Raw genomic sequence first — 55925 nt, 5'->3', positions numbered from 1 at the left:
CAGCTGCAGCATGTCGGCGACGATGAAGAGAATCGCCGCTAGCGCGACGATCCCGACAATCGAGAGCGTACGCGGATGAGTCAGCACGTTGAGGATGCGTTGCATAGGACGTTCAGGTTCCGGTGCGATTCAGTGAGGCGACGCAGGCGCGCCGAGCGGCAAGGGTGGCGCTGCGATGTGTCGCCATGCTGTCAAACAGGATGAAGGGGGCTGGCATCAATGCGCCCGCGGCATCGGAGAAGGCGCGCGCAATAATGAAAGGACGCTGTGAGAATTAAAACGGAAGCGGCGGCCTGAAAAAATCGCGCAACGGAATGCCCGATCGATTGCGCCGCCCAAATCGTTTCCTGCCGGGTGATTAAAAAGCCCCATGCCGCCCTCATTATTTCTTGTCCGGCAGCCCTGACTAGCTGCCGCGTCCCAGTTTAAAACCGGGTTTATGGTATTCCACGTGCCCGAGGTCCATCATTTTCCATCGGCCTCCCCAGGTCAGGCCGACCTGCTCGGCGACCTGTCCGTACAACTGGTAGCCGCGCATCGCCCAGGGATCTTTCTCGGAAATGACCAGCTTGCCGTCGCGCAGGAACGCGTTGTCGGCCGCCAACCCGAACTGGTGATAACTCTGGAAGGCCGCCGCATTGGTCACGTTGGTGCCCATCTGCGCGAGCCGGTTCTGCCGTTCCGGGCTCCGATAACCTTCCAGCAGCGCCATCTCGTAACCATATTGTTCGTGCATGATCTTGTAGACCAGCAGCAAACGCGTACGGAAATCGGGATCCAGCAGGTTCCAGTCGCGGCTCGCATCCTTCAGCGCCGGCCGCACCTGTTCGACTTCCTTCGTGGCAAAGACTTCCGGCGGCAACGGCGGCGGCGGCACGAGTTGTTCGCCCTGCAGCAGCGCGGCGATCTTCTCGTCGGGCACGCGCGCCGTGTCGTCATACTGAAACAATTGCCGACCGCGTAACGCAATGGCCACCAATGGCGGCGTCGCAAGAATACCTGCCGACACCATAATCATCAAGCGTCGCCGGATCAGTAAATTTTGCACATCGCTTAATGCGCCGCGCGTAGCGGTTGCCGATTTAACAATTTGACTTCGCGTGCGTGCGGCGCGATCGTTCGCACGGCGCGTCAGGCGGCCGTGAAACTGGGCGATGGATTCGAAAACGGTCGCCCGGATACCCGGTAAAAGCAACAGTGCCGCAACCGCGACGGCAAGGGCGAAATAGGCGACGAGTGCGACGGCAATCAATGAAATCCCCGGAAATTGGAATTGATTGTGTTTTGCAATGCTTGCTCTTAGAATCAGGCTGCTTTGAGAGGCCGGGCTATATTATCGCGGTGAATTAAACCAGGATTCAATGAGACGCTGAATGAGTGCGCCGGAAAATTCAAATTCGAAAACCCCGCCCAGCCTGCTGTCCGATACCAAACCGGCAGGCGAGGGTGGACCTCAGCAGTCGCGCATTCTCGCGAATCTGGAAGGACGTGTCACGCCGCCAGCCGAAGCGCCGCGCCGTTCGCTGAAGGGCCCGATCGCGGCCGTCGTCGCGCTCGTGGTCGCCGTCGGCGGCTGGGGCGCCTGGCGCTGGCAGCAGCAATCGGGCGAGCAGGCCGTCGTGGCCGCCGTGCCCACGCAGGCACCCGCGCAGGCCGAGGCAGCCAGCGGCGCCGCCGTGCAGGTCGCGCAGAATGCAGCATCGGCGGCGCCCGCCGCGCAACCGGCGACGATCGTCAATGACGATGCAGCGTCCCAGACCGTTGCGTCCGCATCGTCCGCGTCGGACGCGGACAGCAGCCGCTTGTCGCGTGCGCTCGCGAGCGGTGCCGACGATGCGTCGGGCGCAGCCACGGCAGGCGCCGTCGCCACGACGGCCGCCGCGGCGGCGGCGGCGAAAACCGCGAAGGCCGATGCCGCGAAGGGCGACAAGGTCGCCGCACGCAGCAAGGCCGAAGCGAAGGCGGAGGCCCGCAAGCATCACAAGGAACAGCAGGCGGAGCTCGCGCAGGCGAAGAAGCGTCGCGAAGCGACGACCCGCACCGCGAGCGCGAAGGCGTCCGGGAAGGACGACCCGGATGCGGACCTGCTCGCCGCGCTCGTCGCGCGCACGAAACCGGCCGACAAGAAGGCCGCCGCGCAGAAGGGGCAGGTCGTGCCGACCAAGACGGCCGCCACGACGGGCGGTTCGCTCGCCTCGCGCGTGAAGGATTGCTCGGAACGCGGCTTCTTCGAGGATCAGCTGTGCCGCTGGCGCGTCTGCGACGGCCACTGGGGCAAGGATCCGGCATGCCCGACCGCCGCGCAGTCGGAGACGCGGCAGTAAGCTGCGGCTTCGAGCCGACCCGCTGATCGCACCTGCGCCGCCCAACGGGCGGCGCGTTGCTTTTCGGGCGCATGACGCGCGGACGGTCATATGTGACAGTGTCACGAAAGCGTCACATGCGTCGGGCATACGTTTCCCTTCATTTCCCGGCGTGACGCCGCGAGGCGCGATGCGCGGCGCGGCGCGCGCCGCACGACCTTCGACACGATGGACCTGATCGTACAGACTTACGGCGCCGACACGTCCGGCATGGTGTGCGGATTCCGCTTCGTCCCGGGCGGATCGGGCGCGATGCTCGATGCCGACGCGGCCGCCGCATGGCTGCGCGCGTGCCGCGAGCGCGATGCGGCCGCATCGGACGATTTCGTCTGGCTGCACTTCAATCTCGCGCACGGCGCGAGCGAGCGCTGGATGCGCACGCACCTCGGATTGCCCGACAGCTTCTTCGAATTCCTGCACGAAGGGTCGCGCTCGACGCGCATCGAACAGGAGGACGGCGCGTTGCGCGCGATCGTCAACGACGTGATGTTCAACCTCGAACTGACGCCGTCGGAAATCGCGACGCTGTTCGTCCACGTCGAACGGCGCATCATGGTCACCGCGCGGCTCAAGCCGCTGCGCTCGGTCGACACGCTGCGCGCGTGCGTGCGCGACGGCGAGCAGTTCCGGTCGCCGGCCGAACTGCTCGTGCACCTGCTGCGCGACCAGGCCGACCTGCTGATCCAGATCATGCGGCGCACGAGCGTCGACGTCGATCGCATCGAAGATCGCTTCCTGTCGCAACGGCTCACGTCGAGTCGCATCGAGCTCGGCGCGATGCGCCGCACGCTGACGCGGCTGCAGCGCATGCTGGCGCCCGAGCCCGGGTCGATCTTCCGGCTGCTCGCGAAACCCCCCGCGTGGCTGCATTCCGAAGACGTGCAGGAGCTGCGCGAGTCGACCGAAGAGTTCTCGCTGGTGCTGGCCGACCTGTCGGGGCTCAACGAGCGGATCAAGCTGCTGCAGGAAGAGATCGGCTCGCGGCTCGACGAGCAGAACAACCGGACGCTGTTCACGCTGACGCTCGTGACCGTGATCGCGCTGCCGATCAACATCGTCGCGGGCTTCTTCGGGATGAACGTCGGCGGCGTGCCGTTCTCCGAGAACAAGCACGGCTTCTGGCTGATGGTGCTGCTGGTCGCGGGCTTCACCGCGCTTGCCGCGTGGTGGGCGTTTCGCCGGCGCGACGATCGCTAGCCAGGCATCGGCAGGTGCTGCGCGAACGGCAGCAAAAAAAAACAGGCCCCGCATGCGAGGCCTGCCGAAGGACGTGAAGGTTTGAGCGCCGGCCGGCGCCGCGTGCCGCGCGACACCGGCCGGACCACGTTACTGAGCCACGGTCTTGCGCGGCTTGAACATGCCCTGGTAGCGCAGCGACGGACGTTCCTTCACTGTCGGCGCGATGCCGCCGAAGCTCGGCGTCTGGCGCAGCTTCATCGCGGCCGGCGAAGCGACCGAGCCGATCGACGTCGAACGCGAAGCCGGCGCGAGGTTGTTCGCGACGAGCAGCGCGGCCTCGCTCTTCAGGTTCGCGAGCAGCACCGGATCGGTCGAGCTGTTGACCTGCGTGAGCAGGCCGCTCCACGCGGCGTCGCTGTAGTTCACGACGTAGTAGTCGAGACCGCTCGGATCCGCGACCACGCCCGTGCAGCCGTCGATCCGCGTCTGCGTCTGCGTATCCTTCAGCGCGAGCGTCGTGTGTTTCGCGAGACCCTGGCCATACGCGAGCGTGATCGGTACCGTCCACTGCAGGCCCGGATACGCGTTCTTGTTCGGGAACGGCTGCTGCTTCAGCGTGATGACCGTCTGGTTCTTCGTCATGTCGCACTGCGTGTCGAGCGAGATCAGCGGCACGCCCGTCTGTCGCACGTAGCTGTCGCCGATCGGGCCGACCGGCTGGCCGCTCGCCTTCGACAGCGCATCCCACAGGCGCTTCGGCGTGCCGTTGCCGAACGAGTAGTCGATCAGGTACTGCTGCAGGCCGTTGCGTAGCGTCTGCTCGCCGAGATAGTTCTCGAGCGTCTTCAGCACGTGGCCACCCTTGTCGTACGTGAACGCGCTCGCGCTCAGCACGAAGTCGTTCGACGCCCAGTCGTTGAAGTTCGGCGCGACCGGGAACGCGTTCGGGCCGATATCGCGGTTGATCACGCGGTACTTGTTCTTCACCTGGTCGAGCCAGCTGAACTCGTCGGGGAAGAACTGGATCGTCGTCTTCGTCTCGAAGAACGTCGCGAACGACTCGTTGAGCCAGACGTTGTCCCACCAGTCGTTCGTGACGAGGTCGCCGAACCACTGATGCGCGACTTCGTGCGTCAGCACCTCGTTACCGTAGCGCGACATCGGCTGGCCCGGCTGCGGCAGGATGTCGTCGGCGAACTCGAGGATCGACCCCCAGTTCTCCATCCCGCCGAAGTTCAGGTCCTTCTGCTCCTTGAACGCATCGTTCGCGGCGACCGTGTCGAACTTCGTGAGCGGCAGCGGGATGCCCGTGTAGCGGTAGTAGTAGTCGAGCGCCTGCTTGGTGCGGTCCATCGCCGGCTTCGCCCAGTCGCTCATGCCCGGCGGCGTGAACACGCGCAGGTGCAGGCCGCCCTTGCCGCCCGGCAGCGGGCTCGAGAAATCGTCCTCGTAGGTGTCGAACAGGCCGCCGCCGAAGAACAGCAGGTACGACGGCATCGGCGGGGTCTTCTCGAACTGCACGAGCTTGTAGCCGCCGCCGACATTCGTCGACGGCTTCTCGGCCGCGTTCGACACGACGCGCCAGTTCTGCGGCACTTCGGCCGTCACTTCATAGGTCGGCCGGAACGCCGGCTCGTCCCAGCCCGGGAACCACTGGCGCGACAGGTTGGTTTCGCCCTGCGTGAGAATCGCCCCGCTCGTCGTGCCGTCGGTGCTCTTCAGGTCGACACGGAACACGCCTTCCGCGGCCGAGCAGCCCGGATACGGATCGTCGCCGCAACTGCCGCCGGTCTGCGTGGCCGGATCGTCGTACGACTTGAAGTTGATGATGCCCGACCACTCCATGTGCAGCGAATAGTTGCCCGGTGAAATCGTGCCGGCCACGGGGCGCAGCTGGTAGAAGTCGCCCTTGTCCTGCGGCGTCGCGATCAGCTGGATGTTGCCCGGCTGCAGCGTGATGCGGCCGTTCGTGAACTTGATCCGGTGGCCGGCGATCACGATGTTGTTGACCGGCTTCAGCACCTTGATTTCGACATCGGCGCGCCCGTCGAACGCGTTCAGCGCGTCGTTCGGGCGGAACCACAGCCGGTAGTTGACCGGTACCACGGTGTCCGGCAGCTCGACAGGCGGCACGCTCTTGTCGACGTTGGACGCGGCCGGCGGCGTGTTGCCGGCGGGCGACGAGCTCGAATGCGGCGCGCCGGCGGAGCTGAGTGCGGAAGCCGAGCCCACGCCGCCGTCGTCGCCGCCGCACCCGGCGAGTGCGAGCGCGGCAACCAGCGGCAGATAACGCATCTTGTGAATGTTGATCGACATGACTGAAACCTCGATTGTTGAAAGAATCGTTCAGTGCTGCGAAAGCGCCGGCAAAAGCAATCCCTCGCCGTTAATCAACAGCGGTGAGAAATGCCAATGGCGGATTATTCGAAAAGACGGCCGATCGACTACGTGAAGGTAATCATGGTTTACTGCCCCCTCTGTGTTTCCGGATGTCGGTTAACTTGCCGGTTCAAAATGGCCGGGCGCGTGTTGTACTGAATTGATTTCGCGCGCCCGACACGGGGCCGCCCGCCCTGCGCGGGCGTGCATTCCCTTTGAACCGACGACCCACGGGGCTGGCCGTACCAGGCCGCAGGACGGAAGGACGGCGTGTCGCCGTTCCGTAAAATCGCCGTCATGCGGCATCAAGGTTTGTCGGCCTGCTCGAAGGATGCGTAAATATACTTGATGGTTTTGGGTAAAGGAAACGAAAAAAGTTAGAAGGTGAATCTATTGATTTTTTTTGCGTGCCATTGAATGCCGTAAGGCATTAATTCACTTTCAGTTTAGTTGTCTGTTTCCGTAGTTTTAATCTATTAACGATCTCGGCGGTTCGCGAAAACTACGAACCAGGGCGTCGCGGAGCGCGCTCGGTACAATGCATCGACGACCCGTTGACCGATTGCCGCAAGGAGGCCAGCCCATGCCACGAGCCCTGTTCCGTATCGCGCCGCTGCGCGCCGTGCTGCTGCTGTTCGCCGCCGCCTTCGTGCTCGGCGGCTGCGCGGGCCTGACGCGCGAGCCCGTGAGCGTGTCCGTCGCCGGGCTCGACCCGCTGGCCGGGCAGGGCCTCGAGATGCGCTTCAGCCTGAAGCTGCGCGTGCAGAACCCCAACGACACGCCGGTCGAATACGACGGCATTTCGGTCGCCCTCGACCTGAACGGCACGCCGTTCGCGAGCGGCGTCAGCGATCGCTCGGGCGTCGTGCCGCGCTTCGGCGAGGCCGTGATCGACGTGCCCGTCTCGGTATCGGCGTTCGCTGCCGCGCGGCAGGCGTGGAACCTGCCCGGCGCGGCCGCGAACGGCGAGTTGCCGTACGCGCTGCGCGGCCGGCTCGCGGGTGGCGTGCTCGGCACCGTGCACTTCCGCGATGCGGGCACGCTGCGTCTGCCGGCAACGCCGGGATGGGGCGGATAGTCGATGGCCGCGCGATGCCGGATGCGATGGCGGGGGACGCGGCGCAATCGCGGTGTCGTCTGACGATCCCTGACGATTGAATTGCGCACGCCTTACGTTTGTCGCCGCGATCGCGTTTAGACTGCTCCAGTCCGGAGGGCCGGACAACTTTTCCGAGAGGGGCACCATGGCAGCGAAATTCGTCATCAAGAAAGCGAACGACGGGCAGTTCCTGTTCCACCTGAAGGCAGGCAACGGCGAGATCATCCTGCGCAGCGAGCTGTACAAGACCAAGGCGTCGGCGGAAAACGGCGTCGCGTCGGTGCGCAAGAACGCGCCGGACGACGCGCGCTATGAGCGCAAGACCGCGAGCAATGGCCAGTTCATGTTCAACCTGAAGGCCGGCAACCACGAGATCATCGGCACGAGCGAGCTGTACAAGGCTGAAGCGGGCCGCGAGAACGGCATTGCGTCGGTGAAGCAGAACGCGCCCGGCGCGGCGCTCGACGACGAGAGCTGAAACCGCGCGAGCATCGCGCGGGCGGCGGCACCGGCGGCTGCCCGCGCTTTGCTGCGCAGGCAAAGCGCGGTATGGTGTCGTCCGCGCGGCGTATTCCGCCGCCTGTCCGATGCCAACCGTAGCCGAGCTCGCGTGACCGATTTCCCCGTTTTCCACTGGACCGACGCCGACGGCGCGGAACATGCCGTGCGCTGGCGCTCCGAAGCCGGCGTGCAGCCGCCCAGACGCGCGGTGTCTGCCGACGACCGCCTGACCGCCGATGCGGCGTATCGCCTCGCGTGCGAGGGCACCGCGCTCGTCTGGCAGGGTGACTTCCAGAATGCGCGCCAGCTCGTGCAGGCGATGGCGCGCCGCGTCGAGCGCAAGCCGAAGAAGGCGAAGGCGGCGGCCGGCGTCGATGCATTCAACCTGCACCGGCTCGCGCAGTCGCAGCGCGCGCGCACGCTCGGGATGCTGCTGATCCCGCTCGATGCCGACTACACGATCCCGCTGCGCCGCGCGCCCGACGTGCGGGCCGCATGCGAGGAGGCGTACGGGCCGGGCGGCGCGCCGTCGGTCGTGTCGCTGCGCGAACTGCTCGGCCTCGTTGGCGCGCACGAATGGCGCAAGAAGGGCGTGCCGATTCCGGCGCTCGGCGGCGCGCCGATCCATCCGCATTACGGCGTGTTCTCGCCGGTGCGCGGCGAATACGTCGAACTCGTCGCGCGCGCGCCGCTGCCGGCGACGTCGCTTGCGTTCGACATCGGCACCGGCACCGGCGTGCTCGCGGCCGTCCTGGCATCGCGCGGGGTCGAGCGTGTCGTCGCGACCGACCAGGATCCGCGCGCGCTTGCGTGCGCACGCGAGAACGTCGCGCGGCTTGGCCATGCCGATCGCGTCGACGTCGTCGAAGCCGACCTGTTTCCGGCTGGCCGCGCGCCGCTCGTCGTCTGCAATCCGCCGTGGGTGCCGGCCCGTCCGAGCGCGCCGATCGAATACGCGGTCTACGATCCCGACAGCCGCATGCTGCGCGGCTTCCTCGCCGGCCTCGCCGACCATCTCGAAGCGGGCGGCGAAGGCTGGCTGATCCTGTCCGATTTCGCCGAGCATCTCGGCCTGCGGCCGCGCGACACGCTGCTGAAATGGATCGAGGAAGCCGGTCTCGTCGTGCTCGGCCGCGAAGACATCCGCCCCGCCCATCCGAAGTCGGCCGACGCGGACGACCCGCTGCACGCGGCGCGGCGCGCCGAGGTCACGTCGCTCTGGCGGCTCGGCGCGCGGGCCTGATCGCGCATTTTCGGTAAACTGTCGCCATTCCTCACGAATTCCCGCCGCCGGGGCTTGGTCGACCGACCGTGGCCCGGCGCCGCATCACGATGTCGAACAAGACCTACGAAATCCGTCCGGAGCAGTCCGTCGAGCTGCTGAAGGAACTGCACATCCTGACCCGCGACGGCAAGCTGAACCAGGACAGCCGCCGCAAGCTGAAGCAGGTCTATCACCTGTTCCAGTTCATCGAGCCGCTGCTTGCGAGCGTGCAGGCCGACAAGGGCTGCGTGACGCTCGTCGATCACGGCGCCGGCAAGTCGTATCTCGGCTTCATCCTGTACGACCTGTTCTTCAAGCAGCAACCGGGGCACGGCACGCCGGCGTTCGCGTCGCACGTGTACGGGATCGAGACGCGCGAGGAGCTCGTCACGCGTTCCGCCGAACTCGCCGCGCGACTCGGGTTCGGCGGGATGTCGTTCCTGAACCTGTCGGTCGCCGACTCGATCACGTCGCCGAAGCTGCCCGAAACGGTCGACGTCGTCACCGCGCTGCACGCATGCGATACGGCGACCGACGACGCGATCCGCTTCGCGCTCGCGAAGCGCGCGCAGCACATCGTGCTGGTGCCGTGCTGCCAGGCGGAGGTCGCGGGCGTGCTGCGCAGGAACAAGGGCAAGTCGCTCGCGAATGCGCTGACGGAAGTGTGGCGGCATCCGCTGCATACGCGCGAATTCGGCAGCCAGATAACCAACGTGCTGCGCTGCCTGCAACTCGAGGCGCACGGCTACCAGGTCAGCGTGACCGAGCTGGTCGGCTGGGAGCATTCGATGAAGAACGAGCTGATCATCGCGCAGTACAAGAACCTGCCGCGCCGCAAGCCCGGCGAGCGGCTGAACGAGATCCTCGGCATGTTCGGGCTCGCCGAACTGAACGAGCGCTTTTTCGTGCCGCCGCCTGCGGCGGCAGCCGGCGCGGCCGGCGTGCCTGAGGCCGACTGAGGCCGACTGACGCGCGGCTCGTCTGCCGCGCGGTAGCCGGCCGTCGCGCGACGCGTCAGACGTCGTCGCCCGGCTGGCGCATCCATTCACGCCAGCCGTCGTGGCCGAGGCGGCGCAGCGTTTCCTGGTTTTTTTCGTAGATCGCGGACGCGTCCGGAAACGCGTCGACCGCGCGCGCGATGCTGCTCTCGCGCAGCAGGTGCAGGATCGGATACGGCGCGCGGTTCGTGTAATTCTCGATGTCGTCGGCCTCGCTGCCTTCGAACCGGTAGTCGGGATGGAAGCTCGCGATCTGCAGCACGCCGTCGAGGCGCAGCTGCTGCACGAGCCGGTCGGCGAAGAACAGCGCATCGTTGTAGTCGACGAAATCCGCGAAGGCGCGCGGATAGATCACGAGCGTCGTGTCGACCTGCTGCGGGTCCGCCGCCTCGAGCGCGCGCAGCTCGGTTTCGAGGTCGGCGAGTGCGTCCTCGAGCGTCGCCGCTTCGCTGATCGCATAGCGCACTTGTTCCTTCACGTAGACGCTCTTCGCGAACGGGCACAGATTGAGCCCGATCACCGCGCGCGCGAGCCAGTGCCGCGTGGCGGCGAGGATGTGGTCGTGCGAGTCGGGGCGGGTATCGGTCATGGCGAAGGCAATCGGGCGAAGCGGCAGCGAGGGCCGCATTGTAGCCGGAGCGGATGTGGGCGGTTCGGGCGTGCGTCGCCCGTCACGCACAGGCGGCTTCGATCAGCTGCGTGACCAGCGCGGGCGCGGCGCTGATCGGCGTTTCGCCGTGCCGGTAGGTCTGGCTGGCCGCGTAGATGCCTTCGATCACGAGCGCGAGCGCATCGGCGAGCGCTTTCGGCTGCCGTGCGCCGGCGCCTTCGCACAACGCGACGAGCCGCTTCATCAGCTGTTCCTTGTTCTGCGCGACGCGCTCGCGCGCCGGGTGCGACGTATCCGGGAATTCGGCCGCGACGTTGACGAACGGGCAGCCGCGATAGTCCTTCTGCGTCGCGCGCTCCGCGAGATCGACGAAATACTGGATCAACTGCGCCTTCGGCTGGCCCGGATGCTTCGCGACACTCGAATCGAAACGCTCGAAGAAGCACGCATCCATCCGTTCCAGATACGCGAGGATCAGCTCATCCTTCGACGAAAACTGGCGGTACAGGCTCATCTTGTTGACGCCCGCGAGTTCCACGACCGCCTCGACACCGACCGCGCGCACCCCTTCCTTGTAAAACAGTTCCTCGGCGGCGCGCAGCAGGTGTTCCTGCGCGGCGGCCGCGGCGATCGGCCGCCGCGTGCGGCGTGCTGGCGGCTTGTTGGCGGCCTCGATGCCCGACATGATGACCCTCGACTGTGTGATGGATTGCTTGACATGTTACCGACTGGTAACTACGATCGCAACACACTTGTGACCGACCGGTAACAATGCCGGTCGGATCGACAGACAAATGCCACGTGTCGGCCCGGGTCAGCCGACGCAGCGTGCGGCGGAGGTGGCCTGGTGGTGAGGCGGGGCGGGCGCGCGGGCGCCGGGCCGCCAACTGGAGAACGAGAACATGAACTGGGCAGTGACACGAATCGGCGGGCGTTTCCACTACGGATGGCTCGCGGCGGCGGTGGTTTTCCTGATCCTGCTGGCGGCGGCCGGCACACGCGCGACGCCGAGCGTGCTGATGGTGCCGCTCGAGCGCGAACTCGGCTGGAGCCGCGCGGCGATTTCGCTGGCGATTTCGGTGAACATCGCGCTGTACGGCCTGACGGGCCCGTTCGCGGCCGCGGCGATGCAGCGCTTCGGGCTGCGGCCGACGATCCTGACCGCGCTGGTGACGATGAGCGCGGGCGTCGCGCTGTCGTCGATGATGACGCAGAGCTGGCAGATGGTGGTGATCTGGGGGCTGATGGTCGGCTGCTCGACCGGCGTCGTCGCCTTGACGCTGTCCGCGACCTTCGTCACGCGCTGGTTCCATGCGCGGCGCGGCCTCGTGATGGGCATCCTGACCGCGAGCACGGCCACCGGCCAGCTCGTGTTCCTGCCGATGCTCGCGGCGATCGCGCAGCGCCACGGCTGGCGGCCGGTCGTGCTGGTCGTCGCGGTGGCGGCCGCGATCGTGATTCCGTTGGTCGCCTTCCTGCTGCCCGAGCGGCCGGCCGACGTGAAGCTGCGCCCGTACGGCGAGCCGGCCGATGCGCCGGCCGCGCCCGGCGCGACGAAGGAGAACCCGCTCGCGGTCGCGTTCCGCACGCTGCTGATGGCGAGCCGCTCGCGCGACTTCTGGCTGCTGTTCTTCAGCTTCTTCATCTGCGGCGCGAGCACCAACGGCTATGTCGGCACGCATCTGATCGCGATGTGCAGCGACTACGGGATGACCGAAGTGCAGGGCGCCTCGCTGCTGGCCGCGATGGGCGTGTTCGACCTGTTCGGCACGACGCTGTCGGGCTGGCTGTCCGACCGCTACGACAACCGCGTGCTGCTGTTCTGGTACTACGGGCTGCGCGGGCTGTCGCTGATCTACCTGCCGCATGCGTTCGGCATCGATTTCTTCGGGCTGCCGCTGTTCGCGATGTTCTACGGGCTCGACTGGATCGCGACCGTGCCGCCGACCGTGCGGCTCGCCACTGACGTATTCGGCAAGGCCGCGGCACCGGTCGTGTTCGGCTGGATCGTCGCCGGCCACCAGCTCGGCGCGGCATTCGCGGCGCTCGGCGCGGGGTTGCTGCGTGCGAGCCTCGGCACCTATACGATCGCATCGATGATCTCGGGCGGACTCTGCATCGTCGGTGCGCTGATCGTGCTGCGGATCAACCGCGGCCCGTCCCGCGCGGCCGCGCAGGCAGCCTGAGCGTGACAATCCGGCCGGCCCGTGCGCGGGGGCGGCCGGTCCATGCGGGATCGGTGATTTGCATTGCGCGGGATGATCGGGCGCGTGGCGGCTCAAGCGGTTATGCTTGCGGTTGGCCGGGCGTTCGCGCCCCTTCATCGATGTCAGCGAGGAACCGCATGTCCGTCAAACCTGCTCCCACCACTGTTTCGATTCACGACCTGATCGCGGGCCGCTGGAGCCCACGCGCGTATTCGGACGAGCCGATCGGCGCCGCCGATCTGCACGCGGTGCTCGAAGCCGCGCGCTGGGCGCCGTCCGCGTATAACGCGCAGCCGTGGCGCTTCATCGTGTTCGATCGCACGCAGGACGAACCCGCGTTCAAGCGCGCATTCGCGACGCTGGTGCCGTTCAACCAGGGCTGGAACGCACCGGCGCCGGTGCTCGTCGCCGTCACCGCGCACACGCTCACGCCGAAGGGCGAGCCGGCGCCGACCGCGTTGTACGACGCGGGCGCGGCCGCGATGTCGCTGGTGCTGCAGGCGCACGCGCTGGGCCTTGCCGCGCACCAGATGAGCGGCTTCGACGCGAAGGCGTTCCGCGACGCATTCGAGATTCCGGCCGACGTCGCGATTCCGGCGATCATCTCGCTTGGCCACTACGGCAACGTCGACAAGCTCGATCCCGTGCTGCGCGAGCGCGAAAAGGCGCCGCGCACGCGCCATGCGATCGGCGAGGTCGTCTATGCGGGCGCCTGGAAGAAGAGCTTCGACGCCGCGGCCTGATTCCCCCGAGCGGGCGGCGGGGATGCGCTTCGCACCCCGTCCGCACCTGCCGCCGGCGCGCCGCCGTTGCGCCCGATCACCGTCCCGGGCCGGTTGCGCGGTACCGGTGGCCGGCCCCGGTTGTGATCCGACGGGCTTCATGTTAAAAAGCCCGTCCTTTCCGTTTTCGCGCCGGCCATGCTGCGGCACCTTCCCATGACTTACTGCGCGATCGATTTCGGCACGTCCAATTCCGCCGTGGCGCTGCCCGGCGGCGACGGCATGCGCCTCGCGCCCGTCGAGGGCGACCACCTGACGCTGCCCACCGCGATCTTCTTCAATAACGACGAGGAGACGGTCGAATTCGGCCGCGCGGCGCTTGCGTCCTATATCGACGGTTTCGACGGCCGGCTGATGCGCTCGATGAAGAGCATCCTCGGCTCGCCGCTCGCGGAAACCACGACCGATCTCGGCGACGGCAGCGCGATGGCGTACACGGAGATCATCGCGCGCTTCCTGACGCACCTGAAGTGCAAGGCCGAAGCGCGCGCCGGCGCGCCGATCGCCCGCGCGGTGCTCGGCCGGCCGGTGTTCTTCGTCGACGACGATCCGCGTGCCGACCGCCTCGCACAGGACCAGCTCGAAGCGGCCGCGCAGTCGGTCGGTTTCACCGACGTCCATTTCCAGTACGAACCGATCGCGGCCGCGTTCGACTACGAGTCGCGCCAGCAGGCCGAACGGCTCGTGCTGGTCGCCGATATCGGCGGCGGTACGTCGGACTTCTCGCTGGTGCGCGTCGGGCCGGAGCGGATGGCGCGCCTCGAGCGCAAGGACGACGTGCTCGCGCACCACGGCGTGCATGTCGCCGGCACCGATTACGACCGCCGCGTCGAACTGGCGGCGATCCTGCCGGCGTTCGGCTATCGCTCGCTCGATCCCGAGGGCCGTGAGCTGCCGAACCGGATCTACTTCGACCTGGCGACCTGGCACCTGATCAACACGGTCTACACGCCGAAGCGGCTGGGCGAGCTCAAGCTGATGAAGCACCTGTACCAGGACGTGCGGCAGTACGACCGGCTCACGCGCGTGGTCGAGCAGCGGCTCGGACATGCGCTGATGGCACGTGCGGAAGAGGCGAAGATCGGCGTTGCGGCGGGCGGGGAGACGATGATCGACCTGAACGACGTGGAAGAGGATCTGCAGATCGCGTTCGACGCCGAGCGCCTCGTCGATGCGAGCGTCGACGACACCGCGCGCATCGTCGACGCCGCGCGCGAAACGGTGCGGCTGGCGGGCGTCGCGCCGCGCGACGTCGGCGCGCTGTATTTCACCGGCGGCTCGACCGGGCTCGCGTTCCTGTCGGGTGCGCTCGCCGGCGCATTCCCGGACGCGCAGCCGGTGTTCGGCGATCGCCTCGCGAGCGTCGCGACGGGGCTCGGCATTCACGCGCAGCGGCTGTTCGGCTGAACGAAGGTTATCCGGACGGGCGGCGGCGCATGGCTGCCGCGCCGACAAACAAAAAGCCCCGCCGAAGCGGGGCTTTTTTACACGAAATATCGCGCCGAACTTAGACCGGACGGATGTTCGCAGCTTGCAGACCCTTCGGGCCCGTCTTCACTTCGAATTCAACCTTCTGGTTTTCTTGCAGCGTCTTGAAACCTTCGACGCGGATTTCCGAGAAGTGCGCGAACAGATCGTCGCCGCCGCCTTCCGGGGTGATGAAGCCGAAGCCCTTTGCGTCATTGAACCACTTGACGGTACCGGTTGCCATGTTACTTGTTCCTAAAAAGATAAAACGGGGCCGAGGCCCATGGGTGCGGAAAATCAAGGAAGGGGGTAATAGGACCAACCGGAGTACCGTTGATGGGCGAACTACGAAAGAACCAATTCACTCGCCGCTTGAAATCCTGCAACGTCGTTTATACGGCTAATCGCTCGCGCGGTCAACCGGATTTCCATGCACTCAGGGTTATTGCGGGGTTCATGTTTACAAACCTTGCAAATGGCGCGAATTTTTTGCAGGGGCTGAACGATTTTGGCGCCAACTTGCAGGTGCAACCCGTTAAACTACGCGCCGCTGGACGGGTTGCTCCGATCGGGTGATCCGTCCCCCCAAAATGGCGTGCGCGGTGCTGTCCGAGCCGATCCCGGACCGCAGGCCGACCCGCTTTTTGAGACACAGGAGAGGATGTGAAGAGTTCTATTCAACGGAACATCGGCCCGTTTGCACTGATGCTGACGGGGCTGGGTTCGATTATCGGCTCGGGCTGGCTGTTCGGCGCCTGGAAGGCCGCGAAGATCGCCGGTCCGGCGGCGATCTGCGCATGGATCATCGGTGCGGTCGTCATTCTCGCGATTGCGCTGACGTATGCCGAGCTGGGCGCGATGTTCCCCGAGTCGGGCGGCATGGTGCGCTACGCACGTTACTCGCACGGTTCGCTGGTGGGCTTCATCAGCGCGTGGGCGAACTGGATCGCGATCGTATCGGTGATCCCGATCGAGGCGGAAGCGTCGATCCAGTACATGAGCACGTGGCCGTATCCGTGGGCGCACGCGCTGTTCGTCAACGGCGAGCTGACGACACCGGGCCTGCTGCTGTCGGCCGTGCTGGTCGTCATCTACTTCCTGCTGAACTACTGGGGCGTCAAGGCCTTCGCGCGGGCGAACACCGCGATCACGATCTTCAAGTTCCTGATTCCCGGTCTCACGATCCTCGGCCTGATGCTGACGAGCTTTCACTCGGAGAACCTCGGCACCGCATCGAATGCGAGCTTTGCGCCGTACGGCTGGTCGGCCGTGCTGACCGCGGTCGCGACGAGCGGCATCGTGTTCGCGTTCAACGGCTTCCAGAGTCCGGTGAACCTGGCCGGTGAAGCGCGCGATCCGTCGCGCAGCGTGCCGTTCGCGGTGATCACGTCGATCCTGCTCGCGCTCGTGATCTACGTGCTGCTGCAGATGGCGTACATCGGCTCGGTGAATCCGGCCGACGTCGCGAAGGGCTGGGCGCACTTCAACTTCTCGTCGCCGTTCGCGGAACTCGCGATCGCGCTGAACCTGAACTGGCTGGCGATCCTGCTGTACGTTGACGCATTCATCAGCCCGAGCGGCACCGGTACGACCTACATGGCGACGACCACCCGCATGATCTACGCGATGGAGCGCAACAACACGATGCCGAAGATGTTCGGCAACGTGCACCCGATCTACGGCGTGCCGCGCCAGGCGATGTGGTTCAACCTGCTCGTGTCGTTCATCTTCCTGTTCTTCTTCCGCGGCTGGAGCTCGCTCGCGGCGGTGATCTCGGTCGCGACGGTGATCTCGTACCTGACCGGCCCGATCAGCCTGATGGCGCTGCGCCGCGCGGCGACCGACATCGAGCGTCCGCTGTCGATCCCGCTGATGAAGCTCATCGCACCGTTCGCGTTCGTCTGCGCGTCGCTGATCCTGTACTGGGCGAAGTGGCCGCTGACCGGCGAAATCATCCTGCTGATGATCGTCGCGCTGCCGGTGTACTTCTTCTTCCAGGCCAAGGCCGGCTGGACCGGCTGGAGCGCCGACCTGAAGGCCGCATGGTGGCTGGTTGCGTACCTGCCGACGATGGCCGTGCTGTCGCTCATCGGCAGCAAGGAGTTCGGCGGTCACGGCGTGCTGCCGTACGGCTGGGACATGCTGATCGTCGCGGCAATCTCGCTGGTGTTCTACTTCTGGGGCGTGAACACGGGCTACCGGACCACGTATCTCGACGAGCGCGAGTCGCACGAAGAGATCCTCGAACGGGTCGGTGCCTGACGCCTGACCTGCCACCGGAATCGGCGGTGGCGGAAAGCACGAGAAGCCCGCCCGAGCGATGCTCGGGCGGGCTTCTTGTTTGTGGTCGCCGGTTGTGCCGCGCGACTCAGGCGGCCGCGCTCGCGAACACGTAGTTCGTCATCGCGAGCACGCGTTGGTACGTGCCGAGCGACTGGATGCCGAGCCGATAGTCGTCGTCGGCCGCACCGAGCGCGGTGAACACCGGCAGCAGATGTTCGTCGGTCGGATGCATCAGTGCGGCGTGCGGCGCCTGCCGGCGATAGTCGAGCAGTGCATCGACGTCGCGCGCGGCGAGCTTCGCCTCGAACCAGCCGGTGAATTCGGCGACGCGCGGGTCCGCATCCTCGGGCGCCGCGCCGAAATCGGCCGCGCGCAGGTTGTGCGTGATCTGGCCCGAGCCGATCACCATCACACCTTCGTCGCGCAGCGGCCGCAGCGCACGGCCGAGCGCGAAGTGATGGGCCGCATCCGCGCGCGGCTGGATCGACAACTGCGCGATCGGCACGTCGGCTTCCGGAAACATCAGCAGCATCGGCACCCACGCGCCGTGGTCGAGGCCGTGCTCGGTCGTCGCGGTCGCGATGCCGGCTGCGTTCAGCAGCGCCGCCGCCCGTTCGGCGACCTCGGGCGCGCCCGGTACCGGATAGCGGATCTCGTACAGCGCGCGCGGGAAGCCGTAGAAGTCGTGGATCGTTTCCGGGTGTGCGGCCACGCTCGCGACCGGCTGCTGCGTGCCCCAGTGCGCGGACAACATCAGCACCGCGCGCGGGCGCGGCAATTCGGCACCGAGGTGCGTGAACGCGCCGGACGGCAGCGTCGGGTCGATCGGCAGCGTCGGCGCGCCGTGGGACAGGTAAAGCGAGGGCAAGCGGTTCATGGTGGGAGCCTGCAAAAGGGTTTGCCTGTGACTATAGGCGCGCACCGCGCGTTGATAAACCGGCTGCGTGGAATTTGATTGAATCTCGCTGGTTGATAATGCGGCAGGTTCCGCGTGCGCGAGAGCAGGTGGAGCTTGAGAGGAGTGGATCGAGCCGGAAGGCGGCTGAATCGACGAAGATGCGTGAAGAACCGAGCGGATGCGTCGCGTCGAACGGCTTACTGCGCGGGCCGGATGCCGGCCCACGGCGTCGTCATCGGCGCACTGAGCGCGAACAGGTCGAGCACGCGCGTGACGGTCTGGTCGACGAGTTCCTCGATCGTCTTCGGCATTGCGTAGAACGCGGGCAGCGGCGGAAACACGATGCCGCCCATTTCGGTCACGGCGGTCATGTTGCGCAGATGCGCGAGGTTGAACGGCGTTTCGCGCACCATCAGCACGAGACGGCGGCGTTCCTTCAGCGTGACGTCGGCCGCGCGCGTGATCAGGTTGTCCGACAGCCCGTGCGCGACGCTCGCGAGCGTCTTCATCGAGCAGGGTGCGATCACCATCCCGTCGGTTGCGAATGAACCCGATGCGATCGTCGCGCCGACATCGCGCACCGAATGCACGACATCCGCCCGCCTTTCGACCTCGGCCTTCGACAGCTTCAGTTCATGCTGGATATTGAGCCAGCCGGCGTTCGAAACCAGCAGATGCGTTTCGACGCCGCCGGCGGCGCGCAGCAATTCGAGCAGCCGCACGCCGTAGACCGCGCCGGTGGCGCCGGTGATCGCGACGATCAGCCGGCGCGGCGGCGCGCTGGGGGATGCCATCGGGGAGGGGGCGTTACGCGGCGGCGAACAGTTGCTGCAGTTCGCCGGACTGGTACATCTCCATCATGATGTCCGAGCCGCCGATGAATTCGCCCTTCACGTACAGCTGCGGGATGGTCGGCCAGTTCGAGAATTCCTTGATGCCCTGGCGGATTTCGTCGTCCTCGAGCACGTTGACCGTCTTGAACTGGTCGACGCCGCAGGCTTTCAGCACCTGCACGGCGCGGCCGGAGAAGCCGCACATCGGGAATTGCGCGTTGCCCTTCATGAAGAGCACGACCTGGTTTTCGTCGACGATTTGCTTGATACGTTGTTGGGTGTCCATGACTGACCTTGCGTTTGCGGGGCGTTGGAACGAAATGATAGCGGATTTCAACCGGGCGGGCCGGCCATCAGCCGGGCCGGCGGCCGCCTGTCGTGCGTTCGATCGCGGCCAGATCGGTGAGCGATTCGACCGCGACGAAGCCGCGCGATACGAGCAGCGCGCGGACCGCTTCGGCCTGGTCGTAGCCGTGCTCGATCCAGAGCGTGCCGCCCGGTTTCAGGTAGGCGCCGGCGCCCGCGACGATCGTGCGGATCGCGCTCAGGCCGTCGGCGTCGTCGGTGAGCGCGCCGCGCGGCTCGAAGCGCAGGTCGCCCTGCGCGAGGTGCGGATCGTGCCGTGCGATGTACGGCGGGTTGCTGACGATCGTGTCGAACGCGAGCGCCGGGTCGAGCGCGGCGTACCAGTCGCTCTGCAGCCAGTGCAGCGGGCCGCCGGGGCGGCGCGCGTCGAGCAGCTTGTCCGCGTTGCGCTGCGCGACGTCGAGCGCGGCCGATGAACGGTCGAGCGCCCAAACGCGTGCGTCAGGCCGTTCCGCCGCGATCGACACGGCGATCGCGCCGCTGCCGGTGCCGAGATCGAGCACGGCCGGATGCGGCCGTCCGTCGATCGCGTCGAGCGCGGCTTCGACGAGCAGCTCGGTTTCCGGGCGCGGGATCAGCACGTCGGGCGTCACGTCGAACGGCCGGCCGAAGAACTCGCGCATCCCGACGAGCTGCGCGACCGGCTCGCCGGCCACGCGGCGCGCTTCGAGTGCGCGGAAGCGCTCGATCGCGGCGGGCTCGAGCGGGGCGTCGCCGCGCGTGATGAGTTGCGTTCGGGTCCAGCCGAGCGCGTACGCGAGCAGCACGCGTGCATCGACCGGGTCGAGCGGCGATGCGCGCAGCAGGTCGTCGGCGGTGGTGTCGGGCATCGCGGCCTCAGTCGGTGTCGCCGAGCGACGCGAGCAGTTCGGCCTGGTGCTCGCTGACGAGCGCGCTGATCAGTTCGTCGAGATCGCCGTCCATCAGCGCCTCGAGCCGGTACAGCGTCAGGTTGATCCGGTGGTCGGTCATCCGGCCCTGCGGGAAGTTGTACGTGCGGATCCGTTCCGAGCGGTCGCCGGAACCGATCAGGCTCTTGCGCGTCGCCGCTTCCTTCGCGTGCTGCTCGTGATACTGCTTGTCCTTGATCCGCGCGGCGAGCACCTTCAGCGCGCGATCCTTGTTCTTGTGCTGCGAACGGTCGTCCTGGCACTCCACGACGATCCCGGTCGGGATGTGCGTGACGCGCACCGCCGAGTCGGTCTTGTTGATGTGCTGGCCGCCCGCGCCCGACGCGCGGAACGTGTCGATCCGCAGGTCGGCCGGGTTGATCTCGACCTCGCCGATCTCGTCGGCTTCCGGCATCACGGCGACCGTGCAGGCGGACGTGTGGATGCGCCCCTGCGTCTCGGTTGCCGGCACGCGCTGCACGCGATGGCCGCCCGATTCGAACTTCAGGCGCGAGTACGCGCCCTGGCCCGCGATCCGCACGATCACTTCCTTGTAGCCGCCGAGATCCGACGGGCTTTCCGACATCATCTCGACCTGCCAGCGCCGGCGTTCCGCGAAGCGCAGGTACATGCGCAGCAGGTCGCCCGCGAACAGCGCCGATTCGTCGCCGCCGGTGCCCGCGCGAATTTCGAGGAAGATGTTGCGGTCGTCGTTCGGGTCCTTCGGCAGCAGCATCTTCTGCAACTCGCCTTCCAGACGGATCATGCGCTCACGTGCGCTGCGAATCTCGTCTTCGGCGAAATCGCGCATCGATGCATCGGAGACCAACTCCTGCGCGGCCGTCTCGTCGCTGCGCGACTGGCGCCACAGCGCGTACTGCTCGACGACCGGGCCGAGTTCCGCGTGTTCGCGCGTCAGCTTGCGGTACTGGTCGAGATCGGCCGTGACGTTTTCGCGGCTCAGCAGGTCGTTCAGTTCGGCCAGCCGGATAGACAGCTGGTCGAGCTTGCGTTGCATGCTCGTCTTCATGGTGTGGAGCGGCGCTCCCGGGCAAGGGTATTCGGAAAGGATAGGCCGGCTCGCGGCCGGCGGCAGGGCAACCGGCCGGCGCTAGTGGCCGGACTGGTCGTTCGAGCGCGGCGCGTGCTGGTAGAAGCCGCGCATCATGTCGATCAGCGAATCGCGGTCGGTGCCGTTCACGCGGTTGAGCGCGCTCGTCGGGCCGTGGATCAGCTTGTTGGTGAGCGCCTGCGACAGCGCTTCGAGGACGGCGGCCGGATCGTCGCCGCGCGCGAGCAGCTTCTGCGCCTTCTCGACTTCCGCGCGGCGCAGCGCGTCGGCCTGCGTATGCATGTGACGGATCACCGGCACGACGCTGCGCGTGTCGAGCCATTGCATGAAATTCTGTACACGCGTCTCGATGATCGTCTCGGCCTGCGCGACCGCGGCCTGGCGCGATGCGTTGCCTTCGCGCACGATCGCGCCGAGATCGTCGACGGTGTAGAGGAATATGTCCTTCAGCTTGCCGACTTCCGGCTCGATGTCGCGCGGCACCGCGAGGTCGACCATGAAGATCGGCCGGTGGCGGCGCGCCTTCACCGCGCGCTCGACCGCGCCGAGGCCGATGATCGGCAGCGTGGACGCGGTGCACGACACGATGATGTCGAACTCGTGCATCCGGGCCGGCAGGTCCGACAGCGGCATCGCGTGGCCGTTGAAGCGTTCGGCGAGCCGCTGGCCGCGTTCGGCCGTGCGGTTCGCGATGACGAGTTCGCGTGGGCTCTGCGCGGCGAAGTGCGTCGCGCACAGCTCGATCATCTCGCCGGCGCCGATGAACAGCACACGCTGATCCGACACCTTTTCGAAGATGCGCTGCGCGAGACGCACCGCTGCGGCGGCCATCGACACTGACTGCGCGCCGATCTCGGTCGTGCCGCGCACTTCCTTCGCGACGGCGAACGTGCGCTGGAACAGCTGGTTCAGATAGGTGCCGAGCGCGCCGGCTTCCGTCGCGGTGCGCACGGCGTCCTTCATCTGGCCCAGAATCTGTGTTTCGCCGAGTACCATCGAATCGAGGCCCGACGCGACGCGGAATGCGTGCCGGACCGCTTCCGACTGTGGCAGCGCATAGACGTGCGGCGCGAGTTCGTCGACCGGAATCTGGTGGTACTCCGACAGCCAGCGAATTGCCCCCTCGCGCGCGGCCCGATCGTCGGTCGCGCAGTAGAGTTCGGTGCGGTTGCAGGTCGAGAGGATCGCCGCTTCGGGCGCATTGGGCGCCTGGGGGCCGAGGAATACGTTCTTGAACGTGACGAGAGCCGGCTTGATTTGCTCGAGCGGAAACGCCACGCGTTCGCGCAGGGCGACAGGCGCAGTGTGGTGATTGATTCCGATCGTGAGGAGTTGCATATCGAGGGCTATCGTTTAGCCCCATATTATAGCGTTTCAGCGATTTCCTCACTCGCTGCATACCGGGCATCAGCGTGGCGTGGCCTCGAATTCGGGGGCTCGATCGGCACGCGGTCGAGCTGATAGCCGTAGCCGTAGAGCGGCAGAAGCCGGTAGCCACGCTCCGGAAGCAGCTGCAGCTTGCTGCGCAGCCGCGACGCGTGGGTGTCGAGCGTGCGCGACTTCATGTCGCGGCGGCGGGCCCAAACGGTTTCGAGGATATGAGCGCGCGACACGGGCCGGGACAGGTTCGCGAACAGCAGCTGCGCGAAGCGGAACTCCTTCGGCGTGAGCGCGACGACCGCGTCGCCGAAGCGCACGAGGCTGTGGGTCGCATCGAATGCGTATTCTCCATACATTTCGCGCGAGCGATTCGGCGGCCGCCGGACTCCGGCGCGCCGGCTCAGCGCATTGACCCGTGCGAGCAGCTCGGGCCCGCTCACCGGGCGCACGAGACAGTCGTCGGCGCCCGCGTGCAGGCACGACACGACTTCGCTTTCGCGCGGCAGCTGCATCACGGCGATGGCCGGCAGCCCGGGCAGGATCGCCTGCGCCCGCGGAATGACTTCCTCGGCCGGCTGGTCGCCGGCCCAGTTGCCGGTGATCAGCATGTCGCAGGTATCGGTGGCGAGCCACTCGAAGAACGCCGCGCTGGACGGAAACGCGTGGCACACATGACCGCCGGCGAAGAGCAGGCGGTTCAGGAGCGCAGCATGACGCGCCTCCGGATCGATCAGGGCGATTCGCATGAGGATTTCTTCAATACGGCTGCCGGTGCGCGCTTGCCATAACGTCGGGACGGCCCCTACACTCGAATGTTCGCGGCGCCCGGCTGGTCTCGGGTTCGATGGATGAATCGATGCTAGCCGCTGGCAACGTTCACGCCTATGGGACGAATCTGAATTTATAGAAGGCGTCGAATGAACTGGTTTGGAATTCTTGTCCTGGGAGCGTCTGTCGGGCTGTTCGGCCGGTGGCTGCATCCGATGCGGCGCACGGGCCGGCCGGCATGGTGGATCGTGGTGCTGGTCGGTATCGCAGGCGCCGCCGCCGCGCGCATGGCCGGCAACCTCTCCGGACTGTTTTACGATGGCGAAACGCTCGAATGGCCGGTCTGCACCGCTGTCGCGTTCCTCGCCGTAGCCGTGACGGTCGCCCTGTCGGCCCGTCGCTGAAAGCTCTCAGGTGAAATCATGAATGCCCGTCTCCCCGAAGTCTCGCCGGTGCCGGCACGCCTCGCGCTGCTGCGCGGCGCGATGGTCCGCGAGGACCTGGCCGCCTATCTCGTGCCGTCCGCCGATCCTCACCTGTCCGAGTATCTGCCCGAACGCTGGCAGGCGCGCCGCTGGCTGTCCGGTTTCACGGGCTCGGTCGGCACGCTGGTCGTGACCGCGGATTTCGCGGGCTTGTGGGTCGACAGCCGTTACTGGGTGCAGGCCGAGGCCGAACTCGCCGGCACGGGCGTCCAGCTGATGAAGATGACGGGCGGGCAGCAGAGCGCGCCGCACGTCGACTGGCTCGCGCAGAACGTGCTGGCCGGTGTGACGGTCGGCGTCGACGGCGCCGTGCTCGGTGTCGCGGCGGCACGCGCGCTGACGGCCGCGCTGAGCGCGCGCGGCATCGCGCTGCGCACCGATCTCGACCTGCTCGACGCGATCTGGCCGGAGCGCCCGGGGCTGCCGGGCGACGCGGTGTTCGAGCACGTGGCGCCGCAGGCCGACGCGACGCGCGCGAGCAAGCTCGCCGAAGTGCGCCGCGCGATGCACGCGCAGGGCGCGCAATGGCATTTCGTGTCGACGCTCGACGATCTCGCGTGGCTGTTCAACCTGCGCGGCGCCGACGTCAACTTCAATCCCGTGTTCGTCGCGCACGCGATGATCGGCGCCGATCGCGCGACGCTGTTCGTCGCCGACGGCAAGGTGTCGCCGGCACTGGCCGCGTCGCTCGCGCGGGACGGCGTCGAGGTCCGCGCGTACGACGCCGCGCGCGCATCGCTCGCGGCGCTGCCCGACGACGCGACGCTGCTGATCGATCCGCGCCGCGTGACCTTCGGCACGCTCGAGGCCGTGCCGGCCGGCGTGAAGCTGGTCGAGGCCGTGAACCCGTCGACGTTCGCGAAGTCGCGCAAGACGTCCGCCGAGATCGAGCACGTGCGCGTGACGATGGAGCACGACGGCGCCGCGCTCGCCGAATTCTTCGCGTGGTTCGAGCAGGCAGTGAACCGCGAGACGATCACCGAGCTGACGATCGAGGAAAAGCTCACCGCCGCGCGTGCACGGCGCCCCGGCTATGTGTCGGCGAGCTTTGCGACGATCGCCGGCTTCAATGCGAACGGTGCGATGCCGCATTACCACGCGACGCCCGAGTCGCACGCGACGATCGCCGGCGACGGCCTGCTGCTGATCGATTCGGGCGGCCAGTACACGACCGGCACCACCGACATCACGCGTGTCGTGCCGGTCGGCACGATCGGCGACCTGCAGCGCCGCGATTTCACGATCGTGCTGAAGTCGATGATGGCGCTGTCGCGCGCGCGCTTTCCGCGCGGCATCCGCTCGCCGATGCTCGATGCGATCGCGCGCGCGCCGATGTGGGCGGCGGGGCTCGACTACGGCCACGGCACCGGCCACGGTGTCGGTTACTTCCTGAACGTGCACGAGGGCCCGCAGGTCATCTCGCACTACGCACCGGCCGAGCCGTACACGGCGATGGAAGAGGGGATGATCACGTCGATCGAGCCGGGCGTGTACCGGCCCGGCAAATGGGGCATCCGGATCGAGAACCTGGTCGTGAACCGCGCGGGCGGACAGACCGAGTTCGGCGACTTCCTCGCATTCGAGACGCTCACGTTGTGCCCGATCGACACCCGCTGCGTGCTGATCGAGATGCTGCATGAAGAAGAGCGCGCGTGGCTGAACGCGTATCACGCGACCGTGCGCGAGCGTGTCGGCCGGCACGTGAGCGGCGACGCGAAGGCGTGGCTCGACGCGCGGACGCAGCCGATCTGACGCAACGCGCAAAGCGCGAAACCGGCCGCATGACGGCCGGACCATGACCGAGAGGGCAAGCGATGGCAGATACCGCAGTGATCGTGATCGACATGCAGCGTGGGCTGGTGCAGCGGGCGCGGCCCGCGTACCGGCTCGACGACGTCGTGTCCGGCATCAACCGGCTGACGGCGGCGGCGCGCGCGGCGAACGCGCCCGTATGCTTCGTGCAGCACGACGGCGATGCGGACGACGACATCGTGCCCGGCACGCCCGGCTGGGAACTGCATGAGGCGCTGATCGTCGGCCGCGCCGACTGGCGCATCCGCAAGCAGATGAGCGATTCGTTCCACGACACGCCGCTCGCCGCGCAACTCGACGGGCGCGGCATCCTTTCGGTGCTGATCTGCGGCTATGCGACCGAGTTCTGCGTCGATTCGGCCGCGCGCCGCGCGGCACTGCTCGGCTACCGGACGACCGTCGTTTCCGACCTGCACACGACGAACGAGCGCACGCACCTGTCGGCCGCGCAGATCGTCGCGCACCATCACTTCGTCTGGGAAAACAACACGCTGTCGGGCAATGCGGTGACGCCGCGTCCGCTCGCCGACGTGCTCGCCACGGAGTTCGCATGACGATCAAGGCGGTGGTGTTCGATTTCGGCGGCGTGCTGATCGACTGGAGCCCCGAGTACCTGTACCGGCAACTGATTCCGGATGAAGCCGAGCGCCGCTGGTTCCTCACGCACGTGTGCGCGATGGACTGGGTGATCCGCCAGGACGGCGGGCAGACGATCGACGAGGGAACGCGCGAGCTCGTCGCGAAGTTTCCGGAGCACGAGGCGCTGATCCGCGCGTTCTACACGCGCTGGCACGAGATGATCGGCGGCGTGCTCGACGAAGGCGTTGCGCTCGTCGACCGGCTCGACGCGCAGGGGATGCCGCTCTTCGGGTTGACCAACTGGTCCGCGCAGACCTTTCCGTACGCATGGGACAACTTCGCGGTGCTGCGGCGCTTCAAGGAGATCGTCGTGTCGGGCCGCGTGAAGCTCGTGAAACCCGATCCGGCGATCTACCGCGAAATGCATGCGCGGATCGATCCGCATCTGCCGGGCATCGCGCCGCATGAACTCGTGTTCATCGACGACAACGCGAACAACGCCGCGGCCGCGACGGCGCTCGGCTGGCACGGCATTCATCACACGAGCGCGGCGGTGACCGAGGCGCGCTTGCGCGAACTGGGCGCGCTCGCGTAGGCGGCTGCCGAATCGCTGTCAGATAAAAAAAGCGGGCCATCGAGCCCGCTTTTTCATTTTGCCGATCCGGAAGCTGCCGCTTTCGGCATCCGGCACCGCATTGCCGGATGCCCGGGCCGCAACGTTCAGCGGCTGATCGGCTTGTAGCGCAGGCGCTTCGGCTTCGCGGCTTCCTCGCCGAGGCGTGCACGCTTGTCGGCTTCGTATTCCTGGTAGTTGCCGTCGAAGAACGTGACCTGCGAATCGCCTTCGAACGCGAGGATGTGCGTCGCGATCCGGTCGAGGAACCAGCGATCGTGCGAGATCACCATCACCGAACCCGCGAACTCCAGCAGCGCGTCTTCCAGGGCACGCAGCGTTTCGACGTCGAGGTCGTTCGACGGTTCGTCGAGCAGCAGCACGTTGCCGCCGGAGATCAGTGTCTTCGCGAGGTGCAGGCGGCCGCGTTCGCCGCCGGACAGGTTGCCGACGATCTTCTGCTGGTCGCCGCCCTTGAAGTTGAAGCGGCCGATGTACGCACGCGACGGCGTTTCGTACTTGCCGACCGTCAGCACGTCGGCGCCGCCCGAGATTTCCTCGAACACCGTCTTCGAGCCGTCGAGCGCGTCGCGGCTCTGGTCGACGTACGCGAGCTTCACGGTCGGGCCCATCACGACTTCGCCCGAATCCGGCTGTTCCTTGCCGGTCAGCATCTTGAACAGCGTCGACTTGCCGGCGCCGTTCGGGCCGATGATGCCGACGATCGCGCCGGCCGGGATCTTGAAGTTCAGGTTGTCGATCAGCAGGCGGTCGCCGAACGACTTGCTGACGTTCTTGAACTCGATCACTTCATTGCCGAGGCGGTCGCCGACCGGAATGAAGATTTCCTGCGTTTCGTTGCGCTTCTGGTATTCCTGGCTGTTCAGCTCCTCGAAACGCGCGATACGCGCCTTCGACTTCGCCTGGCGGCCCTTCGGGTTCTGGCGCACCCACTCCAGTTCCTTCTTGATCGCCTTCTGGCGTGCCGATTCCGACGCTTCTTCCTGCTTCAGGCGCTCTTCCTTCTGGTCGAGCCAGCTGCTGTAGTTGCCCTTCCACGGAATGCCGTGGCCGCGGTCGAGTTCGAGGATCCACTCGGCTGCATTGTCGAGGAAGTAGCGATCGTGCGTGACGGCGACGACGGTGCCCGGGAAGCGCACCAGGAACTGCTCGAGCCAGTCGACCGATTCGGCGTCGAGGTGGTTGGTCGGCTCGTCGAGCAGCAGCATGTCGGGCTTTTCGAGCAGCAGCTTGCACAGTGCGACGCGGCGCTTTTCGCCGCCCGACAGGTGCTCGATCTTCGCGTCCCACGCCGGCAGGCGCAGCGCGTCGGCGGCCACTTCGAGCTGCTGCTCGGGGCTGCCGCCGTCGCTCGACGCGAGGATCGCTTCGTATTTCGCCTGCTCGGCGGCGAGCGCGTCGAAGTCGGCGTCCGGTTCCGCATACGCGGCGTAGATTTCCTCAAGCTTCTTGTTCGCCTGGAACAGGTCGCCGAGGCCGTCCTCGACGGCTTCGCGCACCGTCTTCGTCGGGTCGAGCTGCGGTTCCTGCGGCAGGTAGCCGATGTTCAGGTTCGGCATCGGCGTCGCTTCGCCTTCGATGTCCTTGTCGACACCCGCCATGATGCGGATCAGCGTCGACTTGCCCGAGCCGTTCAGGCCGAGCACGCCGATCTTCGCGCCGGGAAAGAACGACAGCGAGATGTCCTTCAGGATCTGGCGCTTGGGCGGCACGATCTTGCCGACCCGGTTCATCGTGAAAACGTATTGGGCCATTTGGTGTGAAAGTCAGAAGTGGTTGAGACTGCTGCGCAGCGCATGGGCGTGCGTGGCGTCGGGTGATTCGGTACGGAGCGTGCCGCGCGGGCGCGGCAGTGTCGCCGCGGGTTGGCGGCGCGAGCGCGTATTGTACTTCGCCGCCGGCTGCCGCTGGCACCGCGCAGGCCATTCGGCCGACCCGCGTTCACAGCCACGCGGCGACGCCGCCGTGCCCCGAGCAGGTGCCGCGCCGATGGCGGCTGAAGCTGTACGTGCCGTCGCGGCAGCGCGCGCTCGCGCCCTCGGGCACGCGGCCCGATTTCGAATGGGCCGGCGCATGGACGGTGTCGCCGTCGCGATTGCGGTACGTGTCGTGCCGGTCGAGGTCGGCTTCGTTGCCGTAGCCGGGCGACGCGCGATACGCGTGCACCGGAGGCGGCAGGGCGGCGCACGCAACGAACAGCGCGGCCGACAGGGTCGCGATGCGCGTCGTGCGGCGGAGCAGGGCAGGCATGGTCTCTCCGGATGTTGTTATCTGCTGTCGATCGCGGGTCGACGTCCCGGGCCGCATGTTAGCCGATCGGCTGAAGATCGGTGCCGCTGCCCTGCGGTGCGGCGAGGCTACGCCGCGCCGGTCATCGATGCCGCGCCGTCGGCCTGCGCGGCGTCGAGAATCCATCGGCGGAATGCCGCGACTTTCGCGCGCTCCGCATGATGCGGCGGATAGACGAGGTAGTACGCGAAGTCGTCGAGCCAGGCGACGTCGGCAAGCTGCACGAGCCGGCCGCTCGCGAGTTCGTTGCGTACCATCGCCGCCGGCAGCAGGCCGGCGCCCTGGCCGGCGAGGATCGCCTGCAGCAACAGGCCGGAATCGTCGAACGCGGGGCCGCGCGGCGGACCGAAATCGTCGATCCGCTGCGAGTCGAACCAGATGTGCCAGCCCTTGCGCTCGGCGTCGTGCAGATGCGGCCATCCGGCCAGGTCGGCGGGCGTGGCCGGCAGGCCCAGCCGTGCGACGAGTGCCGGCGCTGCAAGCGCGACGATCTCCACCGTCAGCAGCCGTTCGCTGCACAGCCCGATGTAGCGGCCGAGGCCGTGGCGGATCGCGACGTCGACGCCGTCGCGCGAGAAGTCGGCGAGTGCGTGGCTCGCGACGATCTGCAGGTCGACGTCCGGGCACGCGTCACGGAACTGCGCGAGGCGCGGCACGAGCCACGCGGACGCGAAAAACGGCGTGACGCTCACCGTCAGCACGCCGCTGTCGGCGGTGCCCGACACGCGCTGCGATGCATCGGCGATCTGCCGGAACGCGTTGCGCACGGGCGGCAGGTAGTCGCGGCCCGCGGCGGTCAGCAGGATGCCGCGGTTCACGCGCTCGAACAGCTGTACGCCGAGGTGGGTCTCGAGCGTGCGGATCATCTGGCTCACCGCGCCGGGCGTGACCGACAACTCTTCCGCTGCAGACTTCACCGACAGGTGGCGGGCGGCCGCCTCGAACGCACGCAGCGCGTTGAGAGGCGGCAGACGGGAACGGTTCATTCAGTTTTTCTAAAGTGAAAGGCCGACGAAATATCGTTTGAGGCGACGCGTACGCGCGAGTACCGTTACCGCAACGGATGGCATTGGATCGCATTCGTCGCGGCCGTCTTGCAGCGGTCGCTGCGATCAACATAGTTCAACTATATCCATGAGGCAATCCGGGCACCGCGCGGCGTCCGGCGGAACCGGAGAGGAGCATCGTCATGAGCTGCCCGCGCGCATCGCGCGTCTTCTACGGCTGGTATGTGGTGGCGGCCGCGTTCGCCGTCACGTTCGTCGGATTCGGCAGTGCGTACACGTTCAGCGCATTCGTCGAATCGCTGCAGCGGGATTTCGCCGCCTCGCGCGGGCAGATCTCGCTCGTGTTCTCGCTGGCCGGCTTCCTGTATTTCGGCTTCGGCATCGTCAGCGGCCCGCTTGCCGATCGCTTCGGCTCCCGGCGGCTCGCCGTCACCGGCATGTTGCTGACGGCCGCCGGTCTCGCGGCGGCCGGTGCCGCGCATACGCTGCTGCAGGTCTATGTCGCGTACGGGCTCGGTGTCGGCTTCGGCGTCGGCTGCGCGTATGTGCCGGCCGTCGGCGCCGTGCAACGCTGGTTCGTGCGGCGGCGCGGCTTCGCGTCGGGGCTCGCGGTTGCGGGGATCGGCGTCGGCACGCTCGTGATGCCGCCGCTCGCGTCGGCGCTGATCGCGCACGTCGGCTGGCGCGGCGCGTATGTCACGCTCGCGGCGCTCGCGTTGGTGATGGGCGCGGGCATGTCGCTGCTGATCGAGAACGATCCGCGCGGACGCGGCTTGTTGCCCGACGGCGATGTGGCGCATACGCAATCGGGCGCCGCGCCGCCCGGCGCCGCTTCATCGGTACCGGCCGGTGCGACCGTGCGCGAGGCCGTTACGTCGCGGCCGTTCGCGAGCCTCTACGCGGCGTGTCTCGTGTGCTCGTTCGGCGTCTTCGTGCCGTTCGTGCACCTTGTGCCGTACGCGCTCGATCACGGCGTCGCGCCATCGACGGCCGTCCTGCTGCTCGGCGCGATCGGCGTCGGCAGCACGGCAGGGCGCTTCTTCCTCGGCGGCCTCGCCGACCGCTTCGGCCGCCGTGCGTCGCTGCTCGCGATGTTCGCGGGCATGGCCGTCGCGCTCGTTGCATGGGCCGGCGCCGGGGGCGTCGCGACGCTGGCCGCGTTCGCACTCGTGTTCGGCGTGTTCTACGGCGGCTGGGTCGCCGTGCTGCCCGCCGTCGTGATGGACTACTTCGGCGGCCGCAACGTGAGCGCGATCATCGGCGTGCTGTACACGAGCGTTGCGTTCGGCACGCTGATCGGGCCCGCGGCGGCCGGTTTCATCTACGACGCGGGCGGCGGCTATCTCGTGCCGATCCTTGCCAGCGCAGTTGCCAATGCGATCGCGTTCGCGATCGTCGCCACCACCGGACGCGCGCCGGTGACCGCGCGCGCGGCCGGCCGCTAGGCATGCGCCGCCGGTGCGCGGCCAGACGCCTCGCGGCCGGGCGTCATCCACGATTCCCGATACGGTGTCCAGGGCGTCGATCATCGACGGGCGAAGGCGCATCGTGACATTCGACGAAGTTCGGCAGATCGCGCTGGCATGGCGCGGTGTCGAGGAGGGTACGTCGTACGGCACACCCGCGATGCCGGGCGAGCCTGCATCGCCTTCAATCGCCCGATCCGGCGGCGCCCAAGCGGACGCCGAACCGGACCAGGCGTTGCATCGGTTCGCATCGATGCAACAAGTGGTCCCATCGAAATTCTTCAATTGGTTCTTAGTGAAGAACCGTTTGGTGCTTACACTCCTTCGCTTCGAAGGCGGCTGACCGACAGCCGACGGAAAGGGCGCACGCGATGCGCCGGCATCCTTGAGCGCCGCATCGCACTCGCAGCTTCGCAGACTGCGTCGCGCACCGACCGGAACAGGCTCGATCCGGTTCCGCCCGCATGCCGCGCACGCGCGGCGGGCTGCCGGGTTCAACAACGACAACTCCCCGCGCCGCCTTCACGCGACACCCGGTCGTACCGGAACCGTTTTTTGGAGAGAGACACATGAGTGGAAGCAACACAGGCCTCGGCACGGGTCTGAAGCAGCGTCACGTGACGATGATGTCGATTGCCGGCGTCATCGGCGCGGGCTTGTTCGTCGGCTCCGGCCACGCGATCGCGGAGGCCGGTCCGGCTTCGATCCTTGCGTATGCGATCGCGGGCGTGCTGGTCGTGCTGGTGATGCGCATGCTCGGCGAGATGGCCGTCGCGCATCCGGACAGCGGTTCGTTCTCGACCTATGCCGATCGCGCGATCGGCCACTGGGCCGGCTTCGCCATCGGCTGGCTGTACTGGTGGTTCTGGGTGCTCGTGATCCCGATCGAGGCGACGGCCGCCGCGACCATTCTCAATGCGTGGTTCCCCGGTGTCGCGACCTGGATCTTCGCGCTCGGCATCACGCTGCTGCTGACGATCACCAACCTCTTCTCGGTCAAGAACTACGGCGAATTCGAATTCTGGTTCGCGCTGATCAAGGTCGTCGCGATCGTCGTGTTCCTCTGCATCGGCGGCGCGGCGATCGTCGGCATCGTGCCCGCGCCGGCCGTATCGGGCGTGTCGAACCTCTTCGTGCACCAGGGCTTCATGCCGAACGGCGCCGGCGCGGTGCTCGCGGCGATGCTGACGACGATGTTCTCGTTCCTCGGCACCGAGATCGTGACGATCGCGGCCGCCGAGTCGGACAACCCGCAACGCCAGATCGTGCGCGCAACGAACTCCGTCATCTGGCGCATCACGCTGTTCTATCTCGGCTCGATCCTCGTCGTCGCGGCCATCGTGCCGTGGAACGATCCGCTGCTGCCGAAGCACGGCTCGTACCAGCGCGCGATGGAGCTGATCGGCGTTCCGAACGCGAAGGCCATCATCGACGTGATCGTGCTCGTGTCGGTCGCGAGCTGCCTGAATTCCGCGCTGTACACCGCATCGCGGATGCTGTTCTCGCTGTCCAGGCGCAAGGACGCGCCCGCGTTCCTGCACGGCACCGACTCGACCGGCACGCCGCGTGCGGCCGTGCTCGCATCGACCGCGTTCGGTTTCTTGACCGTGATCGCGAACTACCTGATGCCGGAGCAGGTGTTCGGCTTCCTGCTGGCAACGTCGGGTGCGATCGCGCTGCTCGTGTATCTCGTGATCGCGATCTCGCAGCTGCGCATGCGCAAGACGCTCGAATCGGGCGGCGCCGACCTCGCGTTGCGGATGTGGCTGTTCCCGTGGCTCACGTGGGCGGTGATCCTGTTCATCTGCGGCACGCTGACCGTGATGTTCGTCAGCGAGGAACACCGGATGGAAGTGGGGGCGACGGCCGTGCTCGCGCTGATCGTGCTGTTTGCCTCGTGGCTGAACAAGCGCGGTCGCGATGCGCAGGCGCATGCGGGGCGGCGCGTTTCGGCGACGTGATGGACTGACGAGCCGAAGGCGGGCGGTGCTCGCCTTCGGCTGGCGGGGCAGGTCCCGTGATGAAAAATGGGCCGATTGGCGTTTGCCAATCGGCCCATGTGCTTTTCGCGCAAGCGGCGCATCATGCGATGCCGAGCGTATCGCACGGCATCGGCAAGGCACGTATCAAACGTTGAACAGGAAGTTCATCACGTCCCCGTCGTGCACGACATATTCCTTCCCTTCCGCGCGCATCTTGCCGGCTTCCTTCGCACCCTGTTCGCCCTTGTACGTGACGAAGTCGTCGAAGGCGATCGTCTGCGCGCGAATGAAGCCGCGCTCGAAGTCGGTATGGATCACGCCGGCCGCTTGCGGCGCCGTGTCGCCGACGTGGATCGTCCACGCGCGCACTTCCTTCACGCCCGCGGTGAAGTAGGTCTGCAGGCCGAGCAGCTTGAAGCCCGCGCGGATCACGCGGTCGAGGCCCGGCTCTTCCATGCCCATGTCGGTGAGGAACGCTTCCTTGTCCGCATCGTCGAGATCGGCGATTTCCGCCTCGATTGCCGCGCACACCGCGACCACCGGCGAGTTCTCGGCTTCCGCGTACTTGCGTACCGCGTCGAGGTGCGGGTTGTTCTCGAAGCCGTCGTCCTTCACGTTCGCGACGTACATCGCCGGCTTCGCGGTGATCAGGCAGAACGGCTTGAGCAGCGCCTGCTCGTCGTCCGACAGATCGAGGCCGCGCACGGCCTTGCCCTGGTCGAGGTGCGCGCGCACCTTCTCGAGCACCGCGGCGAGCTTGACCGCTTCCTTGTCGTTGCCCGACTTCGCGGCCTTCGAGTAGCGCGTGAGCGCCTTCTCGACGGTGCCGAGGTCGGCGAGCGCGAGTTCCGTGTTGATCACTTCGATGTCGTCGATCGGGCTGACCTTGCCGGCGACGTGGATGACGTTGTCGTCCTCGAAGCAGCGCACGACGTGCGTGATCGCATCGGTTTCGCGGATGTTCGCGAGGAACTGGTTGCCGAGGCCTTCGCCCTTGCTCGCGCCCGCTACGAGGCCCGCGATGTCGACGAATTCGACGACGGCCGGCACGATGCGTTCCGGGGTGATGATTTCGGCGAGCGCCTTCAGGCGCGTGTCAGGCACTTCGACGATGCCGACGTTCGGCTCGATCGTGCAGAACGGGTAGTTCTCGGCGGCGATGCCGGCCTTGGTCAGCGCATTGAACAGGGTGGACTTGCCGACGTTGGGCAAGCCGACGATGCCGCATTTGAGGCTCATGGAATCCTTCGGACGGGTGAGGCGGCGCGGCCGGACGAAGCGCGGCGGCGCGGGAAAAATAGGGACGGCCGGCGCCTGGGGCGCGGCGGGCCGACGTTCAAAGGCGCTATTGTACCGTGCCGGCGCCCCGGTTTCCGGCCTTCCCCCGAACGCCCGATGCGACGGGCCGCCGCGCTGCCGGGCCCGTCAGCGATTCTGCTGATTTCCCGCAAAGTCCGGCCGCGTAAGGGATTGGCCCCGCAGCTATAATGCCCGCCATGACTGCCCACCACACCTTCGACGTCGCCGTGGTCGGCGGCGGGCTCGTCGGCAAGACGGCCGCGCTCGCGCTGACCCAGTCCGGCTACAAGACTGCCTTGCTCGCCCAGCCGGCCACGCCGCGCCCCGCCGATCTCGCGTTCGACACGCGCATCTACGCGCTGTCGTCCAGCTCGCAGGCATTGCTGGAGCGGCTGCGGGTCTGGCAGGCGCTCGACCATGGCCGGCTCGCGCCGGTCTACGACATGCGCGTGTACGGCGATGCGCACGCGGAACTGCATTTCTCCGCGTACCAGGCCTCCGTGCCGCAACTCGCGTGGATCGCCGAATCGTCGCTGATCGAGACGTCGCTCGACGCCGCGCTGCGGTTCCAGCCGAACCTCACGTGGTTCGACGCGCGCGCGCAGGGCTTCGACGTGCGCGACGACGCGGCCGTGCTCACGCTGTCGTCGGGGCAAGTGCTCGAAGCGGATCTCGTGGTCGGCGCGGACGGCGCGCATTCATGGGTGCGCGCTCAAATGGGGGCCAAGGTCGAGCGGCGCGATTACCGGCAGACGGGCGTGGTCGCGAACTTCAAGGCGTCGCTCCCGCACCGCGAGACCGCCAGCCAATGGTTCCGCGACGGCGAGATCGTCGCGCTGCTGCCGCTGCCGGACGGTCATGTATCGCTCGTGTGGTCCGCGCACACCGCGCACGCGGACGAACTGCTCGCACTCGATCCCGCGCAGCTCGCGGCCGAGGTCGAGCGCGTGTCGCACGGCCAGGTCGGCACGCTCGAATGCGTGACGCCCGCCGCGGGTTTCCCGCTCGCGCTGCAGACCGTCGACAGGCTGATCGCCCCGCGCGTCGCGCTCGTCGGCGATGCCGCGCACCTGATCCACCCGCTCGCGGGGCAGGGGATGAACCTCGGGCTGCGCGACGTCGCGGCGCTCGCCGATGCGATCGCGAACAAGGAGAGCTTCCGCAACCTCGGCGACACGGTGCTGCTGCGTCGCTACGAGCGTTCGCGCCGCGAGGACATCCGCGCGCTGATGGTCGCGACCGACGGGCTGCAGCGGCTGTTCGCGGTGCCGGGCTCGTTCGCGAAGGCGGTGCGCAACGCGGGCATGGCGTTCGTCGGCGCGCAGCCGCTCGTGAAACGCTGGTTGGTGTCGGCCGCGCTCGGCTGATCGAACCTTCGCTCGCTCGGCCTGTCGGACAGGGTCCCGTTACGGCGTACACTGTGACGTGCACTCCGATTGAGCTGAAGGAACGACTAGATGAAAAAAACGATCCGCATCGCATCGCTGGCGCTGGCCGTCACGATGGCGACGCTCGGCTGCACCGCGCAGGCCGACCAAACCACCGACAAGCTGAAAGCCACGCTGCAATCGCGTCTCGGCAGCGACGCGCCGATCAAGAGCGTGTCGAAATCGCCGGTCGCGGGCCTGTACGAAGTCAACCTCGGCACGCAGATCATCTATAGCGATGCAGCCGGCGACTACGTGCTGCTCGGCGATCTCGTCGACACCAAGACGCACAAGAACCTGACCGACGCACGCCTGTCCGACCTCAACAAGATCGACTTCGCGAGCCTGCCGCTCGCCAACGCGATCAAGGTCGTCAAGGGCAACGGCGCACGCAAGATCGCGGTGTTCTCCGATCCGAACTGCCCGTACTGCAAGAAGCTCGAGACGACACTGCAGTCGGTCGACAACGTGACCGTCTACACGTTCCTGTACCCGGTGCTGTCGCCCGATTCGACCACGAAGTCGAAGGCGATCTGGTGCGCGACCGACCGCGCGAAAACCTGGGAGGGCTGGATGCTCGACCATCGCGTACCGTCCGGCGCCGGCACCTGCGATACGACTGCGCTCGACAAGAACCTCGCGCTCGGCCGCGGGATGAACGTCACGGGCACGCCGACGATCTTCCTGCCCGACGGCCGTCGCCTGCCGGGCGCGGTGTCGGCCGACCAGCTGAACCAGGCGCTGGCGTCGAGCAAGTAACCGACCGATACGCCGGGCCGCATGGCCCGGCCAGCGAGGGGCGCCCGCGATATCCGCCGGCGCCTCTCTTCGTTTCCGCCGCCGTATTCCGTCCGATTTTCGACCGATTGCCACGATGACCCAGCCGATCCGTTATTCGATTGCCCCGAAAGATCTTGCCGCGCACCTGTTCGAAGTGTCGGTGACGGTCGCCGATCCCGATCCCGAAGGCCAGCGTTTCTCGCTGCCGGTCTGGATTCCGGGCAGCTATCTCGTGCGCGAGTTCGCGCGCAACATCGTGACGCTCGCCGCGTTCAACGACGCGGGCCGCAAGGTGCGGATCGCGAAAACCGACAAGAACACGTGGCAGGCCGCGCCGGTGAACGGCGCGCTGACGCTGCGCTACGACGTGTACGCATGGGACCTGTCGGTCCGCTCCGCGTATCTCGACGAATCGGGCGGCTTCTTCAACGCCACGGCCGTGTTCCTGAGCGTCGCCGGCCGCGAGGATGCGCCGTGCGAAGTCGACATCGCGAAACCGGCGGGCCCGGCGTTCCGCACGTGGCGTGTCGGCACGTCGCTGCCCGAGGCGCGCGGTACCAAGCGCTACGGGTTCGGCGCGTATCGCGCATCCAACTACGACGAGCTTGCCGACCATCCGGTGACGATCGGCGAATTCGCGCTGGCGACGTTCGACGCGCACGGCGTGCAGCACGACATCGTGATCGCCGGGCGCGTGACGCAGCTCGACATGGAGCGCCTGCGCACCGACCTGAAGCGCGTGTGCGAAGCGCAGATCGCGCTGTTCGAGCCGAAATCGAAGCAGGCGCCGATGGAGCGCTACGTGTTCATGACGCTCGCGGTCAGCGACGGCTACGGCGGCCTCGAGCACCGTGCGTCGACCGCGCTGATCTGCAACCGCACCGATTTGCCGGTGAAGGGCCGGCCGGAAACGACGGAAGGCTATCGCACGTATCTCGGCCTGTGCAGCCACGAGTATTTCCACACGTGGAACGTGAAGCGCATCAAGCCGGCCGCGTTCGTGCCGTACGACCTCGCGCGGGAAAACTACACGTCGCTGCTGTGGCTGTTCGAGGGCTTCACGTCGTATTACGACGACCTGATGCTCGTGCGCGGCGGGCTGATGTCGCAGGACGAATATTTCGCGGCGCTCGGCCGCACGGTCGGCGGCGTGCTGCGCGGCACGGGGCGCCTGAAGCAGAGCGTCGCGGAAAGCTCGTTCGACGCGTGGGTCAAGTATTACCGCCAGGACGAGAACGCGACCAACGCGATCGTCAGCTACTACACGAAGGGTTCGCTCGTCGCGCTCGCGTTCGATCTCGCGATCCGCGCGCAGACGCGCAACCGCAAGTCGCTCGACGACGTGATGCGTCTGCTGTGGCAGCGCTACGGCCGCGAGTTCTATCGCGGCAAGCAGGCGGGCGTCGAGGAACACGAGGTCGAGACGCTGATCGAGGAAGCGACGGGCGTTGCGCTCGGCCGGCTGTTCGCCGACGCCGTGTACGGCACGCGCGACCTGCCGCTCGCCGAACTGCTCGCGCCGTTCGGCGTGACGCTCGCGCCCGAGGTTGCAAATGGCGCGACCGCGAAGCCGACGATCGGCGCGCGCTTGCGCGGCGGTGCGGACTGCACGCTGGCGGCCGTCTACGAAGGCGGCGGCGCGCATCGCGCGGGGCTGTCGTCCGGCGACACGCTGATCGCGCTCGACGGGCTGCGGGTTACCGGCACGAATCTCGACATGCTGCTCGCGCGCTACCGGCCGGGCGACAAGGTCGAGGTGCACGCATTCCGCCGCGACGAGCTGCGGACCGCGAAACTGAAGCTGGACGGGCCGGAAGTCACGCGCTACCGGCTCACGGCGGCCGCGAAACCGGCCGCCGCGCACAAGGCCCGGGAAGCCTGGCTGAAGGGCTGAAGGGCTGAAGGGCTGAGCAGGTGCGAGCGGGATTCGGGGCGTGATCATGGATTGTTCTGTTGCTGCAACAATCCGTCGCCCGTAGCCCGCTTTTTCGCGATCATGCGGCCACGCACAATGGCGTCACTCGCGCTACCGAAGCGCAACCTAACTGGAGCCTGACATGACGACCATTCTGCAAATCAATTCCGCGGCGCGCTCGCAAGGTGCGCAGTCCACGCTGCTGGCCAACGAACTGACGGCGAAGCTGCAACAATCGAACCCCGGCGCGAAGGTCGTGGTTCGCGACCTGCTGGCCGACGCGCTGCCGCACCTCGACGAATCGGTGCTCGGCGCGTTCTTCACACCGGCCGACCAGCGCAGCGCGGAACAGAATGCGATCGTCGCGAAGAGCGATGCGCTGATCGCCGAACTGCAAGCCGCCGACATCATCGTGATCGGCGCGCCGATGTACAACTTCGGCATCTCGTCGCAACTGAAGACGTATTTCGACTGGATCGCCCGCGCAGGCGTTACGTTCCGCTACACCGAGAACGGTCCGGAAGGCCTGATCAAGGGCAAGAAGGTTCACGTGGTGACGGCCCGCGGCGGCAAGTACCTCGGTACGCCGAACGACAGCCAGACGCCGTATCTGCGCACGTTCCTGGGCTTCGTCGGCATGACCGACGTGAGCTTCATCCATGCTGAAGGCCTGAACCTCGGGCCGGATGCGCAGAGCGCCGCGCTCGCAGGCGCACGCGAAGCGATCGCTGCCGCGTAAGGCCGACGCGGGTGCGTCGCACCCGCTGCGTCGTCCGATGCAAAAACGCCGCGTCCCGAAAGGGGCGCGGCGTTTTTGCATGATGGGGACGAAAGCGGGAAGCGGAACCCGGTTACGCGAGCGTTTCGGCCACCTCCGGCAGGCGCCAGTCGATCGGCTCGCGGCCCGCTTCGACGAGATAGTCGTTCGCGAGCGCGAAGTGGCGGCAACCGAGGAAGCCGCGGTGTGCGGACAGCGGCGACGGATGCGGCGCCTCGAGTACGCAGTGCGCGCTCGCATCGAAGAGGGCGCGCTTTGCCTGCGCATGCGCGCCCCACAGCATGAACACAAGCCCGCGATGGCGGCTGGCCAGTTCGCGGATCAGCGTGTCCGTGCATTGCTCCCAGCCGCGTTTCGCGTGGCTCGCGGCCGCGCCGCGCTCGACCGTCAGCACGGTGTTGAGCAACAGCACGCCCTGGCGTGCCCAGGTGTCGAGGCAGCCATGACGCGGCGTGTCGTGGCCGAAATTCGCGGCGATTTCCTTGAAGATGTTGCGCAGCGACGGCGGCGTGCGGACGGCCGGCGGCACCGAGAATGCAAGGCCATGCGCCTGCGGCGTGCCGCGGTCGTCGCCGTGGTACGGGTCCTGGCCCAGGATCACGATCTTCACGTCGTCCGGGCTCGTCAGGCGCAGCGCGCGGAACACGTCGGTCGGGTAGACCGACTTGCCGGCCGCGCGCTCGTCGTCGACGAAACGGCACAGCGGCGCATACGCGTCGCTGTCGGTGAAGGGTTTCAGCACGTCGCGCCAGACGGCCGGCAGCGCGTCGAACTGCGCGGCGAGGTGGGGGACGTTCGCGACAACGGCCTGCGGCGCGTTGGAAACCGGGGCGGCTGCCGCGCCCTTCTTTACGGGCTTGCGCCCCGTCGCGTTGGGTGCGGCCGGCGCGGACGCCGGAGCGGGAACATCGTCCTGCGCCGTTTCCGGCACGGGATCGTCGAACAGCGACGCCTGCTGCGGCGTGCGGAGAGTCTTGCGGGTTGCCATGCGTGATGCGGGTTTATTGCGCGCGCAGCCGATAGCCGCGTTGCGCCTTGCTGATGTTTTCGGGGGCGAGGCCCGGTAGCGCCTGCTGCAGTTCGGCGGCGAGCGTCGCGAGCGCCGCTTCCGGGCCGTCGATCAGTTCGAGTTCGATTTCGCTGATCGGTTCGCGGCGCGTATCGTTTTCCGCCTGGACGACGATCTCGCCGACGTCCACCGCGGCCTCGACGGTTGCACCGCCGATTGCGATACGCCACAGCGTACGCGAAAAATCCGTCCGGAACAGCGCGTGCAGCGCGGGCGCCGCGTCGCGCAGCGCGGTGGCCGCGTCCGGCACGTCGCACGCGGCCACGAGCGCATCGATTTCGAGCGCATCGCCGGCAACCGGCAACTCCCATTCATGGCGGCGATGCAGGCCGGCTTCCGCGCTGCCGACGGTCTTGAAGGTCTGCAGCCAGCCATGCGGCGTGCGGCGCACCCGCACTGCGCTCTTCGAACGGGCCAGCGCGAGATCGGGCGTGTCGTAGTAGATGTTCGCGAGCGCGATGATGTCGCCGGCTTCGCCGGTCAGCGTCTCGAAGAAGCGCCGCGCCGCATCGGCCTGACCGGCCGGCAGCGCGAGCTTGATTTCCTTTTCGATCGCCATCAGAAGAACATCCGCGCGAGTTCCTCGCCCGGCTGCTCGGCGCGCATGAACGCTTCGCCGACGAGGAACGCGTTGACGTTCGCCGCGCGCATCGTGTCGACGTCGGTGCGTGACAGGATGCCCGATTCGGTCACGACCATGCGGTCCGGCGGAATCATGTCGAGCATGTCGAGCGTGGTCTGGATCGTCGTTTCGAACGTGCGCAGGTTGCGGTTGTTGATGCCGAGCAGCGGCGTCTTCAGCGTCAGCGCCTGTTCCATCTCGTCGCGGTCGTGAACCTCGACCAGCACCGCGAGACCGAGCGAGTGCGCATACGCCTCGAGATCCTGCATCAGCGGCGTGTCGAGCGCGGCCGCGATCAGCAGGATCGCGTCGGCGCCCATCGCGCGCGCTTCGAGGATCTGGTATGCATCGACGATGAAGTCCTTGCGCAGCACCGGCAGCGTGCAGGCCGCGCGCGCTTCCTCGAGATAGCGGACGCTGCCCTGGAAGAACTGCTCGTCGGTCAGCACCGACAGGCATGCGGCGCCGTGTGCCGCATACGAGCGCGCGATGTCGGCCGGCACGAAATGCTCGCGCAGCACGCCCTTCGACGGGCTCGCCTTCTTCACTTCGGCGATCACCGCCGCGTTGCCGGCCGCTTGCTTCGCGCGCAGTGCGCCGACGAAGTCGCGCAGGTCGCGCGCGGATGCTTCCAGTTTCAGTGCCTCGAGCGGCGTGCTGCGCATGGCCGCCGCGACTTCTTCGCGCTTGACGGCGATGATTCGGTCGAGAATGTCGCTCATGTGGGTTCCTGCTTGATTCGTAAGGGGGGTCAACGCTTGAACTGCTGCGTGAAGCGCACGAGTTCGTCGACTTTCGCGCGCGCCTTGCCGCTCGCGATCGCTTCGCGGGCGAGCTGGATGCCGTCCGCGATCGATTCGGCGATATTGGCCGCATAGAGCGCCGTGCCGGCGTTCAGTGTGACGATCTCGCGTGCGACGCCCGGCTGGTTGTCCAGCGCGCCGAGCAGCATCGTGCGCGATTCCTCGGCATTTTCCACCTTCAGCGTGCGGTTCGACACCATCTGCAGGCCGAAGTCCTCCGGATGGATCTCGTACTCGTGCACCTTGCCGTCGCGCAATTCGCCGACGAGCGTCGCGGCGCCGAGCGACACTTCATCCATTCCGTCCTTGCCGTACACGACCAGCACGTGCTGCGCGCCGAGACGCTGCATCACGCGCACCTGGATGCCGACGAGGTCCGGGTGGAACACGCCCATCAGCTGGTTCGGCGCGCCGGCCGGATTGGTCAGCGGGCCGAGGATGTTGAAGATCGTCCGCACGCCGAGCTCGCGGCGCACGGCCGCGATGTTCTTCATCGCCGGATGGTGGTTGGGCGCGAACATGAAGCCCATGCCGGTTTCGGCGATCGACGCGGCAACCTGGTCCGGCTGCAGGTCGATGTTCACGCCGAGCGCCTCGAGCACGTCGGCGCTGCCGGACTTGCTCGACACGCCGCGGTTGCCGTGCTTCGCGACCTTCGCGCCGGCCGCCGCGCTGATGAACATCGACGCGGTCGAGATGTTGAACGTGTGCGCGCCGTCGCCGCCCGTGCCGACGATGTCGACGAAGTTCGAGTTGTCCTGCACCTCGACGTGATTCGCGAATTCGCGCATCACGGTCGCGGCGGCGGCGATCTCGCCGATCGTTTCCTTCTTCACGCGCAGCCCGGTGATGATCGCGGCCGCCATCACGGGCGACATGTCGCCTCGCATGATGAGCCGCATCAGGTGCAGCATCTCGTCGTGGAAGATCTCGCGGTGCTCGATCGTGCGTTGCAGCGCTTCCTGCGGGGTAATCGTCATCGTGCGTCTCCTGTCAGGCAGCCGGCGCGGCCGCGCGGGCCGCTGTGCGATTCTGCTTCAGGAAATTCTCGAGCAGCGCATGGCCGTGCTCGGACAGGATCGATTCCGGGTGGAACTGCACACCTTCGATCGGCAGCGTCTTGTGGCGCACGCCCATGATCTCGCCGTCGTCGGTCCACGCGGACACCTCGAGGCAGTCGGGCAGCGATTCGCGTTCGATCGCGAGCGAATGGTAGCGCGTGACGTCGAAATGCTTCGGCAGGTCGGCGAACACGCCACGGCAGTCGGTTTCGATCCGGCTCACCTTGCCGTGCATGATGGTCTTCGCGCGCACGACACGGCCGCCGAACGCTTCGCCGATCGCCTGGTGGCCGAGGCAGACGCCGAGGATCGGCTTCTTGCCCGCGAATTCGCGCAGCACGTCGAGCGTGATGCCCGCGTGCTGCGGGTTGCTCGGGCCGGGCGACAGGCAGATGGTGACGGGATTCAGGCGCGCGATCTCGTCGAGCGTGATTTCGTCGTTGCGGTACGTGCGCACGTCCTCGCCCAGTTCGCCGAAGTACTGGACCAGGTTGTAGGTGAACGAGTCGTAGTTGTCGATCATGAGCAGCATGGTCAGTCTCCGGTCAGAAGTCGCTATCGAGGCCGTCCTGGACCTGTTCGGCCGCACGCAGCACCGCGCGCGCCTTGTTCTCGGTCTCTTGCCATTCGGATTCGGGCACAGAGTCGGCGACGACGCCGGCCGCCGCCTGCACATACAGGTTGCCGTTGTGGATCAGGCCCGTGCGGATCGCGATCGCGAGATCCATCTCGCCCGAGAACGACAGGTAGCCGACGGCACCGCCGTACAGCCCGCGCTTGATCGGCTCGAGCTCGTCGATCAGTTCCATCGCGCGCACCTTCGGCGCACCGGACAGCGTGCCGGCCGGGAACGTCGCGCGCAGCACGTCGTAGTTCGTCATGCCGGGCTTCAGCTTGCCTTCGACCGAGCTGACGATGTGCTGCACGTGCGAGTACTTCTCGATCACCATCTTGTCGGTCACCTGGACCGAGCCGATTTCCGCGATGCGGCCGACGTCGTTGCGCGCGAGGTCGATCAGCATCACGTGCTCGGCGATTTCCTTCGGATCGTTCAGCAGTTCGGTCGCGAGTTCCGCGTCGCGCTCGGGCGTGTTGCCGCGCGGACGCGTGCCGGCGAGCGGCCGGATCGTGACGATCTGGTCATCGCCGCGCTTTTCCTGGCGCACCAGGATTTCCGGCGACGCGCCGACCACATGGAAATCGCCGAAGTTGTAGTAATACATGTACGGCGACGGATTCAGCGAACGCAGCGCGCGATACAGCGACAGCGGATTGTCGCGGTACGGCTTCGTCAGCCGCTGGCCGACCTGGATCTGCATCAGCTCGCCGGCCGCGATGTATTCCTTTGCCTGGCGCACGGCGGCCAGATAGTCTTCCTTCCTGAACTCGCGGAACGTCTCGGTGCGCACGCTCGCCGACGTGACGGGCGGCTGCACGGTCGTGCGAAGGCGCTGCTTCAGCTCGCGCAGGCGCTGTTTCGCCTTCGTGTAAGCCTCGGGCTGGGCCGGATCCGCGTAGATGATCAGGTAGAGCTTGCCGGCGAGGTTGTCGATCACCGCGACTTCCTCGGTGAGCAGCAGCTGGATGTCGGGCAGGCCGAGATCGTCGCGCGGCGCGGTGTTCGCGAGCTTCTTCTCGATGTAGCGCACCGCGTCGTAGCCGAAATAGCCGGCGAGGCCGCCGCAGAAGCGCGGCAGGCCCGGACGCTGCGCGACCTTGAAGCGCGCCTGGAACGACTCGATGAATTCGAACGGGTCGCCGTCGTGCGTCTCGACGACCTGGCCGTCGCGCACCACTTCGGACACGCCGTTGCGGGTGCGCACCAGCGTGCGGGCGGGCAGGCCGATGAACGAATAGCGGCCGAAACGTTCGCCGCCGACCACCGACTCGAGCAGGAACGAGTTGGCGCCCGCGCGTTCAGGCTGGGCCAGCTTCAGGTAGAGGGACAGCGGCGTTTCGAGGTCGGCGAGCGCTTCCGCGATCAGCGGGATGCGGTTGTAGCCTTCGTTCGCAAGCGATTGGAATTCGAGTTCGGTCATGTTCCGGTCCTGTTCGGGACGAGCGGCGGAGTGCGCCAGGGATCACTTGACGCTGCGCGGGCTGCCGTCGGCGAAAGGGCGGTCGATCGAGAAGTGCCTGTTGCCGGCCGGCACTCCGGGCGTGAACGTCGCGAGCCTGCGGCCGATCCTGAACACAAGCGTTCGGACGCGGTGGAACTCGAGGTAGTGCGACGATCGGCGCGCGGATGCGCAGCGAGATAAAAAACGGCGCTGAAGACGTGCCTCAGCGTACCTCATCGAAGAGGTTAGCGCGACCAGCGACGCCAGGGCCAGGCTCCCCGGTCGATGCTGCTCAGACTCCGTTTTTTATTCAGAAACATGCGGATGGAAGAAATAATCAGATGGTTGGCCGGCCGGCGTTGTGCGCGGTGATCGCGCGTGCTGCGACCAGCAGCGAATCGACTATACCATCCGAATTTATCGTTTGTATAGCTTTGCCGTGGTTGTAGCCGTACGGCACGGTCAGCGTCGCCATGCCGGCCGCGCGGCCCGCCAGCGCGTCGTTTTCCGAGTCGCCGATCGCGACCGCAGCGTCCGGCGCGACGCCGAGCGCGTCGCAGGCCGTCAGCATCGGCAGCGGATCGGGCTTCTTGCGCGCGACGCTGTCGCCGCCGAGCACGATGCCGAAGCGATCGATCAGCCCGTATTGCTCGAGCAGCTCGACTGCGAAGCGGTGCGGCTTGTTCGTCACGCACGCGAGCCGGATGCCGGCCGCCCGCAATGCATCGAGACCGGCCGCGACCTCGGGATAGAGGCGCGTGTGACGGCCGTTGATCTTCGCGTACTCGGTCTGGTAGATCGCAAGCGCGTCGCTAAAGCGCGCGTGTGCTTCGTCGGGCGTGAAGCGCGGCTTCAGCACGCTCTGGATCAGATGCTCGGAGCCCTTGCCGACGTAGCCGATCACCTCGTCGCGCGACGTGGCTGGCGCGCCGAGCTGCGCGAGCATCCCGTTCAGTCCGGCCGTGAAGTCGTCGGCCGTGTCGACCATCGTGCCGTCGAGGTCGATCAGCGCCGCGTCGATGCGCGGCGTCGCGAATCGGATCGTGCCGTCGGCTTCGGCCGGCGCCTGACCGGCCAGCGAGGAATCGGCCACGGCGTCAGCTCCGTTCGACGGTGGCGAGCGCGGCGCGCATCTCGTCGATCACCGTGCGGTAGTCGGGCTTGCCGAAGATCGCCGAACCCGCGACGAAGGTGTCCGCGCCGGCTGCCGCGATTTCCGCGATGTTGTCGGCCTTCACGCCACCGTCGACCTCGAGCAGGATCTCGCGGCCGGTGCGCTCGGTGTACGCGTCGATGCGGGCGCGCGCCTCGCGCAGCTTGTTCAGCGTTTCCGGAATGAACGACTGGCCGCCGAAGCCGGGGTTCACCGACATCAGCAGCACGAAGTCGAGGCGGTCCATCACGTGGTCGAGATAGTTCAGCGGCGTGGCCGGATTGAACACGAGGCCGGCCTTGCAGCCGTGATCGCGGATCAGCGACAGCGTACGGTCGATGTGGTCCGAGCCTTCCGGGTGGAAGCTGATCAGGTTCGCGCCGGCTTTTGCGAAATCGGGCACGATCCGGTCGACCGGACGCACCATCAGGTGCACGTCGATCGGCACCTGCACGTGCGGGCGGATCGCCTCGCAGACGAGCGGGCCGATCGTGAGGTTCGGCACATAATGGTTGTCCATCACGTCGAAGTGAATCCAGTCGGCGCCGGCGGCGACCACGTTGCGGACTTCTTCGCCGAGCCGTGCGAAGTCGGCCGACAGGATGCTGGGAGCGATGCGGAATTGAGTCATGACAGGGGAGCGGGGACGCTGCGGCGCAAAACCGCCATTCTACCGTCCGGCGACCCGGTGCGCGGCGACGGGCCGTGCGGTGGCGGCCCGATTGCGCATAGAATGCCGAACCAATGCGGCGCGCCCGCGGCCTGGCCGCTCGAGTCGGCGCGGGCGGTTACCTACAGCGGAAACACCATGAGTCAGTATCAGTTCACCGTTTCGGTGAAAACCAGCTACTTGCCGGAACAATCCGACCCCGATCGACGTCAATACGCATTCGCGTACACGCTGACCATCCGCAATACCGGGCAGGTCGCGGCGCAGCTGATCGCGCGTCACTGGATCATCACCGACAGCGAAAGCCACGTGCAGGAAGTGAAGGGGCTCGGGGTCGTCGGGCACCAGCCGCTGCTGCAGCCGGGCGAACAGTTCGAATACACGAGCTGGGCCGTGATCGCGACGCCGGTCGGCACGATGCGCGGCGCGTACTTCTGCGTGGCGGAGGACGGCGAGCGGTTCGACGCGCCGGTCGACGAGTTTGCGCTGCACATGCCGCGCACGCTGCATTGAGCGTGCGGGGCCGGTCAGCGCGGCTGGCGGTCGTTGCCGCGGGCGTGCTTCTTCCTGCCCGACGACGTCCACACGACGATGAAGATCAGCAGGGCAAGCGCTACGAAAGCTTCGAGCGCGAAGATGAGCATCGGATATTGGTCGAGAAAATCTGACATGGCGGTTTCCATCAAGAACGGACATTGTATGTGGTTTGGGCCCCGGGTAGCCGGCTGGGTTGCGGCGGCCGCGACGGCCGCGCTGCTTGCCGCGTGCGGCGGCGCGCCGACGCGGACGTCGACGCTCAAGCCGCCGACCGGCGCGGCGATCGTGCCGGGGCAGGTCGCCGCGAAGCGGCTGACGCCGGTCGCATGGCAGCAGGTGCCGGGCTGGCAGGACGATTCGCTGATCGGCGCGACGGCCGCGCTGCGGCAGAATTGCGCGCGGCTCGCACGCCAGCCGGCGTGGCAGCGCGCCTGCGCGGCTGCCGATCGTCTTGACGAACTCGACGTCAGCAGCGCGCGCGCATTCTTCGAGACCTATTTCACGCCGTTTCAGCTGGCGAATACCGACGGCACGCTCGACGGTCTCGTGACCGGCTATTACGAGCCACTGCTGCACGGCTCCCGCGTGCGTCGCGGTCCTTACCAGTACGCGCTGTACCGCTGGCCGGCCGGCTATCGTGCCGGCGCCGCGCTGCCCGCTCGCGCGCAGCTCGAACGCGCCGGCATCCTGAACGGCAACGAACTCGTGTGGGTCGACGATCCGATCGAGGCGTTCTTCCTGCAGGTGCAGGGTTCGGGACGCGTGCTGCTCGACGACGGTTCGGTGATGCGGGTCGGCTTCGGCGGGACCAACAACCAGCCGTACCGTTCGATCGGCAAGTGGCTGCTCGATCGCGGCGAGCTGACGCCCGCCCAGGCGACGATGCAGGGCATCAAGGCGTGGGCGAAGGCGAACCCGGCTCGCGTCGACACGTTGCTCGACACGAATCCGCGCTTCGTGTTCTTCCGCGACATGCCGACCAAGGAAGATGCACCGCACGGCGGCGCGGACGGCCCGATCGGCGCGCTCGGCGTGCCGCTCACGCCGGAGCGTTCGATCGCGGTCGATCCGTCGTCGATCCCGCTCGGCACGCCCGTGTTCCTGCAGACCACGCGTCCGCTGACGAATACGCCGATGAACCGGCTCGTGTTCGCGCAGGATACGGGTTCCGCGATCCGGGGCGGCGTGCGGGCCGACTATTTCTGGGGGCTCGGCGACGACGCCGGCGACCAGGCAGGACGGATGAAGCAGATCGGCCGGATGTGGCTGCTGTTCCCGAATTCGTGATGCGCGGTGGTGCCGGCGTGCACGTGTAGCCGGGCATCGAAACGAAACAGCCCGATCAGTTCATGAAAAACACCCCAAAGGTTGGATCGATATCCAACTTTTGGGGTGCAGTTCACGTTGGCCGGTCGGGCTGTTTTTTGAGCGCGCGATCGCTGTTGCGCGCGGTGCTCGGGCAGCGGCGGGTATCAGCCCTTGCGCTTGTCGATTACGCGACGCGCCTTGCCGACCGAACGCTCGATCCCGTTCACGGGCAGCACGTTGATCACGGCCGTCACACCAATCAGCGACTTGATGTCGTGCGCGAGCGCCTGCCTGGCCGCGTGGATCGCCGCCGTGTCGGGGGCCGTTTCGGGACACGGCTCGACGTTGAGCGTCAGCACGTCGAGCGGACCTTCCTTCGTCAGCACGATCTGATAGTGAGGCGCGAGCGCGCGCTGCTTCAGCAACTGTTCCTCGATCTGCGTCGGGAAGACGTTGACGCCCCGCACGATCATCATGTCGTCCGAACGCCCGGTGATCTTTTCCATCCGGCGCATCGTGCGGGCGGTGCCGGGCAGCAGGCGCGTGAGGTCGCGGGTCCGGTAGCGGATGATCGGCAGCGCTTCCTTCGTCAGTGACGTGAAGACCAGCTCGCCGAGTTCGCCGTCCGGCAGCACTTCGCCGGTGTCGGGGTCGATGATTTCCGGATAGAAGTAGTCTTCCCAGATGGTCGGGCCGTCCTTGGTTTCGACGCATTCCGACGCGACGCCCGGGCCCATCACCTCGGACAGCCCGTAGATGTCGACCGCGTCGATCCCCATCCGCTGCTCGATGGCCACGCGCATGTCGTTGGTCCACGGTTCCGCGCCGAAGATGCCGATGCGCAGCGAGCTTTGCGCGGGATCGAGGCCCTGGCGCTCGATCTCGTCGGCGATCGACAGCATGTAGCTCGGCGTCACCATGATGATGTCGGGCCGGAAATCCTGGATCAGCTGCACCTGCTTCTCGGTCTGGCCACCACCGAACGGGATCACCGTCAACCCCGCGCGCTCGGCGCCGTAGTGTGCGCCGAGCCCGCCGGTGAACAGCCCGTAGCCGTAGCTGACGTGAACCTTGTCGCCGCGCCGTGCGCCGGCCGCGCGGATCGAGCGCGCGACGAGATTCGCCCACGTGTCGATGTCGCGCGCCGTATAGCCGACGACGGTCGGCTTGCCGGTCGTGCCCGACGACGCGTGAATGCGCGAGATCTGGTCCTGCGGCACCGCGAACATCCCGAACGGATAGCTGTCGCGCAGGTCGCTCTTGGTCGTGAACGGGAAGCGCGACAGATCCGTGAGCGTCTTCAGGTCGTCGGGGTGCACGCCCGCTTCGTCGAATTTGCGGCGATAGACGGGGGAATGATCATATGCATGCCGGAGCGACCATTTCAGGCGTTCGAGCTGCAGCGCGGTCAACTCGTCGCGTGAAGCGGTCTCGATCGGCTCGAGCGGTAGCGGGGTAGTCATGCCTGTCTCCAGTGATTGTTATGAGCGAGCCGCGGGCGTCAGCGGTCTTCCGGGAGAACCGTGCCCTTGATCTGGGCCGATTTGCCGCGAAACATCGCGACCGTTTCGCCCGTCTGGTTCGTGACGCGGATGTCGTAGACGCCGTGCCGGCCGCTGCGCGCCTGTTCGATCGCCTCGGCCGTCAGCAGGTCGTTGCCGTGTACGGGACGCAGGTATTCGATCGAGCAGCCCGCCGCAACGGTATTCAGGTTGTATGAGTTGCACGCGAACGCGAACGTCGAGTCGGCGAGCGTGAAGATGATGCCGCCGTGGCAGGTCTGGTGTCCGTTCAGGAATTCCGGCCGTACGCGCATCTGCAGGCGTGCGTAGCCGGCGCGCACTTCGGCGATTTCCATGCCGAACGCGCGGCTGCAGGCGTCCGCGTCGTACATGGCTCGCGCGGTGGCCCGGGCGAGCGCATCGGGGTCGAGCGTGTCGGTGGACGTGGTCATGTCAACGCCCCTCGAAGCGCGGCGTGCGCTTCTCGATGAACGCCTGCACGCCTTCCGCGTAGTCGTACGACTGGCCGAGCTTGCGCTGCAGGTCGCGCTCGAGGTCGAGCTGCTGGTCGAGCGTATTCGTCACGCTGTCGCGCATCGACTGCTTGATCGACGCGATCGCGAGCGTCGGCTGCTGCGCGAGCTGGTTGGCGACCTGGCGGGCCGATGCGGCGAGTGCATCGTCGTCGACCGCGCGCCAGATCAAGCCCCATTGTTCGGCCTGTTCGGCGCCGAGCTTGTCGCCGGTCAGTGCGAGCCCCAGCGCGCGTGCCATGCCGACGCGTTGCGGCAGGAACCATGTGCCGCCCGAATCGGGCACGAGCCCGATCTTGACGAAGGCCTGGATGAAACTGCTCGAACGCGCGGCGAATACGATGTCGCAGGCGAGCGCGAGATTCGCGCCGGCGCCGGCCGCCGTGCCGTTGACGGCGGCGATCACCGGAATCGGCATGCGTTGCAGGCGGCGGATCAGCGGGTTGAAATGCGCTTCGATCAGCGTGCCGAGGTCGGTGGACGCACCCGGTGTGAAGTCGAGGTCGGCCAGGTCCTGGCCCGCGCAGAAGCCGCGCCCCGCACCCGTCAGGATCAGCGCACGCGCGCCGGCCGCTTCGACTTCATCGAGCGCCGACTGCAGTTCGCGATGCATCGCCCGCGTAAAGCTGTTCAGCTTGTCCGGACGGTTGAGGGTGATCGTGGCCACGCGGGCAGCCTGATCGATATCCAGCTGGATCGCCTGATATGACATGCAGTGTCTCCTTCATGACTTCGTTATAGGCGCGCGGCGCGTCGGTTACACGCGCTCGATGGCGAGCGCGATACCCTGGCCGACGCCGATGCACATCGTGCAGAGCGCAAAGCGGCCGTCTGTACGTTCGAGCTGGTGAAGCGCCGTGGTCACGAGCCGGGCGCCCGATGCGCCGAGCGGGTGGCCGAGTGCGATCGCACCGCCGTTCGGGTTCACGCGCGGATCGTCGTCGGCGACGCCGAGCATGCGCAGCACCGCGAGGCCCTGGGACGCGAACGCTTCGTTCAGCTCGATCACGTCGAACTGGTCGATCGACATGCTGAGCTGGCGCAACAGTTTCTGCGTGGCCGGTGCCGGGCCGATGCCCATCACGCGCGGCGCGACGCCGGCGGTCGCCATGCCGATGACGCGCGCGCGGCGGCGCAGCCCGTATTGATCGGCGGCTTGCGCGTTGGCGAGCAGCAGTGCGCATGCGCCGTCGTTGACGCCCGATGCGTTGCCGGCCGTCACCGAGCCGTCGGGACGCACGACGCCCTTCAGCTTCGCGAGCGCTTCGAGCGACGTTTCGCGCGGATGCTCGTCACGCGACACGACGAGCGCGTCGCCCTTCTTCTGCGGAATCGTCACCGGGACGATTTCTTCGGCGAGCGTGCCGTCCTGCTGCGCACGCGCGGCCTTTTGCTGGCTGCGCAGCGCGAACTGATCCTGGTCGGCGCGGCTGATGTTGTAGTCGACCGCGACGTTTTCGGCCGTCTCGGGCATCGAATCGACGCCATGCAGCTGTTTCATCAGCGGATTGACGAAGCGCCAGCCGATCGTCGTGTCGTAAATGTCGGCCTGGCGCGCGAACGCGCTGGCGGCCTTGCCCATCACGAACGGCGCGCGCGTCATGCTCTCGACACCGCCCGCGATCATCAAGCGTGCCTCGCCCGCCTTGATCGCGCGCGCGGCGGTGCCGACGGCGTCCATGCCCGAGCCGCACAGCCGGTTCAGCGTCGTGCCCGGCACGGCGGTCGGCAGGCCCGCGAGCAGCGCGGACATGCGCGCGACGTTGCGGTTGTCCTCGCCGGCCTGGTTCGCGCAGCCGTAGATCACGTCGTCGATCGCGGACCAGTCGACGTTGCGGTTGCGTTCGATCAGCGCCTTGAGCGGCACCGCGCCGAGATCGTCGGCACGAACGTCTTTCAGGGTGCCGCCGTAGCGGCCGATGGGGGTGCGAATCGCGTCGCAGATGTAGGCGTCGGTCATGGATGTGTCGATGTGCAACGAACCCGCCGGCTGGCGGATTCGTTCATGGTAGAGAACGTGACGGCGTTTGCACGTCGGCCATTCGGGTTATGCCGTCTGGCCGGCTTCCGCAGGCACGGCCTTCGGCGCAACATGGACGCGGCTTTGCACCACGCGGAACCGGTTGGCGACGAACGCCGGGTCGGCCAGCGCCGCGTTGGCGGCCGGGTTCGCACCGGTGCCGTGGAAGTCGGAGAACGCGGCCGACTGGTTGACGAACACACCGCCCGTCAGGTTGATCGACAGCGCGACGCCGCCACGCACCGCTGCATCGTGCGCGGCGTCGAGAATCTTGTCGTCGGTGCTATAGATGGAGAGCGTCAGCGCGCCATGCTCCGCGGCGATTTCGCCGGCGAGATCGAGCGACTGTGCGGTCGAGTCGGTCGCGATCACGAACGAGATCGGACCGAACCACTCCTGCGTGAATTTCGCGCGGTCGGCCACGTCGAGCTGCAGCACGAGCGGTGTGCGCACGCGAGCGTCAGCGAACGCCGGGTGCTGGAGCGTCTGGCTGTCGGCGAGCACGCGGCCGAGCTTGCGGGCGTCGTCGATGCGCGCGGTCACGCCGTCGTTCTGGATCGCGCCGATCAGTTCGACCGAGCGCGCCGGGTCGCCGGTCAGCTTCTGCACGGAGACCGCGATCGCCTGGGCGACTTCGTCGAAGCTCGCATGACCGTCCGCCGTCCGGATGCCGTCGCGCGGCACGTAGATGTTCTGCGGTGCCGTGCACATCTGGCCGGAGTACAGCGCCAGCGAGAACGCGATGTTCTTGGCGGCTGCCTTCAGGTCGTCGGTCGAGTCGATCACGATCTGGTTGACGCCTGCCTTCTCCGTATATACCTGGGCCTGATGGGCATGACGTTCGAGCCACGTGCCGTTTTGCGTGCTGCCCGTGAAGTCGATCAGCTTGATTTCAGGACGCAGCGCGAGGTCCTGCACGAGGGCGCCGTCGTTCGGCTCGGTCGCGAGGAGCGTGACGACGTTCGGATCGAAGCCGGCTTCGCGCAGCACGTCGCGGGCGATGCGAACCGTGATCGCGAGCGGCAGGATCGCGCCCGGGTGGGGTTTGACGATCACCGTGTTGCCGGTTGCCAGGTCGGCGAACAGGCCGGGGTAGCCGTTCCAGGTCGGGAACGTGCAGCAGCCGAGCACGAGGCCGGTGCCGCGCGGGACGATCGTATAGCGCTTGTGCATCGCGAGCGGCGGGTTCTTGCCTTGCGGCTTTTCCCAGTGCGCGTCGGCGGGGATGCGACGCAGTTCGTCCCATGCATAGGCGACCGCTTCGAGCGCACGATCCTGCGCGTGCGGGCCGCCGGCCTGGAAGGCCATCATGAACGCCTGGCCCGTGGTGTGCATCACGCTGTAGGCAATCTCGAAGCTCGCTCGGTTCAACCGAGCGAGGATTTCGAGGCTGACACCGATCCAGGCGCTCGGACCGGCTTCGCGCCACGTACGCTGGGCAGCGGCGGCCGCGGCGATCAGTTCGTCGGGCGTCGATTTCGGATAACGGATGCCGAGCTTGATCCCGTACGGCGACTGCTCCGCGCCGACGGTGCCGCCGGACGCCGGCTGGTCGAGCGCGAACGTGTTGTCGAGGCGCGCCTTGAACGCGGCCTCACCATCGGCGTTGGCGCTTTCCCCGTACACTTTGGGACTCGGCATTTCCGCGAACGGGCTCCAGTACCCGCGGCTCTCGATGGCGGCGAGGGCGTGTTTCAGCGTGTCTTCGTGCTTCGTGAACAGTGCATGGGTCATGACGGCAGCCTGATTGACGTTGAGAGGGATTGGATCGATTAATTAACCGACCGGTTGGTCGGAGAATGGTAGCATCAAACTATTCGCGTGTGCGAGGCGTTTCTCATTTCATTGATCGAGGAGAAATAGATGTCTTACGAGAACATCCTGGTGGAGACCCGGGGGCGAGTCGGGCTGGTCACGCTGAACCGTCCGAAGGCGCTGAATGCGCTGAACGATGCGCTGATGGATGAATTGGGCGCTGCGCTGAAAGCGTTCGACGCGGACGACGAGATCGGCGCGATCGTCGTGACGGGGAGCGAGAAGGCGTTCGCGGCCGGGGCCGACATCGGCATGATGGCGACCTATTCCTATATGGATGTGTACCGTGGCGACTACATCACCCGCAACTGGGAGACCGTCCGCGAGATCCGCAAGCCGATCATTGCGGCCGTGGCGGGCTTCGCGCTCGGCGGCGGCTGCGAGCTCGCGATGATGTGCGACATCATCTTCGCTGCAGATACGGCCAAGTTCGGCCAGCCCGAGATCAAGCTGGGCGTGATGCCGGGCGCGGGCGGCACGCAGCGCCTGCCGCGCGCGGTATCGAAGGCGAAGGCCATGGACATGTGCCTGACCGCGCGCTTCATGGATGCGGCCGAGGCGGAACGGGCGGGGCTCGTGTCGCGTGTGTTGCCGGCCGACAAGTTGCTTGACGAAGCGATTGCCGCAGCGACGACGATCGCCGAGTTTTCGCTGCCGGCGGTCATGATGGTCAAGGAGTCGGTGAACCGCGCATACGAGACGACGCTGGCCGAAGGCGTCCATTTCGAGCGCCGACTGTTTCATTCGCTGTTCGCGACCGAAGATCAGAAGGAAGGGATGGCGGCATTCGTCGAGAAGCGCAAGCCGGTATTCAAGAACCGCTGATTCGGCCGCGGCAGGCGAGGCGCCGGCGAGCGACGGGCGTCAGTTGCTGGCATGATCGCTCGGTGCAACGAACCCCAGGCCCCCGTGCGCGGCAGCGCACGGGGGCTTTTTCAAAATATTTTCACAAAGGGGGTTGCGGAGACGGTGGCGGGTGC

Annotated in this window: 55 protein-coding genes and 1 pseudogene (1 of these 56 running past the window's edge); 25 read left to right on the top strand and 31 right to left on the bottom strand. The window is 66.9% G+C overall.

The features are described from left to right. Both tssM and DIE21_RS27950 read right to left on the bottom strand, forming a co-directional pair. Positions 1–105: the beginning of a type VI secretion system membrane subunit TssM gene (gene tssM, locus DIE21_RS27955; protein WP_124500714.1), read on the bottom strand. It extends 3840 nt beyond the left edge of the window; 105 of the gene's 3945 nt are visible here — the first part of the coding sequence; its start codon is at positions 103–105; its stop codon lies off the left edge, out of view. A gap of 301 nt (positions 106–406) precedes the next feature. Then, positions 407–1252, bottom strand: a complete 846-nt coding sequence (locus tag DIE21_RS27950) for a M15 family metallopeptidase (RefSeq protein ID WP_124500713.1) — start codon at positions 1250–1252, stop codon at positions 407–409. A gap of 121 nt (positions 1253–1373) precedes the next feature. On the opposite strand from DIE21_RS27950, the gene DIE21_RS27945 reads away from it, so the two are divergent. Then, positions 1374–2324 (top strand): phage tail protein, encoded by a 951-nt coding sequence (locus DIE21_RS27945; RefSeq protein WP_124500712.1) that lies wholly within the window; start codon positions 1374–1376, stop codon positions 2322–2324. A gap of 207 nt (positions 2325–2531) precedes the next feature. Further along, positions 2532–3560: a transporter gene (locus DIE21_RS27940; protein WP_124500711.1), complete on the top strand. Its 1029-nt coding sequence runs from the start codon at positions 2532–2534 to the stop codon at positions 3558–3560. 129 nt (positions 3561–3689) lie between these two features. On the opposite strand, the gene DIE21_RS27935 is transcribed toward DIE21_RS27940, so the two are convergent. Continuing rightward, entirely contained in the window at positions 3690–5858 is a 2169-nt protein-coding gene (locus DIE21_RS27935; RefSeq protein ID WP_124500710.1) for a M1 family metallopeptidase, read from the bottom strand. A gap of 646 nt (positions 5859–6504) precedes the next feature. Here DIE21_RS27935 and DIE21_RS27925 point away from each other — a divergent pair. The 4 genes from DIE21_RS27925 (at position 6505) to DIE21_RS27910 (ending at position 9744) form a co-directional block, all read left to right on the top strand. Then, the gene (locus DIE21_RS27925) at positions 6505–6999 is read left to right on the top strand and encodes an LEA type 2 family protein (protein ID WP_124500708.1); all 495 of its coding nucleotides are present in this window, start codon (positions 6505–6507) and stop codon (positions 6997–6999) included. 166 nt (positions 7000–7165) lie between these two features. Next, positions 7166–7498 carry a YegP family protein gene (locus tag DIE21_RS27920; protein ID WP_124500707.1) on the top strand — a complete coding sequence of 111 codons (333 nt, stop codon included), beginning with the start codon at positions 7166–7168 and terminating at the stop codon, positions 7496–7498. A 132-nt stretch (positions 7499–7630) separates the two neighbouring features. Continuing rightward, positions 7631–8764 (top strand): class I SAM-dependent methyltransferase, encoded by a 1134-nt coding sequence (locus DIE21_RS27915; protein WP_148092763.1) that lies wholly within the window; start codon positions 7631–7633, stop codon positions 8762–8764. A gap of 89 nt (positions 8765–8853) precedes the next feature. Next, positions 8854–9744 carry an SAM-dependent methyltransferase gene (locus tag DIE21_RS27910; protein WP_124500706.1) on the top strand — a complete coding sequence of 297 codons (891 nt, stop codon included), beginning with the start codon at positions 8854–8856 and terminating at the stop codon, positions 9742–9744. Positions 9745–9799: 55 nt separating this feature from the next. On the opposite strand, the gene DIE21_RS27905 is transcribed toward DIE21_RS27910, so the two are convergent. Then, positions 9800–10372: a DUF1415 domain-containing protein gene (locus DIE21_RS27905; protein WP_124500705.1), complete on the bottom strand. Its 573-nt coding sequence runs from the start codon at positions 10370–10372 to the stop codon at positions 9800–9802. 82 nt (positions 10373–10454) lie between these two features. Next, the gene (locus DIE21_RS27900; RefSeq protein WP_124500704.1) at positions 10455–11078 is read right to left on the bottom strand and encodes a TetR/AcrR family transcriptional regulator; all 624 of its coding nucleotides are present in this window, start codon (positions 11076–11078) and stop codon (positions 10455–10457) included. A gap of 217 nt (positions 11079–11295) precedes the next feature. Between DIE21_RS27900 and DIE21_RS27895 the strand changes: the two genes are divergently transcribed. The 3 genes from DIE21_RS27895 (at position 11296) to DIE21_RS27885 (ending at position 14789) form a co-directional block, all read left to right on the top strand. Next, positions 11296–12579 (top strand): MFS transporter, encoded by a 1284-nt coding sequence (locus tag DIE21_RS27895; RefSeq protein ID WP_124500703.1) that lies wholly within the window; start codon positions 11296–11298, stop codon positions 12577–12579. A 158-nt stretch (positions 12580–12737) separates the two neighbouring features. Then, positions 12738–13343 (top strand): nitroreductase family protein, encoded by a 606-nt coding sequence (locus DIE21_RS27890; protein WP_124500702.1) that lies wholly within the window; start codon positions 12738–12740, stop codon positions 13341–13343. 195 nt (positions 13344–13538) lie between these two features. Continuing rightward, the gene (locus DIE21_RS27885) at positions 13539–14789 is read left to right on the top strand and encodes an Hsp70 family protein (RefSeq protein WP_124500701.1); all 1251 of its coding nucleotides are present in this window, start codon (positions 13539–13541) and stop codon (positions 14787–14789) included. 100 nt (positions 14790–14889) lie between these two features. Here the strand turns inward: DIE21_RS27885 and DIE21_RS27880 are convergent, their stop codons facing one another. Next, positions 14890–15093 carry a cold-shock protein gene (locus DIE21_RS27880; RefSeq protein WP_006477070.1) on the bottom strand — a complete coding sequence of 68 codons (204 nt, stop codon included), beginning with the start codon at positions 15091–15093 and terminating at the stop codon, positions 14890–14892. A gap of 92 nt (positions 15094–15185) precedes the next feature. Between DIE21_RS27880 and DIE21_RS37360 the strand changes: the two genes are divergently transcribed. Beyond that, the gene (locus DIE21_RS37360) at positions 15186–15425 is read left to right on the top strand and encodes a hypothetical protein (protein WP_185642848.1); all 240 of its coding nucleotides are present in this window, start codon (positions 15186–15188) and stop codon (positions 15423–15425) included. 87 nt (positions 15426–15512) lie between these two features. Next, a complete protein-coding gene (locus DIE21_RS27875; RefSeq protein WP_124500700.1) occupies positions 15513–17111 on the top strand; it encodes an APC family permease in 1599 nt (532 codons plus the stop codon). 106 nt (positions 17112–17217) lie between these two features. Here the strand turns inward: DIE21_RS27875 and DIE21_RS27870 are convergent, their stop codons facing one another. The 7 genes from DIE21_RS27870 to DIE21_RS27840 form a co-directional block, all read right to left on the bottom strand. After that, complete coding sequence (locus tag DIE21_RS27870) at positions 17218–18009, bottom strand: class III extradiol ring-cleavage dioxygenase (RefSeq protein ID WP_124500699.1); 792 nt, start codon at positions 18007–18009, stop codon at positions 17218–17220. Between the two features lie 218 nt (positions 18010–18227). Then, positions 18228–18824, bottom strand: a complete 597-nt coding sequence (locus DIE21_RS27865) for a UbiX family flavin prenyltransferase (RefSeq protein ID WP_124500698.1) — start codon at positions 18822–18824, stop codon at positions 18228–18230. A 13-nt stretch (positions 18825–18837) separates the two neighbouring features. Further along, positions 18838–19149: a Grx4 family monothiol glutaredoxin gene (grxD, locus tag DIE21_RS27860; protein WP_011883132.1), complete on the bottom strand. Its 312-nt coding sequence runs from the start codon at positions 19147–19149 to the stop codon at positions 18838–18840. A 67-nt stretch (positions 19150–19216) separates the two neighbouring features. Beyond that, entirely contained in the window at positions 19217–20059 is an 843-nt protein-coding gene (gene prmC, locus DIE21_RS27855; protein ID WP_124500697.1) for a peptide chain release factor N(5)-glutamine methyltransferase, read from the bottom strand. 7 nt (positions 20060–20066) lie between these two features. Further along, entirely contained in the window at positions 20067–21149 is a 1083-nt protein-coding gene (prfA, locus tag DIE21_RS27850; RefSeq protein ID WP_124500696.1) for a peptide chain release factor 1, read from the bottom strand. Positions 21150–21230: 81 nt separating this feature from the next. Further along, a complete protein-coding gene (gene hemA / locus DIE21_RS27845; RefSeq protein ID WP_124500695.1) occupies positions 21231–22529 on the bottom strand; it encodes a glutamyl-tRNA reductase in 1299 nt (432 codons plus the stop codon). A gap of 26 nt (positions 22530–22555) precedes the next feature. Beyond that, a complete protein-coding gene (locus DIE21_RS27840; protein ID WP_124500694.1) occupies positions 22556–23317 on the bottom strand; it encodes a response regulator transcription factor in 762 nt (253 codons plus the stop codon). Between the two features lie 171 nt (positions 23318–23488). Between DIE21_RS27840 and DIE21_RS27835 the strand changes: the two genes are divergently transcribed. The 4 genes from DIE21_RS27835 to DIE21_RS27820 all read left to right on the top strand — a co-directional run bounded on the left by DIE21_RS27835 (position 23489) and on the right by DIE21_RS27820 (position 26810). Then, a complete protein-coding gene (locus DIE21_RS27835) occupies positions 23489–23743 on the top strand; it encodes a hypothetical protein (protein ID WP_124500693.1) in 255 nt (84 codons plus the stop codon). 18 nt (positions 23744–23761) lie between these two features. Beyond that, the gene (locus DIE21_RS27830) at positions 23762–25576 is read left to right on the top strand and encodes an aminopeptidase P family protein (protein ID WP_124500692.1); all 1815 of its coding nucleotides are present in this window, start codon (positions 23762–23764) and stop codon (positions 25574–25576) included. A 62-nt stretch (positions 25577–25638) separates the two neighbouring features. Next, positions 25639–26190 carry a cysteine hydrolase family protein gene (locus DIE21_RS27825; RefSeq protein WP_124500691.1) on the top strand — a complete coding sequence of 184 codons (552 nt, stop codon included), beginning with the start codon at positions 25639–25641 and terminating at the stop codon, positions 26188–26190. After that, the gene (locus DIE21_RS27820; protein ID WP_124500690.1) at positions 26187–26810 is read left to right on the top strand and encodes an HAD family hydrolase; all 624 of its coding nucleotides are present in this window, start codon (positions 26187–26189) and stop codon (positions 26808–26810) included. The genes DIE21_RS27825 and DIE21_RS27820 overlap by 4 nt, the downstream gene beginning before the upstream one ends. A 125-nt stretch (positions 26811–26935) precedes the next feature. Here DIE21_RS27820 and ettA read toward each other — a convergent pair whose 3' ends face one another. From ettA to gcvA, 3 genes are all read right to left on the bottom strand, one after another. Then, positions 26936–28603 (bottom strand): energy-dependent translational throttle protein EttA, encoded by a 1668-nt coding sequence (ettA, locus tag DIE21_RS27815; protein WP_124500689.1) that lies wholly within the window; start codon positions 28601–28603, stop codon positions 26936–26938. Between the two features lie 187 nt (positions 28604–28790). Next, positions 28791–29099 (bottom strand): DUF3761 domain-containing protein, encoded by a 309-nt coding sequence (locus tag DIE21_RS27810; protein WP_124500688.1) that lies wholly within the window; start codon positions 29097–29099, stop codon positions 28791–28793. A 107-nt stretch (positions 29100–29206) separates the two neighbouring features. Further along, positions 29207–30124 (bottom strand): transcriptional regulator GcvA, encoded by a 918-nt coding sequence (gene gcvA, locus DIE21_RS27805; protein ID WP_124500687.1) that lies wholly within the window; start codon positions 30122–30124, stop codon positions 29207–29209. Positions 30125–30327: 203 nt separating this feature from the next. Between gcvA and DIE21_RS27800 the strand changes: the two genes are divergently transcribed. From DIE21_RS27800 to gabP, 3 genes and pseudogenes are all read left to right on the top strand, one after another. Continuing rightward, entirely contained in the window at positions 30328–31590 is a 1263-nt protein-coding gene (locus tag DIE21_RS27800) for an MFS transporter (RefSeq protein WP_124500686.1), read from the top strand. Between the two features lie 103 nt (positions 31591–31693). After that, positions 31694–31774, top strand: a pseudogene (locus DIE21_RS27795) (MmcQ/YjbR family DNA-binding protein); the annotation flags it as partial. 406 nt (positions 31775–32180) lie between these two features. After that, positions 32181–33572, top strand: a complete 1392-nt coding sequence (gene gabP, locus DIE21_RS27790) for a GABA permease (RefSeq protein WP_124500685.1) — start codon at positions 32181–32183, stop codon at positions 33570–33572. 165 nt (positions 33573–33737) lie between these two features. Here the strand turns inward: gabP and ychF are convergent, their stop codons facing one another. After that, the gene (gene ychF, locus DIE21_RS27785; protein WP_124500684.1) at positions 33738–34832 is read right to left on the bottom strand and encodes a redox-regulated ATPase YchF; all 1095 of its coding nucleotides are present in this window, start codon (positions 34830–34832) and stop codon (positions 33738–33740) included. 248 nt (positions 34833–35080) lie between these two features. Here ychF and DIE21_RS27775 point away from each other — a divergent pair, with 248 nt between their 5' ends. The 4 genes from DIE21_RS27775 (at position 35081) to DIE21_RS27760 (ending at position 39753) form a co-directional block, all read left to right on the top strand. Further along, positions 35081–36259: a UbiH/UbiF family hydroxylase gene (locus DIE21_RS27775; RefSeq protein ID WP_124500682.1), complete on the top strand. Its 1179-nt coding sequence runs from the start codon at positions 35081–35083 to the stop codon at positions 36257–36259. 90 nt (positions 36260–36349) lie between these two features. Then, positions 36350–37078 (top strand): DsbC family protein, encoded by a 729-nt coding sequence (locus DIE21_RS27770; RefSeq protein ID WP_124500681.1) that lies wholly within the window; start codon positions 36350–36352, stop codon positions 37076–37078. 115 nt (positions 37079–37193) lie between these two features. Then, positions 37194–38993 (top strand): M61 family metallopeptidase, encoded by a 1800-nt coding sequence (locus tag DIE21_RS27765; protein ID WP_124500680.1) that lies wholly within the window; start codon positions 37194–37196, stop codon positions 38991–38993. A 163-nt stretch (positions 38994–39156) separates the two neighbouring features. After that, complete coding sequence (locus DIE21_RS27760) at positions 39157–39753, top strand: FMN-dependent NADH-azoreductase (protein ID WP_124500679.1); 597 nt, start codon at positions 39157–39159, stop codon at positions 39751–39753. Between the two features lie 112 nt (positions 39754–39865). On the opposite strand, the gene DIE21_RS27755 is transcribed toward DIE21_RS27760, so the two are convergent. From DIE21_RS27755 to rpe, 8 genes are all read right to left on the bottom strand, one after another. Next, positions 39866–40780, bottom strand: coding sequence for a uracil-DNA glycosylase (locus tag DIE21_RS27755; RefSeq protein ID WP_124500678.1), 915 nt, complete (start codon positions 40778–40780; stop codon positions 39866–39868). A gap of 13 nt (positions 40781–40793) precedes the next feature. Beyond that, positions 40794–41420 (bottom strand): CYTH domain-containing protein, encoded by a 627-nt coding sequence (locus DIE21_RS27750; RefSeq protein ID WP_124500677.1) that lies wholly within the window; start codon positions 41418–41420, stop codon positions 40794–40796. After that, a complete protein-coding gene (gene trpC / locus DIE21_RS27745; protein ID WP_124500676.1) occupies positions 41420–42205 on the bottom strand; it encodes an indole-3-glycerol phosphate synthase TrpC in 786 nt (261 codons plus the stop codon). The genes DIE21_RS27750 and trpC overlap by 1 nt, the downstream gene beginning before the upstream one ends. Before the next feature lie 29 nt (positions 42206–42234). Next, the gene (gene trpD, locus DIE21_RS27740) at positions 42235–43266 is read right to left on the bottom strand and encodes an anthranilate phosphoribosyltransferase (RefSeq protein ID WP_124500675.1); all 1032 of its coding nucleotides are present in this window, start codon (positions 43264–43266) and stop codon (positions 42235–42237) included. A gap of 13 nt (positions 43267–43279) precedes the next feature. Beyond that, positions 43280–43879, bottom strand: a complete 600-nt coding sequence (locus DIE21_RS27735) for an aminodeoxychorismate/anthranilate synthase component II (RefSeq protein WP_124500674.1) — start codon at positions 43877–43879, stop codon at positions 43280–43282. A gap of 13 nt (positions 43880–43892) precedes the next feature. After that, positions 43893–45386, bottom strand: coding sequence for an anthranilate synthase component I (gene trpE, locus DIE21_RS27730; protein ID WP_124500673.1), 1494 nt, complete (start codon positions 45384–45386; stop codon positions 43893–43895). Between the two features lie 358 nt (positions 45387–45744). Next, entirely contained in the window at positions 45745–46500 is a 756-nt protein-coding gene (locus tag DIE21_RS27725; RefSeq protein WP_124500672.1) for a phosphoglycolate phosphatase, read from the bottom strand. Between the two features lie 4 nt (positions 46501–46504). Beyond that, complete coding sequence (gene rpe / locus DIE21_RS27720; protein WP_006752695.1) at positions 46505–47191, bottom strand: ribulose-phosphate 3-epimerase; 687 nt, start codon at positions 47189–47191, stop codon at positions 46505–46507. 177 nt (positions 47192–47368) lie between these two features. On the opposite strand from rpe, the gene apaG reads away from it, so the two are divergent. Then, positions 47369–47743 (top strand): Co2+/Mg2+ efflux protein ApaG, encoded by a 375-nt coding sequence (gene apaG, locus DIE21_RS27715; RefSeq protein ID WP_048249739.1) that lies wholly within the window; start codon positions 47369–47371, stop codon positions 47741–47743. Positions 47744–47757: 14 nt separating this feature from the next. Here the strand turns inward: apaG and DIE21_RS37940 are convergent, their stop codons facing one another. Next, a complete protein-coding gene (locus DIE21_RS37940; protein WP_006758475.1) occupies positions 47758–47901 on the bottom strand; it encodes a hypothetical protein in 144 nt (47 codons plus the stop codon). 28 nt (positions 47902–47929) lie between these two features. Here DIE21_RS37940 and DIE21_RS27710 point away from each other — a divergent pair, with 28 nt between their 5' ends. Continuing rightward, positions 47930–49054, top strand: coding sequence for a murein transglycosylase A (locus tag DIE21_RS27710; RefSeq protein ID WP_260426786.1), 1125 nt, complete (start codon positions 47930–47932; stop codon positions 49052–49054). A gap of 185 nt (positions 49055–49239) precedes the next feature. Here DIE21_RS27710 and paaK read toward each other — a convergent pair whose 3' ends face one another. The 5 genes from paaK to paaN form a co-directional block, all read right to left on the bottom strand. Then, the gene (paaK, locus tag DIE21_RS27705) at positions 49240–50538 is read right to left on the bottom strand and encodes a phenylacetate--CoA ligase PaaK (protein ID WP_124500670.1); all 1299 of its coding nucleotides are present in this window, start codon (positions 50536–50538) and stop codon (positions 49240–49242) included. A gap of 38 nt (positions 50539–50576) precedes the next feature. Next, on the bottom strand, positions 50577–51029 hold the full coding sequence (gene paaI / locus DIE21_RS27700; protein WP_124500669.1) for a hydroxyphenylacetyl-CoA thioesterase PaaI: 453 nt from the start codon (positions 51027–51029) through the stop codon (positions 50577–50579). Between the two features lies 1 nt (position 51030). Further along, the gene (paaG, locus tag DIE21_RS27695) at positions 51031–51822 is read right to left on the bottom strand and encodes a 2-(1,2-epoxy-1,2-dihydrophenyl)acetyl-CoA isomerase PaaG (protein WP_124500668.1); all 792 of its coding nucleotides are present in this window, start codon (positions 51820–51822) and stop codon (positions 51031–51033) included. 45 nt (positions 51823–51867) lie between these two features. Then, positions 51868–53070: a 3-oxoadipyl-CoA thiolase gene (gene pcaF, locus DIE21_RS27690; RefSeq protein WP_124500667.1), complete on the bottom strand. Its 1203-nt coding sequence runs from the start codon at positions 53068–53070 to the stop codon at positions 51868–51870. An 87-nt stretch (positions 53071–53157) separates the two neighbouring features. Then, positions 53158–54864 carry a phenylacetic acid degradation protein PaaN gene (gene paaN, locus DIE21_RS27685; protein WP_124500666.1) on the bottom strand — a complete coding sequence of 569 codons (1707 nt, stop codon included), beginning with the start codon at positions 54862–54864 and terminating at the stop codon, positions 53158–53160. Between the two features lie 129 nt (positions 54865–54993). Between paaN and DIE21_RS27680 the strand changes: the two genes are divergently transcribed. Further along, positions 54994–55770, top strand: a complete 777-nt coding sequence (locus tag DIE21_RS27680; protein WP_006762438.1) for an enoyl-CoA hydratase — start codon at positions 54994–54996, stop codon at positions 55768–55770. The last annotated feature ends 155 nt before the right edge of the window (positions 55771–55925 follow it).

Origin of the sequence: Burkholderia sp. Bp9140, from assembly GCF_003853425.1 — a bacterium.
In the GTDB taxonomy this organism is placed as follows: domain Bacteria; phylum Pseudomonadota; class Gammaproteobacteria; order Burkholderiales; family Burkholderiaceae; genus Burkholderia.
This window is presented reverse-complemented; position numbering and strand designations above follow the sequence as displayed.

Bases quoted from the DNA above. Each gene is read 5' to 3' on its own strand.
- DIE21_RS27945 (WP_124500712.1), top strand. From the start codon at position 1,374: ATGAGTGCGCCGGAAAATTCAAATTCGAAAACCCCGCCCAGCCTGCTG.
- DIE21_RS27940 (WP_124500711.1), top strand. From the start codon at position 2,532: ATGGACCTGATCGTACAGACTTACGGCGCCGACACGTCCGGCATGGTG.
- DIE21_RS27935 (WP_124500710.1), bottom strand. From the start codon at position 5,858: ATGTCGATCAACATTCACAAGATGCGTTATCTGCCGCTGGTTGCCGCG.
- DIE21_RS27925 (WP_124500708.1), top strand. From the start codon at position 6,505: ATGCCACGAGCCCTGTTCCGTATCGCGCCGCTGCGCGCCGTGCTGCTG.
- DIE21_RS27920 (WP_124500707.1), top strand. From the start codon at position 7,166: ATGGCAGCGAAATTCGTCATCAAGAAAGCGAACGACGGGCAGTTCCTG.
- DIE21_RS27910 (WP_124500706.1), top strand. From the start codon at position 8,854: ATGTCGAACAAGACCTACGAAATCCGTCCGGAGCAGTCCGTCGAGCTG.
- DIE21_RS27905 (WP_124500705.1), bottom strand. From the start codon at position 10,372: ATGACCGATACCCGCCCCGACTCGCACGACCACATCCTCGCCGCCACG.
- DIE21_RS27900 (WP_124500704.1), bottom strand. From the start codon at position 11,078: ATGTCGGGCATCGAGGCCGCCAACAAGCCGCCAGCACGCCGCACGCGG.
- DIE21_RS27895 (WP_124500703.1), top strand. From the start codon at position 11,296: ATGAACTGGGCAGTGACACGAATCGGCGGGCGTTTCCACTACGGATGG.
- DIE21_RS27890 (WP_124500702.1), top strand. From the start codon at position 12,738: ATGTCCGTCAAACCTGCTCCCACCACTGTTTCGATTCACGACCTGATC.
- DIE21_RS27885 (WP_124500701.1), top strand. From the start codon at position 13,539: ATGACTTACTGCGCGATCGATTTCGGCACGTCCAATTCCGCCGTGGCG.
- DIE21_RS27880 (WP_006477070.1), bottom strand. From the start codon at position 15,093: ATGGCAACCGGTACCGTCAAGTGGTTCAATGACGCAAAGGGCTTCGGC.
- DIE21_RS37360 (WP_185642848.1), top strand. From the start codon at position 15,186: ATGGGCGAACTACGAAAGAACCAATTCACTCGCCGCTTGAAATCCTGC.
- DIE21_RS27870 (WP_124500699.1), bottom strand. From the start codon at position 18,009: ATGAACCGCTTGCCCTCGCTTTACCTGTCCCACGGCGCGCCGACGCTG.
- DIE21_RS27865 (WP_124500698.1), bottom strand. From the start codon at position 18,824: ATGGCATCCCCCAGCGCGCCGCCGCGCCGGCTGATCGTCGCGATCACC.
- grxD (WP_011883132.1), bottom strand. From the start codon at position 19,149: ATGGACACCCAACAACGTATCAAGCAAATCGTCGACGAAAACCAGGTC.
- prmC (WP_124500697.1), bottom strand. From the start codon at position 20,059: ATGCCCGACACCACCGCCGACGACCTGCTGCGCGCATCGCCGCTCGAC.
- prfA (WP_124500696.1), bottom strand. From the start codon at position 21,149: ATGAAGACGAGCATGCAACGCAAGCTCGACCAGCTGTCTATCCGGCTG.
- hemA (WP_124500695.1), bottom strand. From the start codon at position 22,529: ATGCAACTCCTCACGATCGGAATCAATCACCACACTGCGCCTGTCGCC.
- DIE21_RS27840 (WP_124500694.1), bottom strand. From the start codon at position 23,317: ATGCGAATCGCCCTGATCGATCCGGAGGCGCGTCATGCTGCGCTCCTG.
- DIE21_RS27835 (WP_124500693.1), top strand. From the start codon at position 23,489: ATGAACTGGTTTGGAATTCTTGTCCTGGGAGCGTCTGTCGGGCTGTTC.
- DIE21_RS27830 (WP_124500692.1), top strand. From the start codon at position 23,762: ATGAATGCCCGTCTCCCCGAAGTCTCGCCGGTGCCGGCACGCCTCGCG.
- DIE21_RS27825 (WP_124500691.1), top strand. From the start codon at position 25,639: ATGGCAGATACCGCAGTGATCGTGATCGACATGCAGCGTGGGCTGGTG.
- DIE21_RS27820 (WP_124500690.1), top strand. From the start codon at position 26,187: ATGACGATCAAGGCGGTGGTGTTCGATTTCGGCGGCGTGCTGATCGAC.
- ettA (WP_124500689.1), bottom strand. From the start codon at position 28,603: ATGGCCCAATACGTTTTCACGATGAACCGGGTCGGCAAGATCGTGCCG.
- DIE21_RS27810 (WP_124500688.1), bottom strand. From the start codon at position 29,099: ATGCCTGCCCTGCTCCGCCGCACGACGCGCATCGCGACCCTGTCGGCC.
- gcvA (WP_124500687.1), bottom strand. From the start codon at position 30,124: ATGAACCGTTCCCGTCTGCCGCCTCTCAACGCGCTGCGTGCGTTCGAG.
- DIE21_RS27800 (WP_124500686.1), top strand. From the start codon at position 30,328: ATGAGCTGCCCGCGCGCATCGCGCGTCTTCTACGGCTGGTATGTGGTG.
- gabP (WP_124500685.1), top strand. From the start codon at position 32,181: ATGAGTGGAAGCAACACAGGCCTCGGCACGGGTCTGAAGCAGCGTCAC.
- ychF (WP_124500684.1), bottom strand. From the start codon at position 34,832: ATGAGCCTCAAATGCGGCATCGTCGGCTTGCCCAACGTCGGCAAGTCC.
- DIE21_RS27775 (WP_124500682.1), top strand. From the start codon at position 35,081: ATGCCCGCCATGACTGCCCACCACACCTTCGACGTCGCCGTGGTCGGC.
- DIE21_RS27770 (WP_124500681.1), top strand. From the start codon at position 36,350: ATGAAAAAAACGATCCGCATCGCATCGCTGGCGCTGGCCGTCACGATG.
- DIE21_RS27765 (WP_124500680.1), top strand. From the start codon at position 37,194: ATGACCCAGCCGATCCGTTATTCGATTGCCCCGAAAGATCTTGCCGCG.
- DIE21_RS27760 (WP_124500679.1), top strand. From the start codon at position 39,157: ATGACGACCATTCTGCAAATCAATTCCGCGGCGCGCTCGCAAGGTGCG.
- DIE21_RS27755 (WP_124500678.1), bottom strand. From the start codon at position 40,780: ATGGCAACCCGCAAGACTCTCCGCACGCCGCAGCAGGCGTCGCTGTTC.
- DIE21_RS27750 (WP_124500677.1), bottom strand. From the start codon at position 41,420: ATGGCGATCGAAAAGGAAATCAAGCTCGCGCTGCCGGCCGGTCAGGCC.
- trpC (WP_124500676.1), bottom strand. From the start codon at position 42,205: ATGAGCGACATTCTCGACCGAATCATCGCCGTCAAGCGCGAAGAAGTC.
- trpD (WP_124500675.1), bottom strand. From the start codon at position 43,266: ATGACGATTACCCCGCAGGAAGCGCTGCAACGCACGATCGAGCACCGC.
- DIE21_RS27735 (WP_124500674.1), bottom strand. From the start codon at position 43,879: ATGCTGCTCATGATCGACAACTACGACTCGTTCACCTACAACCTGGTC.
- trpE (WP_124500673.1), bottom strand. From the start codon at position 45,386: ATGACCGAACTCGAATTCCAATCGCTTGCGAACGAAGGCTACAACCGC.
- rpe (WP_006752695.1), bottom strand. From the start codon at position 47,191: ATGACTCAATTCCGCATCGCTCCCAGCATCCTGTCGGCCGACTTCGCA.
- apaG (WP_048249739.1), top strand. From the start codon at position 47,369: ATGAGTCAGTATCAGTTCACCGTTTCGGTGAAAACCAGCTACTTGCCG.
- DIE21_RS37940 (WP_006758475.1), bottom strand. From the start codon at position 47,901: ATGTCAGATTTTCTCGACCAATATCCGATGCTCATCTTCGCGCTCGAA.
- DIE21_RS27710 (WP_260426786.1), top strand. From the start codon at position 47,930: ATGTGGTTTGGGCCCCGGGTAGCCGGCTGGGTTGCGGCGGCCGCGACG.
- paaK (WP_124500670.1), bottom strand. From the start codon at position 50,538: ATGACTACCCCGCTACCGCTCGAGCCGATCGAGACCGCTTCACGCGAC.
- paaI (WP_124500669.1), bottom strand. From the start codon at position 51,029: ATGACCACGTCCACCGACACGCTCGACCCCGATGCGCTCGCCCGGGCC.
- paaG (WP_124500668.1), bottom strand. From the start codon at position 51,822: ATGTCATATCAGGCGATCCAGCTGGATATCGATCAGGCTGCCCGCGTG.
- pcaF (WP_124500667.1), bottom strand. From the start codon at position 53,070: ATGACCGACGCCTACATCTGCGACGCGATTCGCACCCCCATCGGCCGC.
- paaN (WP_124500666.1), bottom strand. From the start codon at position 54,864: ATGACCCATGCACTGTTCACGAAGCACGAAGACACGCTGAAACACGCC.
- DIE21_RS27680 (WP_006762438.1), top strand. From the start codon at position 54,994: ATGTCTTACGAGAACATCCTGGTGGAGACCCGGGGGCGAGTCGGGCTG.